The following is a 56431-nucleotide window of genomic DNA, read 5'->3' on the forward strand; positions in this document are numbered from 1 at the left end:
CTGCGCATAGTCCGCCGGATAGGGCAGGATTGCGAGGTGGTGGTAGTTGTCGGCGCCGCCCGCCGCATGGTCGATCACAATGCGCGCGTCCACCGCCAGGGCGCCGTTGGCGTCGACGATGACCGGGTTGATATCCATCTCGCGCAGCTGCGGCAGCGCGCACACCATTTCCGACACGCGCAAGAGGATCTGCTCGATCGCCTCGCGATCCGCCGGCGGCGCGCCGCGCCAGGCGTCAAGCGTCTCGGCGCAGCGTGCGCGGTCGATTAAGCGCTGCGCGAGGAACTGGTTGAGCGGCGGCAGTTCGATGGCGCGGTCGGCGATCAGCTCGATCATGGTGCCGCCGGCGCCGAACGAAATCACAGGGCCGAACGGCTGGTCGGTGGACACGCCGATGAACAGTTCACGTCCGTTGGTCTTGCCCGACATGTTCTGCACCGTCACGCCGTTGATGCGCGCCTCGGGGCGCAGGCGTGCGACGGTGGCCATCATGTCCTGCCAGGCGTCGCGCACCGCCGCACCGTTCTGCAGGTTCAGCACCACGCCGTGCACGTCCGACTTGTGCGAGATGTCGGGCGAATCGATCTTCAGCGCCACCGGATAGCCGAGCTGATTGGCCACCAGCATCGCCTCGTTGGCCGAGCGCGCCAGAATGGTCTTCGTCACCGGGATATGGAAGGCCGACAGCAGCGCCTTCGACTCCATTTCGGTGAGCACCTTGCGGCGTTCGGTCAGTACGCTCTCGATCAGGATGCGCGCCCCCTCCAGGTCCGGCTTGGCCAGTTGCGACAGCGGGGGCGGGGTTTGGTGCAGCAGTTGCTGGTTCTGGTGGAACGACGCGATGTTGAAGAAGGCGCCGACGGCCGCCTCCGGCGTGCGGAAGGTGGGAATCGCAGCGTTGTTCAGAATGACGCGTGCGGCGGCGACTTGATTGTCGCCCATCCAGCAGGTGATCAGCGGCTTGCCCACGTTCGGATGCACTTCGGCCAGCGCCTGCGCGACCGCGGAGGAATCGATTCCCGGCTTGGGAGACAGGATCACCAGGATGCCGTCCACATTCTTGCTGGCGGCGCAGGCGTTGATGGCCGCACGGTAGTGGCCGGCTTCGGCATCTTCGGCCAGGTCGATCAGCGCCGACAGGCTGGCCAGCGGTGACAATTGCGGCTTGAGCTCGGCGCAGCCTTCCGGCGACAGCGTCGCCAGTTCCAGTCCGAGCGCATCGGCCCAGTCCGCGGCAAGTACGCCCGGGCCGCCGCCGTTGGTGATGATCGCCAGGCGCTTGCCGACCGGCAGAAAGCGCGAAGCCAGGCATTTTGCCGCCGAAAAAAGCTGCACGAAGGAGCGCACCCGCACCGCGCCGGCGCGCTGCAGCGCCGCGTCGAACACGTCGTCGCTGCCGACGATGGTGCCGGAGTGGGTGAGTGCGGCTTTCGAGCCGGCCGGCTTGCGGCCGGCCTTGAGCACGATTACCGGCTTGGCGTTGGCGGCGGCGCGCAGCGCGCTCATGAAGCGGCGCGCATTGCGGATGCCTTCCAGGTAGACCACGATGCTTTGCGTGCCGCGGTCGTCGGCCAGGAAATCGAGCACCTGCGCGATGTCGACGGCGGTATTGGGGCCGAGCGACACGACGTGCGAGAAGCCGACCTTGTTCTTGACCGCCCAGTCGAGGATGGACGCGGTCAGCGCGCCCGACTGCGACACCAGCGCAAGCGAGCCTTCCTGTGCCATCGGCCCGAGCACGCTGGCGTTGAGGTGCTGGCGCGGACGCTGGAAGCCGGCGCTGTTGGGGCCGAGCAGGTAGATGCCGTGGCGGCGCGCGATCGTGTGCAGTTCGGTGCCCAGGGCCGAGTCCACGCCGTTGGAGATGATCAGCGCGGCCTTGCTCTGGATGCGGCCAGCCACTTCCAGCGCCGCGACCAGCTGCTCGCTGGGCAAAGCGATGATGGCAAGGTCCGAGCGCGATTGCGCCAGTTCGCTCAAGGTGCCGGTCATGCCGATGTCGAGATAGGTGACCGGGCCGGCGAAGCCGCCGTCGCGCAATTGCTCAACCACCAGGCGCGCTTGAGGGCTCTGGGTGTCCGGCGCTTCCGGATTGCCGGCGAACACGACAATCGAGCGGGGGGAGAAAAGAGGAGTCAGATAGTGCTTGTCCATGTTGGCTAATCGTCAATCGTTATATTGTTTTCGGGCGTATGTCATGCAAGTAGCAGGCCATATGTTTGCCTCCGCCAACCGGATAGCGTTCTTATCACGGGTCTGTTGCCCGCTTATAAATTCTGCCGGCGTCAGTCGGCGCCGATCAATACCTTGACGTGCGCGGCGACGCTGCGCGCCAGCGGAGACATGACATAGCCGCCTTCCAGGCAGGATACGACGCGTCCTTGCGCATGGCGCTGCGCCACCTGCATGATCTGCCGCGTCACCCATTCGTAATCGGCTTCGACAAGGCCCAGGTTGCCCATGTCGTCTTCGCGGTGGCCGTCGAACCCGGCCGAGATGAAGATCATCTGCGGGCGGAACATGTCAAGCGCGGGCAGCCAGTGCTCCGTGACTCCGGCGCGAAATGCCTCGCCGCCGGAATGCGGCGCCAGACCGACATTGATCATGTTGGGCCCGCGTGGAACGGAGCCGCGATACGGATACAGATTCTTTTCGAAGGTCGAGCACATCAGCACGCGCACGTCATCGTACAGGATATCTTCGCTGCCGTTGCCGTGATGGACGTCGAAATCGACCAGTGCCACGCGCTCCAGTCCGTGCACATCGAGCGCATGGCGGATGCCGACCGCCACGTTATTGAAGAAGCAAAAACCGCCGGCCGCGTTGCGTTCCGCGTGATGTCCCGGCGGGCGCACGTTGCAGAAGGCGACCGTCGCCTTGCGCTGCACCACCAGGTCGGTGGCCAGCACCGCCGCGCCGGCCGCGCGCAGGGCGGCCAGATAGGTGTAGCTGTTCATCCAGGTGTCGGGATCGACCTGCGCATAGCCTTCGCCCGGTGCCATATTCGCGATCTCGCGCACGTAGGACAGTGAATGGGCGCGCGCGAGCTGCTCTTCGGACGCCAGCGGCGCGTCATATGGCCGCATGTAGTCGAGCAGCCCCTTGATCAGCAAATGGTCGCTGATGGCGCCGATGCGTTCCGGGCATTCCGGGTGGTGTTCACCCATCTCGTGTCGCACGCAGTCGCTATGCGAAATATAGGCAGGCAGCATGCGGGGCTCGCTCTCCATCAGTTCGGCAGAAGTGGGAATGGCATCGCGCACTGCGCCGGCCGGCAGCGCAAGCCGCAGCATTTGCGGCTTGCCCACCCGGCAAGCACGACCGACGCCGCAAAGACGGCTACATTCTTAATGGATGGTAGAAGCGTTTATTTTATGTTTCCCTGCGGTAAATCAATTTTTACAAGAATCGCCTTGCGGGAAAACCGGGGGCGCTGCAGGCCTGGCTACGTGCTCCTTCACCAATGTGGCGCCACACTTCGAGTAAATAAAAGGCGGGAACGTGATTTTGTTTTTTTACCATTTATCAATTCTGCGATGAAGCGTGAGAAAAATTCCCGAATTTAAGAAGCTGGCCTATGCTTTTCCCCGGCTGGCGGCGCACCATGAACCCGCTCCCCAGGCCGCTGTCCGAACGGAAAAGCGGTGGGTACGGAGAGCGATGAGGCAGTGGCGAATAGCGCCGTCGATGGGGCAGCTGGCATGCCGATGCGGTTTGCGGGATGACTGGACAGCCTGGCATCGCGGCGCTAAGCTGGAGTTGCGATTTGGAAATTATTTGTAGAATGAAATTCAAAGCGAGCTGCCTTTGGCACAGCCACTCATGCCGGCAACCGGTCTTTGAACACGCCTGAAACCCACTATGTCCAGCGAGCGCCCTTCGGCAGATGAAACAGCCATGCTCCATCCGGAGCTGGAGCAAAGCTTCTGGACCCGGCGGAAGAAATTCCCGGCGGCGATGGAGCAAGCATTCCAGGCGGAGATGGATCGCCTGCGCGACTTGCGCGTGCGCCGCACCGGGCTGGTTGCGGTGGTGCTGTATGCCGCGTTCGCCGTCACCGACCGCGTGATGGTGCCCGATGTATACCAGCAAGCCCTGGCCATCCGCTTCTTGCTCGTGATCCCTCTGCTGCTGCTGGCAACCTTTGGCATCGCCCACGTCAAGAAACCGCTGTTGCGCGAAATCCTGCTGTCATCCGTCGTGGTAATCACCGGCGCCAGCCTGCCGTGGATCTTCAGCCTGAGCCACCATCCGAATGCCGCTTACTATGAAACCGGCATCACGCTGGTCATCCTGTTCGGCAATATCGTGCTGAACCTGCGCTTTCGCGACGCGGTGGTCAGTTCCGTCATCCTGATGGGCGCGTATGCCGTGTTTTTGTGCGTGCAGCACAAGCTGCCACCGGAAGTCCGGCTGAACAACGGCTTGTTCTCTTTTGCCCTGGTCGTGATCAGCCTGATCGCCAATTTCCGGACCGACCAGGACCAGCGCCGCGCCTACCTGGCGCGTTCGCGTGAACGGGCGCGCAACGCCGAACTCAGCCATGCAGTCGAATTGCTCGGCAAACTGTCGTCGGAAGACGCGCTGACGCAGGTGGCAAACCGGCGCGAGTTCGACCGCCGCCTCGACCTGGAATGGGCGCGCGCCAAGCGCGAGGGCCAGTTCCTGGCGCTGATCCTGATCGACGTCGATTGCTTCAAGGCGTACAACGACCATTACGGACACCCCGCCGGCGACGCCTGCCTGCGCGGCATCGCCGGTAGGCTGGCGTCGGTGCTCAAGCGCTCGTCCGACTTGGTGGCTCGCTTCGGTGGCGAGGAATTCGTGGCGCTGCTGCCGGCCACCGGCGCCGGGGAAGCGGCGGCCCTGGCCGAACGCATGCGGCTTGCCGTGCGCGAACTGAATCTGCCGCACGCAGCATCGACGGCAGCGCCGATCGTCACCGCCAGCTTCGGCGTGTACGCCGTGCAGCCGGTCGACGATGAACAGGCGTCGACCCTGCTGGACAAGGCCGATGCAGCCCTGTATCGCGCCAAGCAGGGCGGGCGCGACAGGGTGGTGGCGGACATGCCGCCCGAATACCAGGCCGGTGCCACCCAGTAAGGGGACGGACGATGCCTTGCCACGTCTTCACCTATGGCTCGCTGATGTTCGCGCCCGTCTGGCAGCGCGTGGTGCGCGGGCAGTATCGGGCGCAGCCGGCCCGCCTCGCCGGTTTTGCACGCTTTGCCATTGCAGGCGAAACGTACCCTGGCATGGTGGCGCAGGCCGGTGCAGCGGTGGACGGCGTGTTGTATCGGGACGTCGACGAGCGCGACCTGGCGGGGCTCGATGCGTTCGAGGGGGAGGATTACCGGCGCATTACTGTGCGCGTTGCGCCCGACGCCGCCGCCACGTTGGAAGCGCAAACCTATCTCTACCTGCTGCCGCAAAAGTTGACACCTTCGCCATGGCAGGCGGACGCGTTCCAGATGGAGCGCTTCATCGGCAGCTATTGCCGGGATAGGCTGGGCGGGTGAAGCCGGTATAATTCTCCCCATCCTCCAACTTCACATTGGGCAGCCGCTCGGTTGCCCCTTTTCATTCCATGCTCGCTTCACAAAAACAACAGATTATCGACCTGTTCCAGGCCGCACTCGCGCCCATCGTCGCCGGCACTGATTTGATACCGAACGTCGTGCTGGAGCGCCCGCGCGATCCGTCGCACGGCGACATCGCCTGCAACATCGCCATGCAGCTGGCCAAGCCGCTGAAAAAGAATCCGCGCGAACTGGCGCAGGCGATCGTCGCCTCGATCCTCGCCAACAAGGGGGCGCTGATCGACACGGCTGACATCGCCGGCCCCGGCTTCATCAATCTGCGCGTCGCCGCTGCCGCCAAGCAGGCAGTGGTGCAGGCGATCCTGTCCGAAGGCGCGCGTTTCGGCCAAGGCACGGCCGGCGCCGGCAAGAAAGTGATGGTCGAATTCGTGTCGGCCAACCCGACCGGACCCTTGCACGTCGGCCATGGCCGCCAAGGCGCATTGGGCGACGCGCTGTCGTCGTTGCTGGAAGTGCAAGGCTACGACGTCACGCGCGAGTTCTATTACAACGATGCCGGCGCCCAGATCGGCAATCTGGCGTACTCGGTGCAGGCGCGCGCGCGCGGCTTGAAGCCGGGCGACGAGCACTGGCCGGAGTCGGCCTACAACGGCGACTACATCGCCGACATCGCCGCCGACTTCCTGGCGAAGAAAACCGTATCCGCCAGTGACGGCGCGCCGGTCACCGCCAGCGGCGACCCCAACGACCTCGAATCGATCCGCATGTTCGCGGTTGCCTACCTGCGCCACGAGCAGGACCTCGATTTGCAGGCGTTTGGCGTTAAGTTCGACAACTACTACCTCGAATCCTCGCTGTATCACGACGGCAAGGTGGAAGCGGCGGTGCAGGCATTGGTCAAAGCCGGCAAGACCTACGAGCTGGACGGCGCGCTGTGGCTGAAGACCACCGAGTACGGCGACGACAAGGACCGCGTGATGAAGAAGTCCGACGGCTCCTACACCTATTTCGTGCCGGACGTCGCCTACCACATCACCAAGTGGCAGCGCGGCTTTGCCAAGGCGATCAACGTGCAGGGCAGCGACCACCACGGCACGATTGCGCGCGTGCGCGCCGGCCTGCAGGCAGTCGGCGTGGGCATCCCGCAAGGCTTCCCCGACTACGTGTTGCACAAGATGGTGACCGTGATGAAGAACGGCGAGGAAGTGAAGATTTCCAAGCGTGCCGGCTCGTATGTCACCGTGCGCGACTTGATCGAATGGTCGGCGGGGGACGCCAAGAATGAAAGCGGCGAGCGCGACATCACGCGCGGGCGCGACGCCGTGCGCTTCTTCCTCATTTCGCGCAAGGCCGACACCGAATTCACGTTCGATGTCGATCTGGCCTTGTCGCAATCCGACGAGAACCCGGTGTATTACGTGCAGTACGCCCATGCGCGCATCTGCTCGGTGCTGGCGCAATGGGGCGGAGACGAAAACACGGTGAATCATGTCGACTTGTCACCACTGACTTCGCCGCGCGAAGCCGCGCTGTTGGCCAAGCTGGCCGAATATCCGGAAATGCTGCAGAAAGCACTCGACGAACTCGGTCCGCATCAGGTAGCGTTCTATCTGCGCGACCTGGCCGGCGAGCTGCACAGCTATTACAACGCCGAACGGGTTTTGGTCGACGATGCGTCCACCAAAATGGCGCGTCTGGCGTTATTGTGTGCGACACGCCAGGTATTGCGTAACGGTTTGGCGCTGATCGGCGTATCGGCACCGTCAAGAATGTAGGAAAGTATGCAAAATCTGCAAAATCTGAAACGGCAGCAAGGCGGGACCATCCTCGGCATCATCATCGGTTTAGTTATCGGCTTGGGCATCGCCTTGGCGGTAGCCATGACGATCAACAAGACACCGATGCCGTTCGTCGACAAGGTGGGCCGGCAAAACAAAGCGGATTCGTCGCCGGCCCAAATTTCCGACCTGAACAAGCCGCTGTACGGCAACAAGGCGGCGGCCAAGGCGGCGGCCAAGGCGGCGGCCAAGGAATTCGTCAAGGAGCCGGCGGAAGTTGTCCAGGTAACTGCTACCGCCCAGCCGGCTGATGCCAAGGCCGACGGCAAGGACAACAAGGCGCCCGTGGTCGATCTGGCCACCCTGGTGGACAAGTTGAAAAAGCCGGAAGGCAAGCCTGCCGACGCCAAGGCTGACGTCAAGGCGGATGCCAAGGCCACCGATGCCACCGTCAAGGAAGCCGCCGCCAAGAGCGACGACAAGTGGAACTATTATCTGCAGGCGGGCGCGTTCCGCGATCAGTCCGAGGCGGAAGCGCTGCGCGGCAAGCTGGCGCTGATGGGCGTCGAGGCGCGCGTGTCGGAACGCCCGTCCGAGAACGGCGTGCTGTACCGGGTGCGGGTCGGTCCGTACGGGCAGATCGATGCCATGAACAAGGTACGCGGCAAGTTGACTGACAATGGTGTCGATGCGGCGGTGGTGCGCATCGCGAAGAACTAACCAATCAAAGGAACACTATGCGTTTTCTGAAACATGCACTGGCTGCACTTTCCCTCGGTCTGGTTGCCATTACCGCAAGCGCGGCGCCCGCCAATCCGCAGAACGGCGTCGATTACCGCACCCTGAACAAGCCGCAGCAGACCGAATCCGGCAAAAAAGTCGAAGTCACCGAATTCTTCTGGTATTCCTGCCCGCACTGCTTTGCCTTCGAGCCGGACCTCGAAGCTTGGGTCAAGAAGCAGGGCGACAATATCGCGTTCAAGCGCGTGCCGGTCGCCTTCCGCGATTCGATGGTGCCGGAGCAGAAGCTGTACTACGCGCTGGAAGCGATGGGCAAGGCGGAGGAAATGCAGAAGCGCATCTTCAATGCGATCCACGTGCAGCGCCTGCCGCTCAACACCGACGCGGCAATCGTCGACTACATCGCCAAGCAGGGCATCGACAAGCAGAAGTTCCTCGACGTGTACAACTCGTTCGGCATCCAGAGCAAGGTGCGCCGCGCCGCGCAGCTGCAGCAGGCCTATGAAATCGACGGCGTGCCGACGATGGCCATCGATGGCCGCTTCCTGACCTCGCCGTCGATCGTGTCGGCTTCCCTGGGCAACGTGTCCGAGCCGGCGCTGGCCGCCGGCACGCTGCAGGTGATGGATTGGCTGGTGGCGAAGGTGGCCAAGGAAAAGGCGCCGCACGCAGCCCCGGCCGCGAAAGCAGCGCCCGCCAAGAGCAAGTAACACGGCGCCAGGCATCGCAAGTCCGCCACTCGCAAGAGGGCGGACTTTTTTTTCGGCTACACTTGCCGCGCAGCCTGGCTGCACTGGAACTTCGTTTGATCGGGAAAGTATGAAACGCGTATTCATTACCGGCGCCTCCAGCGGCATCGGCGCCGCGCTGGCGCAGCGCTATGCGGCACAAGGCGCGGTGCTCGGCTTGGTCGCGCGTCGGCAGGCCTTGCTGGAACAGCTCAAGGCCAGCCTGCCGCACCCGCAGCGCCATCGCACCTATGCGCTCGATGTCACCGACCACACGGCGCTGGCGGCGGCGGCAGCCGATTTCATCGCCGCCAACGACGGCGCCGATGTGGTGATCGCCAACGCCGGCATTTCGCGCGGGACGCTCACCGAGCATGCGGAAGACCTGGCGGCGTTCGAACGCATCGTCGCCACCAACGTCACCGCCACGGTGGCGACCTTTGCGCCGTTTGTCGCGGCGATGAAAAAGCAGGCGCAGGCCGGCAGCCGCGCCTGCCGGCTGGTCGGCATCGCCAGCGTGGCCGGCATTCGCGGCCTGCCCGGCGCCGAAGCCTACAGCGCATCGAAGGCGGCGGTCATCAGTTATTGCGAATCGCTGCGGGTGGAACTGAAAGCTGCCGGCATCAAGGTGGTCACGATCGCGCCCGGCTACATCGACACGCCGATGACGCGGGAAAACGCCTATCCGATGCCGTTTCTGATGCCGGTTGAAAAATTTGCGGCGCAGGCGATTGCCGCCATCGATGCCGGCAGCAGTTACCGGGTGATTCCGTGGCAGATGGGCGTGGTGGCCAAGGCGTTGCGGCTGTTGCCCAATTGCGCGTATGACTTCGCGTTTGCGAAGGCGCCGCACAAGAAGCGCGATCTATGAAACTGGTCGACGCCCTCGGCCGCGAACATCATCCGGTCGCGCTGCAGGCCACGCCGCGCATCGTGTCGCTGGTGCCGTCGCTGACCGAGCTGCTGTGCGACCTTGGCCTGGCGCATTGCATCGTCGGCCGCACCGGCTTTTGCATCCATCCGCAGGAGGTGGTGGCGGCCATTCCGAAAGTGGGCGGCACCAAGGATGTCAACCTCGACAAGATCCGCCGGCTCGCGCCCACCCACCTGCTGGTCAACATCGATGAGAATGAAAAGCCGGTCGTCGAGGCGCTGGCGCAATTCGTTCCGCACGTGATCGTCACGCATCCGATGGCGCCGCGCGACAACCTGGCGCTGTATCGCCTGCTCGGCGCGATCTTCCGCGTCGAGCAGCAGGCGCAGCAGCTGTGCGATGCCTTCGAGCGCGAGTACGCGGCGCTGGTGGCGGCTCCCAAGGGGCGGCTGCAGACCATGTTGTATTGCATCTGGAAAGATCCGTGGATGACGGTATCGCGCGACACCTATATCGCCAGCATGATGGCGGAGATCGGCTGGCAATGCTGGCAGGCGCCGGACGCTGCCCGGTATCCCCAATTCGCCTGGTCGGATGCCTTGGTGAACGCCATCGACGGCGTGCTGCTGTCGAGCGAACCCTACCGGTTTACCGAGGCGCATGCCGATGCGCTGGAAAAGCAGATCGGCAAGCCGGTGCTGCTGCTGGATGGGGAAATGATGTCGTGGTACGGCAGCCGCGCCATCGGCGGCTTGCGCTACCTGCGCGCACTGGCAGCAGGCTGAGGCTTACTTCTGCCGGCTCATGCGCACCAGCATGCGGATGAATTCGCGTGCCAGCGCCTGATGATGCGTATCCAGGCGCTGCAGGTCGGCCAAGAGCTTGACATCGGCGGACTCGAAGCGCGCCGGGCCGGCCGCGCCTTCCGCTCCCGCTGCCTGTCCGTCTTCGCCGCCGAAACGCAGCCATTCGGCGGGCACGCCAAGCCATTGCGCAAGCGTGCGCAATTTTTCCTGGGTGGGAATGGCTTCGCCGACCAGCCATTTCCGTGCTGCATGCACAGTAATCGGGCGGCCTTCAAAACGTATATTGAATTCCCGCGCCAATTGGGTGGGGCTATCCGGGGAATAGTCGGCGTTGCGCAAGGCTTGTTGCAAACGCTCGCTAAAACCTTCTCGTTCAATAGATGGATTCATTATCCGCGCACTATTCCATGTCACGCTTTGACAGTCAGTCTCTGGATGGATGGTACTTTTTGTGACCGAATGTGTTAAGCAAAGGTAACACATATCGGCCGACCCGCATCAACATTGATCAAGTTTGTGGCGCGGCGGGTGAGTGACGAGCGGCAAGATGGAGTAAACCCGAAGTAATACTCTAGGAAAACCGCACCAGACGGAAAGGCAAACGCATGCAGCGGCGGCCGCTGCAAGGAAGAAGACAGCCCCGAAAACGGGGCTAAAGGGAATTAGATTTCGCCGAACCCGTAATCGCGCTCGACCCGGGCGATGCGGATCCTGTAGGCGCTGTACCAGTCGCTGCGCCCGCGCTCTTGCGCCAATTGATGTTCGGCGTTCGCTTTCCATGCCCGGATCGCTTCCGCCGATTCCCAGTACGACACGGTAATGCCGATGCCGTCGCGCACCGATTCCATGCCGAGAAAGCCCGGCTGCTGCGCCGCCAGTTCGGCCATGCGGCGCGCGGTGTCGGCATAGCCGTTGTCGCCGCTGGTGCGCAGCGAGGTGAAGATCACGGCGTAATAGGGCGGCCTGGGCGTGTCGGCGGGCATGGCGTTTCCTTAACGGTGAGTACGGAATCGAATGATACCGTCCGCGCCGGTTTCGCGGTACAGCACGCCGTCGAACCACAGCTTGTGCAGATGCGCCAGCGCCTCGCCCATGGCGAACGTGAGCTGGTGCGCGTCGAGCGCGCGGCGAAACATGATCGGCACGATGTCGGCTGCCGACATCGGCGACGCGCAAGCCTCCACCACTTCGGCCAGCCGCTCGCGGTGATGCGCGACGAGTTGCCCGATGCGGGTATGCAAGCCGCGAAACGGCTTGCCGTGCGACGGCAGCACCAGCGTATCGGCCGGCAGGTCGGCGTATTTTTTCAGCGAGTCGAGGTAGAGCTGCACCGGATTGGCTTCCGGTTCGACCGCGAACACCGACACGTTGGTCGAAATGCGCGGCAGCACCATGTCGCCGGAAACCAGCACGTTCAGGTCCGCGCAATACAGCGACGCATGTTCCGGCGCATGGCCGAAGCCGGTGATGACGCGCCACTCGTGGCGGCCGATGCGAAACGTCTGGCCATCCTGCATGCGGCGGTAGGACGCGGGCACGGCCGGCACCAGCGTCGGGTAGTAGCTCTTGCGGCCCTGCAGCTGCTCGATCAACGCCGGGTCCGTCACGCCGTGGCGCTCGAAGTGCGGCAGCATCGCGGTGCCGTCCACGCCCGGCAGCGAGGCCGACATCATGCGCGCAAAGCCGTATTCGCCGGTGGTCATCCACAGCGGCGCGTTCCAGCGGCTGCACAGCCAGTCGGCGAGTCCGACGTGGTCCGGGTGGCAGTGGGTGGCAATCACGCGCACGATCGGGTTTGCGGCAAGGCCGTCGGCGAAGACCGACTCCCAGGCCGCGCGCGTGGCATCGTTGGCGATGCCGCAGTCAACCACCGTCCAGCCCGGCCGCGGGCCGTCGCCGTCGTCGAATTCATCGGCGATCAGCCACAGGTTGATGTGGTCGAGCGCGAACGGCAGGCCCATGCGCAGCCAGTACACGCCCGGCGCGATCTCGGAGAGCGCGCCCGGCGCGGGCAGCAGGTCGCCGAAGGGGTAATTCAATTGGGATTCCAGCGGATTCATTCAGATCTCGAAAAATCGTTGCAAATCGTGCATGTTCACATTCCGCGACAGCAGGCTACAATACCGCATCGCTTTACGTTAACGTAAACTGCAATCGGACCCCCGATTCTAAACACAAACCCCATTTACTGCTGGCCGACCCCATGCCGACCTACACCATTACCGAACTGGCGCGCGAATTCGACATCACCCCGCGCGCAATCCGCTTCTACGAAGACCAGGGCTTGCTGAGCCCGGCGCGCGAGGGGGCGGGCGGGCGCACCCGGGTCTACAGCGCGCGCGAACGCACGCGCCTGAAGCTCACCCTGCGCGGCAAGCGGCTCGGCCTGAGCCTGTCGGAGATCAAGGAACTGGTCGACATGTACGAGTCGCCCAAGGACACCGATGCGCAGTTAAAGCGTTTCCTGGCGGTACTGGCCCAGCACCGCGAAACGCTGGAGCGCCAGCGCGAAGACCTGGAAGTCACGCTCGACGAGATTGCCGCGCACGAAGAGGAATGCCTGCGCCTGCTGGCTGCCGACAAGGCCCAAGCCGCGACCGGCAAAAAGACTGCTGCGGGCAAGCTGGAAGACGCTGCCTGACGGTGTTTTTGATGTGAATCGGCTGCTGTTTTACTTTACGTTTACGTAAACGTAAATTGGCAGTATTATTTGCCCAACTTCCAACAATACGAGGACGACATGCTTCATTTGCCCGGCTTGACCTTTGATCATGGCGAAGACATCGCAGCACTGCGCGCGACCGTGCAGCAGTTTGCGCAATCCGAAATCGCGCCGCGCGCCGCCGAAATCGACCGCAGCGACCAGTTCCCGATGGATTTGTGGCGCAAGATGGGCGAGCTCGGCTTGCTCGGCGTGACCGTCAGCGAGGAATACGGCGGCACCGACATGGGCTACCTCGCGCACATCGTTGCGATGGAGGAAATCTCGCGCGCATCGGCGTCGGTCGGTCTGTCCTACGGCGCCCACTCGAACTTGTGCGTCAACCAGATCAAGCGCAACGGCACGCCCGAGCAGAAAGCCAAGTACCTGCCCAAGCTGATTTCCGGCGAATATGTCGGCGCGCTGGCGATGTCCGAGCCGAATGCCGGTTCCGACGTGGTGAGCATGAAGCTGCGGGCCGACTTCAAGGGTGACCGCTGGGTCTTAAACGGCAGCAAGATGTGGATCACCAACGGTCCTGATGCCGACGTGCTGGTGGTGTATGCGAAGAATGATATCGAAGCCGGCCCGCGCGGCATGACTGCCTTCCTGGTCGAAAAGAATTTCAAGGGATTTTCGGTCGCCCAAAAGCTCGACAAGCTCGGCATGCGCGGCTCGCACACCGGCGAACTGGTGTTCCAGGATTGCGAAGTGCCGGCCGAAAACGTGCTCGGCGGCTTGGGCAAGGGCGTCAACGTACTGATGTCCGGGCTGGATTTCGAGCGCACCGTGCTGTCGGGCGGGCCGCTGGGCATCATGCAGGCTTGCATGGATGTGGTCGTCCCCTATATTCATGAACGCAAGCAGTTCGGCCAGCCGATCGGCGAATTCCAGCTCATGCAAGGCAAGATCGCTGACATGTATTCGACCATGATGGCGTGCAAGGCCTATGTCTACGCGGTCGGCCAGGCGTGCGACCGGGCGACGACCCCGGAGCAAGTGCGCGCGCTGCGCAAGGATGCGGCCGGCGCGATCCTGTATTCGGCGGAAAAAGCGACCTGGATGGCGGGCGAAGCGATTCAGACGCTGGGCGGCAACGGCTACATCAATGAAAACCCGACCGGCCGCCTGTGGCGCGACGCCAAGCTGTACGAGATCGGCGCGGGCACCAGCGAAATCCGCCGCATGCTGATCGGGCGCGAACTGTTTACCGAGACCCGCTAAGAGCGCTTGCTTGCCCGCCCGCACAGCCAAGGCGGGCGGGCAAGGAAAATAGCCCGCCGCCAGCGCTGAAGTATCGCAATCGTTGATGCGCCCCAAGGCGGCGGCAGGCGCCGGGTTTCAAATGTGAACACCGGCCTGCGCGCGGCAGTGATATTTCGCTATCGCGGCTTGGTGCCGCGTCGATACCCGCTTCGCACCTGGCGCATCGGCGGCAGGTAATTCGCTACACTGGAGGTTTGGAAAACTCATCGAGCACGCACCCATGCCGCACACCGCCTTTCCCAAACTCCTTTCTTCCCAGATCGCGTTCGACATTGCGCGCACGATCCTGGACGGCTTCGACAAGCATTACAGCCTGTTTCGCGCCGCCAGCCACGATGCGAAGCGCTATTTCGAAACCTGCGACTGGAAAACCGCGCAGGTCAAGGCGCGCGAGCGGATTGCGTACTACGACTTGCGGGTGCAGGAATGCGTGCAAACGCTGGAAGACGAATACGACCCGGAAGAAATCGGCGACGAAGTCTGGCGCGAGGTGAAGCTGCACTACATCGGCTTGCTGATCAACCACAAGCAGCCGGAGCTGGCCGAAACCTTCTTCAATTCGGTGTGCTGCAACATCCTGCACCGCACCTACTTCCATAACGATTTCATCTTCGTGCGGCCGGCGGTCGCGACCGAATACATCGAGCCGGAAGACGGGCAGCCGACTTACCGCGTGTATTACCCGGCCACCGACGGGCTGCGCTATACGCTCAAGCGCATCATCACCAATTTCCAGCTGGCGCCGAAGTTCGCCGACCTCGACCGCGACGTCGCCTTCGTGGAAACGCGCATGCGCGCCATGTTCGGCAGCGACTTGCTGGAGCCGAACCACCAGATCCAGGTACTGTCCTCCCTGTTCTACCGCAACAAGGGCGCCTACATCGTGGGCAAGGGCATCAACGGCAACCGCATCTATCCGTTCGTGGTGCCCATCCTGTACAACCGCAAGCGCGAGCTGATCCTCGACACCGTGCTGTTCGACCCGACCCTGATCACGGTGCTGTTCTCGTTTACGCGCGCCTACTTCATGGTCGACATGGAAGTGCCGTCGGCCTACGTGCAGTTTTTGCGCACGCTCATGCCCTACAAGCCGAGAAGCGAAATCTATACCATCCTCGGCCTGCAAAAGCAGGGCAAGGCGGCGTTCTACCGCGACTACCTGCACCATCTGCATCACTCGTCCGACTGCTTCGAAATCGCGCCCGGCATTCGCGGGCTGGTGATGGTGGTGTTCGCGCTGCCGTCGTTCCCGTACGTGTTCAAGGTGATCAAGGACCACTTCCCGCCGCCCAAGGAAACCACGCGCGCGCAGGTGAAGGAAAAATACCTGCTGGTCAAGCAGCACGACCGCGTCGGCCGCATGGCCGACACGCTCGAGTATTCGAACGTCGCCTTCCCGCGCTCGCGCTTTTCCGACGAGCTGTTGGCCGAACTCAAGGAAGTCGCGCCCTCGATCGTCGAGGAGGATGGCAACGAAGTCATCATCAAGCACTTGTATATCGAACGGCGCATGGTGCCGCTCAATATCTGGCTGACGGAAGCGGAAAGGCGCGGCGACCATGCGGCCGTCGAGCGTGGCGTGCTCGAGTACGGCAACGCGATCAAGGACCTGGTCGGCGTGAACATCTTCCCCGGCGACATGCTGTACAAGAACTTCGGCGTGACCAAGCATGGGCGCGTCGTGTTCTACGACTACGACGAGATCGAGTACATCACCGACTGCAACTTCCGCACGATCCCCGAGCCGCGTAACGAGGAAGACGAAATGGCGAGCGAGCCGTGGTACCCGATCGCCAAGAATGACGTGTTCCCGGAACAGTTCGCCACCTTCCTGCTGGGGAACCCGGAAGTCCGCAAATATTTCATGAAGCACCACGCCGATTTGCTCACGCAGCAGTATTGGCAAAACGCGAAGCAGCGCCTGCTGGAAGGCATCGTGGAAGACGTGTTCCCGTACCCGCAGGAATTACGCTTCAGTTACAAACCCGTGGCTCCCGCGGCGCAGGCTGCCTGAGCCTCTTTTTGGAGAACTTTGATGAACGATCCTATTGTTATCGTCGGCGCCGCCCGTACCCCGATGGGTGCATTCCAGGGCGATTTTTCCGCACTGTCGGCCAATGACCTGGGCGCGGTGGCGATCCGTGCCGCCGTCGAGCGCGCCGGACTGGAGCCGCAACATGTCGATGAAGTCTTGTTCGGCAATTGCCTCATGGCGGGGCAGGGCCAGGCGCCGGCGCGCCAAGCCGCGATCAAGGCCGGCATTCCCGTGTCCGCCGGGGCGGTCACCCTGTCGAAGATGTGCGGCTCGGCGATGAAGGCGGCCATGATCGGCTTCGACTCGATCCTCGCCGGCAGCAATGAAGTGGTGGTGGCCGGCGGCATGGAATCGATGACCAATGCACCCTACCTGATTCCGAAGGCGCGCGGTGGCTATCGCATTGGCCACGCGATGATGTACGACCACATGATGCTCGACGGCCTGGAAGATGCCTACGAAAAGGGCCGTTCGATGGGCACCTTCGGCGAAGAATGCGCCGCGAAATACCAGTTCAGCCGCGAAGCGCAGGACGCGTTCGCGATCGAATCGGTCAAGCGCGCGCAGGCCGCGACCAATGACGGCTCGTTCAAGTGGGAAATCGCGCCGGTCACGGTGGCCGCGCGGGGTGGCGATGTCGTGATCGACAAGGATGAAGGCCCGCTGAAGGCCAAGCTCGACAAGATCCCGTCGCTGAAGCCCGCGTTCAAGAAGGATGGCACGATCACTGCCGCTTCCTCGTCGTCGATCAACGACGGCGCAGCAGCGCTCGTGCTGATGCGCGAATCGACCGCCAAGAAGCTCGGCTGCACGCCGATCGCGCGCATACTCGGCCACGCGACGCATTCGCAGGAACCGAACTGGTTTACCACCGCGCCGGTCGGCGCGATCGACAAGCTGTACAAGAAGCTCAATCTGACCACCAAGGATGTCGACCTGTTCGAGATCAACGAAGCGTTCGCGGTGGTGCCGATGGCGGCGATGAAAGACCATGGCATCCCCCACGAGAAGATCAACATCCACGGCGGCGCCTGCGCGCTGGGACATCCGATCGGCGCGTCCGGCGCGCGCATCATCGTCACGCTGATCGGCGCGCTGAAGAAGACCGGCGGCAAGCTGGGCGTTGCTTCCCTGTGCATCGGCGGCGGCGAGGGCACGGCAATGGCGATCGAGCTGGTGTAATTGCCGCGGCATCCTCTCCTCGGCAGGGGGCGAGGATGCATTTCTTCTGGCGAACGTTAATTTTGAATCGAAGAGGTGTCTCATGCCCACCGCACTCATCATCGGCGCGTCGCGCGGTATCGGCCATGAATTCGTGCGAAAACTGAAGGCCGCCAACTGGAAGGTGTTCGCCACCGCCCGCAGCGACGACGCGCTGGCGGCATTGCAGGCCTGCGGCGCGGAAGCGCTCAAGCTCGACGTCACCAAGCCGGAATCGCTGGCGGGCCTCGGCTGGCAGCTCGACGGGGAAAAGCTCGATCTCGCCATCTACGTCGCCGGCGTGTTCGGTTCGCGCGATGGCGCCACCGTCTCCTCGACGCAGCAGGATTTCGATCACGTGATGCACACCAATGTGCTCGGCGCGATGCAGATCATCCCGCTGGTGGCGCCGATGGTGGAAGCCGCGCAAGGCAAGTTCGGATTCCTGTCCAGCGGCATGGGCAGCATCGGCGAAGTCGAATCGAGCTACGGCTGGGTGTACCGGGCATCGAAGGCGGCATTGAACATGGCGATGAAAAGCGCAACGGTCGATTACCCGCAAGCCACCTTCGTCGCGCTCGACCCGGGCTGGGTGCGCACCGACATGGGCGGGCAGAGTGCGCCGACCACCGTCGAGGAAAGCGTGAGCGGGTTATTGCAGGTGATTGCAGGGCTGGACAAGAGCGACAGCGGCGCGTACCGCAGCCGCACCAACCGCCATCTGGCTTGGTGAAAAGAATAACAGGGGGGACAGTATGGTTTTATCGGAACAGCATGAAATGATCCGCGACGCGCTGCGCGCGTTCGCGCAGGAGCGCCTTGCGCCCCATGCCGCGCGCTGGGACAAGGAACACCACTTCCCGAAGGAAGAATTGAAGGGTCTGGCGCAGCTCGGCGCATTCGGCGTCGCGGTACCGGAAGAACTGGGCGGCGCGGGGCTCGATTACGTGTCGCTGGCGCTGGTGCTGGAAGAAATCGCGGCCGGCGACGGCGGCACCTCGACCGTCATCTCGGTCAACAACTGCCCGGTCTGCAGCATCGCGATGATGTATGCAAACGATGCGCAGAAAGAGCAATGGCTGAAGCCGCTGGCGTCCGGCGCGATGCTGGGCGCATTCTGCCTGACCGAGCCGCACGTGGGCAGCGACGCGTCCGCGTTGCGCACCACCGCCACCCGCGAAGGCGACCATTACGTGCTCAACGGGGTGAAGCAGTTCATCACCAGCGGCAAGCATGCGGATGTCGCGATCGTCATGGCGGTGACCGACAAGGCTGCCGGCAAGCGCGGCATCAGCGCATTCTGGGTGCCGACCAATACGCCCGGCTACATCGTCGCGCGTCTGGAAGACAAGCTCGGCCAGCATTCGTCCGACACCGCGCAAATCCTGTTCGAGAATTGCCGCATTCCGGCGCAAAACCTGATCGGCGAGGAAGGGCAGGGCTACAAGATCGCGCTGTCCGGTCTTGAAGGCGGGCGCATCGGCATCGCGTCGCAGTCGGTCGGCATGGCGCGCGCGGCATTCGAGGCGGCGCTGGCGTATGCCAAGGAGCGCACCAGCTTCGGCAAGCCGCTGTTCGAGTACCAGGCGGTGCAGTTCAAGCTGTCGGAAATGGCGACCCAGATCGAGGCCGCGCGCCAGCTGATCATGCACGCCGCGAGCCTGAAGGATGCCGGCAAGCCCTGCCTGAAGGAGGCGGCCATGGCCAAGCTGTTCGCCAGCGAAATGGCCGAGCGCGTCTGTTCCGACGCGATCCAGATCCACGGCGGCTACGGCTATGTCAGCGACTTTCCGGTCGAGCGCATCTACCGCGACGTGCGGGTGTGCCAGATCTACGAAGGCACCAGCGACATCCAAAAAATCCTGATCGGGCGCGCGCTGGCCTGATCGTCACGAGAAAGGGAGAACATGAGCCAAGCCATCGACTTCTATTTCGATTTTTCCTCGCCCTACGGCTATTTCGCATCGACCCAGATCGAGCAGCTCGCGGCCCGTTACGATCGCACCGTGAAATGGCATCCGCTGCTGCTCGGCGTGATCTTCAAGACCACCGGCGGCGCGCCCCTGCCGTCGCTGCCGTTAAAGGGCGACTACGCCTTGCGCGACTTCGAACGCTCCGCGCGCTTTCACGGCATCCCGTACACTCGGCCGGAGCTGTTCCCGCTGCCCACGCAACTGGCAGCGCGCGCGATGCTGTGGGTGGCGCAAACCCGGGGCGACGCGAAAGCAGTCGAATTCGCGAAAGCGGTGTTCCATGCCTATTTCGTCGAGGGTGCGAAGATCATCGACCCCGACGTGATCGGGCCGCTTGCCGACGGCATCGGCATCGATGCCGCCGCGATGATCGACGGCGCCAACAGCGCGGAAATCAAGGAGCGCCTGAGGAACGATATCGAGGCGGCGGTTGCGCGCGGCGTGTTCGGCTCGCCCTTCGTGATCGCCGACGGCGAGCCGTTCTGGGGCTTCGACCGCTTCGATCAGCTCGAAGCGTTCCTGAAAAGCGGAAAGATCTGAAAGGGAAAACACATGCCATTGAAAAAAGGCTACAAGGCGCTGGTCGATGAAGCGATGGCGCAGGTCAAAACCTACTCGGTGCAACAGGCGCGCGCCAAGCTCGACGATCCGAACGTGCAGTTCGTCGACGTGCGCGACGTGCGCGAACTGGAGCGCGACGGCGTCATTCCCGGCGCGTTTTCCGCGCCGCGCGGCATGATCGAGTTCTGGGTCGACCCCGATTCGCCCTACTTCAAGCCGGTGTTCGGCGAACAGAGGGAATTCATCTTCTTTTGCGCGGCCGGCTGGCGCAGCGCGCTGACCACTAAAACCGTGCAGGACATGGGGCTGGACAACGTCGCGCATATCGAAGGCGGCTTCGGCGCGTGGAAAGCGGCCGGCGCGCCGGTGGCAGAGAAGGCAAAGAAAGTCTGATGTCTCGTTTCGATTTGATTGCATTCGATTGCGATGGCGTGCTGGTCGACAGCGAGCCGATCACCTGTGGCGTGCTGGCCGACATGCTGACCGAGCTGGGCTGGGCCATGTCTGTGGAAGAGACCATCCGCGCCTTTGTCGGCAAGCATGTGCGCGACGAGATGCCGCGCATTGAGGAACGCATCGGCAAGCCGCTGCCGGCGGATTTTTACGACGATTTCATCACGCGCCGCAACCGCGGGCTGGAGACCGGCATCACCGCCGTGCGCGGCGTGCAGGCGGCGGTCGAACAGCTTGCCGCGCGCCAGACGCCGTTTTGCGTCGCGTCCGGCGCCGACCGCGCCAAGATGCGGCTGACGCTGGGCCGCACTGGTTTGCTGCCGTTTTTCGAAGGCCGCTTATTCAGCGGCATGGAAGTCGCACGCACCAAGCCCGCGCCGGACGTCTATCTGCTCGCGGCGCAGACGCTGGGCGCCGACCCGGCGCGCTGCGCGGTGATCGAGGATACGCCGACCGGCATCGCCGCAGGAATCGCGGCCGGCATGACCGTGTTCGGGTATGCGGAAAGGATGGATGCGCAGCTGCTGCGTGACGCCGGCGCGGTCGAAGTGTTTGCCGACATGGCGCAGCTGGCGGAGCTGGTGGCATGACGGCGAAAGCGCAGGCGTGCCCGTGCGGCAGCGGGAAAAACTACGCGGCGTGCTGCGGACGCTTTATCGAGGAAGGCATGGTGCCGCAGAGCGCCGAGGAACTGATGCGCTCGCGCTACAGCGCCTACGTAGTGAAAAACGAAGACTACTTGAAGGCGACCTGGCACGCGACCACGCGGCCTTCCGAGCCGGTGCTGCAGGACGACGGCGGCAAATGGCTCGGACTGGAAGTGCGCAGGCACGTGCCGGCCGGGGACAGTGCAACAGTGGAATTCGTGGCGCGCTACAAGATGGCGGGGCGCGCGCACCGCATGCATGAAATCAGCAACTTTGTACGTGAGGATGGTCGTTGGTATTACGTTGATGGCAGTTTTCCAATAACAAAATAACTGGAGAAAGTGGAATGGTACGGTTGGTTACAAGCTACGACCAGGGCAGTCAGGAGTCGCCGTTGATTGAACAGACGATCGGTGATTTTTTCGATGCGATGGTCAGCCGTTTTCCGGACAACGAGGCGTTGGTGTCCTGCCACCAGCAGCTGCGCTATCGTTATCATGAGCTGCAGCGCGAAGCCAATCGGCTCGCCAGTGCACTGCTGGGCCTGGGGCTGGTTCCCGGCGACCGCGTCGGCATCTGGTCGCACAACAACGCGCAGTGGCTCTTGACGCAGATCGCGACCGCCAAGGTCGGCATGGTGCTGGTCAACATCAATCCGGCCTACCGCATCGCCGAACTCGAGTACGCCTTGAACAAGGTCGGCTGCAAGGCGCTGATCACGATGACGGCCTTCAAGACCAGCGATTACCTGGACATGATCCGCGCCATCGCGCCCGAAATCGCGCAAAGCAAGCCCGGCGAACTGCAGGCCGCGCGCGTGCCGGCATTGAAGACCGTGATCCAGCTCGGCGACGACAACGTGCCCGGCATGCTGCGCTTTGCGGACCTGATGGCGACCGGCAGCGCGGACGATGCGCGGATTGCGCAGATCGGCGCGACGCTGAAGAATACCGATCCGATCAATATCCAGTTCACCAGCGGCACCACCGGCTTTCCAAAGGGCGCCACGCTCACGCACCGCAATGTGCTCAACAACGGCTTTTTCATCGGCGAGGCGATGAAGCTCACGCCCGCCGACCGCCTGTGCATTCCGGTGCCGCTGTATCACTGCTTCGGCATGGTGCTTGGCAACCTCGCGTGCCTGACGCATGGCGCGACTATCGTCTACCCGAACGACGCGTTCGATCCTTTGACCGTGCTGCAGGCGGTGCAGGACGAGCGCTGCACCGGGCTGCATGGCGTGCCGACCATGTTCATCGCCGAGCTCGATCATCCACGTTTCAAGGACTTCGACCTGTCGACGCTGCGCACCGGCATCATGGCCGGCTCGCCGTGCCCGATCGAAGTGATGAAGCGGGTGGTGGCGGACATGCACATGAGCGAGGTGACGATCGCCTACGGCATGACCGAAACCAGCCCGGTCAGTTGCCAGAGCACGACCGACACGCCACTGGAAAAGCGCGTGTCGACGGTGGGCAAGACGCAGCCGCACCTGGAAGTCAAGATCGTCGATCCGGATACCGGCAAGACGGTGCCGGTCGGCGCCTCGGGCGAGCTGTGCACGCGCGGCTATTCGGTCATGCACGGTTACTGGGACGACCCGCAGAAAACGGCCGAGGCGATCGATACCGAAGGCTGGATGCATACCGGCGACCTCGCGGTGATGGACGAAGAGGGCTATGTGAATATCTCCGGCCGCATCAAGGACATGGTGATCCGCGGCGGCGAAAACATCTATCCGCGCGAGATCGAGGAATTCCTGTACCGCCACCCGGCCATCCAGGATGTGCAGGTGGTCGGTGTGCCGGACAAGAAGTACGGCGAGGAATTGTGCGCGTGGATCATCCTGCGGCCGGGCGCCAAGCTCGACGCCGACGCGTTGCGCGACTACTGCAAGGGGCAGATCGCGCATTACAAGGTTCCGCGCTATATCCGCTTCGTCGACGCGTTCCCGATGACCATCACCGGCAAGGTGCAGAAGTTCCGGATCCGCGATGTGATGAAACAAGAGCTGCAGCTGTCCGAAGAGAAGACGGCTTGAACAGAAATAGAAGACAAGGGAAGAGAAATGCCGCAAATTGAAAGCAAACTGAATCCGCGCAGCGAAGAGTTCAAGGGGAATGCCGAGGCGATGCAACGCGTGGTCGATGACCTGAAGGAAAAGGTTGAAAAGATCATGCTGGGCGGTGGCGACGAAGCGCGCAAGAAGCACACCGCGCGCGGCAAGCTGCTGCCGCGCGACCGCGTGCAGATGCTGCTTGATCCGGGCACGCCGTTCCTGGAATTCTCGCAGATGGCCGCCTACGACATGTACCACAACGCGGCGCCGGGCGCCGGCATCATCACCGGCATCGGCCGCGTGGCCGGCCAGGAATGCGTGATCGTGTGTAACGACGCCACCGTCAAGGGCGGCACCTACTATCCAGTCACCGTGAAAAAGCACCTGCGCGCGCAGGAAATCGCGGACCAGAACAACCTGCCGTGCATTTACCTGGTCGACTCCGGTGGCGCCAACCTGCCGAACCAGGATGACGTGTTCCCCGACCGCGACCACTTCGGCCGCATCTTCTACAACCAGGCCAATCTCTCCGCCAAGGGCATTCCGCAGATTGCGGTGGTGATGGGTTCCTGCACGGCGGGCGGCGCGTACGTGCCGGCGATGAGCGACGAATCGATCATCGTGAAAGACCAGGGCACGATTTTCCTCGGCGGCCCGCCGCTGGTGAAAGCGGCCACCGGCGAAGTGGTCAGCGCCGAAGACCTGGGCGGCGGCGACGTGCACACGCGGCTGTCCGGCGTGGTCGATCATCTGGCGCAGAACGACATGCACGCGCTGGCGCTGGCGCGCAACATCGTGTCGAATCTCAACCGCAAGAAGCCGCAGCAGATGGTGCTGCGCGAACCTGTTGCGCCGAAGTACGACCCGCGCGAGCTGTACGGCGTGATCCCGACTGACACGCGCAAGCCGTTCGACGTGCGCGAAGTGATCGCCCGCATCGTCGACGGCAGCGAATTCGATGAATTCAAGGCGCGCTACGGCACGACGCTCGTGTGCGGCTTTGCGCACATCTTCGGCATGCCGGTCGGGATCATCGCCAACAACGGCATCCTGTTTTCCGAGTCGGCATTGAAGGGTACGCATTTCATCGAGCTGTGCTGCCAGCGCAAGATTCCGCTGGTGTTCTTGCAGAACATCACCGGCTTCATGGTCGGCCGCAAGTACGAAAACGAAGGCATCGCGCGCAACGGCGCGAAGATGGTCACGGCCGTGTCGACCGCGGCCGTGCCGAAATTCACGGTGATCATCGGCGGCAGCTTCGGCGCCGGCAACTACGGCATGTGCGGGCGCGGCTTCTCGCCGCGCATGCTGTGGATGTGGCCGAATGCGCGCATTTCGGTGATGGGCGGCGAGCAGGCGGCGAGCGTCTTGGCCACCGTCAAGCGCGACGGCATCGAAGGCAAGGGCGGCGCCTGGTCGGCGGAAGAGGAAGAGGCGTTCAAGGCGCCAATCCGCGCGCAGTACGAACATCAGGGCCATCCGTATTACGCGACCGCGCGCTTGTGGGACGACGGCGTGATCGATCCGGCCGACACCCGCATGGTGCTGGGGCTGGGGCTCTCCGCAGTGCTGAATGCGCCGATTGCGGAGACCAAGTTCGGCGTGTTCCGGATGTAATGGAGGGCAAAATGGACTGGCAGACAATCGAGATCGACCGGCAGGGGCATGTGGCGACGGTGACGCTGAACCGCCCCGACGTGCGCAATGCGTTCAATGAAACGGCGATCGCCGAGCTCGCGCAGGCGTTTCGCGAACTGGGCGCGGACAACGCTATCCGTGCCATCGTGCTCACCGCGCGCGGCCCGGCTTTCTGCGCCGGCGCCGACCTGAAATGGATGAAAAAGATGGCCGGCTACACGCACGACGAAAACCGGGTGGACGCGGCGCAACTGGCCGACATGCTGCGCACCATCTATGCCTGCCCGAAACCGACATTGGCAAAAGTGCAAGGCGACTGCTATGCGGGCGGCATGGGACTGGTCGCTGCCTGCGATATTGCCGTTGCTGTAGAGACAGCAAATTTTTGCCTGTCCGAAGTCAAACTGGGGCTCATTCCTGCGACAATCTCGCCTTACGTCATCAGGGCCATGGGCGAAAACGCGTCCCGCCGGTATTTCCTGACAGCAGAGCGGTTCTCCGCGCAAGAAGCGCATCGGATCGGGTTCGTGCATGAGGCGGTGGCCTCCGACCGGCTCGACGCGATGTGCGAGGAGATTGTGAAGGCGCTGGTATCGAACAGCCCGCATGCGGTCAAGGAAGCCAAGCGCCTGGTGCACGACGTGGCCGGCATGCCGCTGACCGAGTCGCTGATCGCGGATACCGCGCAGCGCATCGCGGACATCCGCAGTTCGGACGAAGGAAAGGAAGGCGTGCGCTCCTTTCTGGAGAAACGCAAGCCGGCTTGGCTGAACCAGTAAAGCACAGTTTCGGAGCAGTTTTTGAAGTCAAACCAACAATCGGATCGGGCCGCGCCAGACTGGATCGCCCGCAGCCTGAAAAGCGTGTGGCACCCGTGCACCCAGATGCAGCACCACGAGACGGTGCCGCTGGTGCCGGTCAGCCATGGGCGCGGCGCATGGCTGTACGACGCCGACGGCAAGCGCTATCTGGATGCGATCAGTTCCTGGTGGGTCAACCTGTTCGGCCACGCGAATGCGCGCATCAATGCCGCGCTGAAGGACCAGCTCGACAGGCTGGAGCACGCGATGCTGGCCGGATTCACCCATGAGCCGGTGATCGCGTTGTCGGAGCAGCTGTCGGCGCGCACGAACCACGTGCTGGGCCACTGCTTTTACGCGTCCGATGGCGCTTCGGCCACCGAAATCGCGCTGAAGATGAGTTTTCACTTCTGGCGCAACAGCGGCCAAAGCGACAAGCGCGAATTCGTGTGCCTGAAAGGCAGTTATCACGGCGAGACGGTCGGCGCCCTGTCGGTGACCGATGTGCAGCTGTTTCGCGATGCCTACGGGCCGCTGCTGCAGCAATCGCATGTGGTGGCCACGCCCGACGCGCGCCATGCGCAAGAGGGCGAATCGGCAGCCGACGTGGCGCGCCGCGCAGCCAGGGATCTGGAAGCCCTGTTGCAGCAGCGCGCGGACCGCATCGCCGCCGTGATCCTCGAGCCGCTGGTGCAGTGCGCGGCCGGCATGGCCATGCACGACCCGGCGTATCTGGCCGAAGTGCGCGGCTTGTGCGACCGCTACCAAGTACACCTGATCGCCGATGAAATCGCGGTCGGCTGCGGCCGCACCGGCACGTTCTTCGCGTGCGAGCAGGCGAACATCTGGCCCGACTTCGTGTGCCTGTCGAAGGGCATCAGCGGCGGCTACCTGCCGTTGTCGCTGGTGATGACGCGCGACGCGATTTACCAGGCGTTCTACGACGCTGATGTCACGCGCGGCTTTCTGCATTCGCACTCGTACACCGGCAATCCGCTGGCGTGCCGCGCCGCGCTGGCGACGCTGGCGATCTTCGATGAAGACGACGTGCTGGTTCAGAACCGCGCGCGCGCCGCGCGCATGACCGCGGCACTGGCGCCACTGGCTGCGCATCCGAAGGTGCGCCATTTCCGCCAGCGCGGCATGATCTGGGCGTTCGATGCGGTAGTGGACGATCCGGCGCAGGCGGCCACCTTCTCGCGCCGCTTCTTTACCGAGGGGCTAAAGCGCGAGCTGCTGCTGCGCCCGATCGGCCGCACCGTGTACCTGATGCCGCCGTATATTCTGGATGACGAAGAAATCGATGGACTGGCAAGATGCACGCAAGCCGTGTTCGAGCAAGTGATCGGAGCATGAAGATGGAACTACTCTCCGCCCTCGAACGCGAACTGAAGCAACTGGACGAGCGCAGCCTGCGCCGTCGCCGCCGCATTGCGGACACGCCCTGTGCGCCGCGCGTCACCGTCGACGGGCGCGACATGCTGGCGTTTTGCAGCAACGATTACCTGGGCCTGGCCGCGCATCCGCGCCTGGCCGCCGCATTGCAGGAAGGCGCTGCGCTGTACGGCGCCGGCAGCGGTGCCTCGCACCTGATTTCCGGCCATTTCCGTGCGCATGCGCAGCTGGAGGAAAGGCTGGCCGAATTCATGTCGCCGCATCTGGAATCGGCGCGCGCGCTGTATTTCTGCACCGGCTACATGGCCAACCTGGCGATTTTGTCGGCCCTGGCCGGACAAGGAAAGACTAATGCCGACCTGTTTTCCGAAGCGCTCAACCACGCCTCGCTGATCGACGGCGCGCGGCTGTCGCGCGCCAACCTGCAGATCTACCCGCACGGTGACACCGAAGCGCTGGAGCGCCTGCTCAAAGCCAGTACGGCCGCCACCAAGGTGGTGGTGACCGACAGCGTATTCAGCATGGATGGCGACCTGGCGCCGCTGCCGCGCCTGCTTGCGTTGTGCGAGCAGTACGGCGCGTGGCTGGTGATCGACGATGCGCACGGTTTCGGCGTGCTGGGCGAACACGGGCGCGGCGCGCTCGAGCACTACGCGATGCGCTCGCCGCATCTGGTCTACATGGGCACGCTGGGCAAGGCGGCCGGCGTCGGCGGCGCTTTTGTTGCCGCGCACGAAACCGTGATCGAATGGCTGGTGCAGCGCGCGCGGCCCTATATCTACACGACCGCCGCGGCACCGGCGCTGGCGCATGCGCTGTTGGCCAGCATCGACATCATCGCCGGCGACGAGGGGACGCAGCGCCGCGCGCACCTGCAGGCGCTGATCGCGCAGCTGAAAGACGCTCTGAAGCTGCAGCGCTGGCAGCTGTGGCCGTCGCAAACGGCCATCCAGCCGGTCGTCATCGGCGCCAACGATGAAGCGCTGCGCGCCGCAGCCGCGCTCAATGCGCAAGGCTTGTGGGTGCCGGCGATCCGCCCGCCCACCGTGCCGGTCAATACCGCGCGGCTGCGCATCACGCTGTCAGCGGCGCACACCGCAGACGACGTGGCGCAGCTGGCCGACGCATTCAACGCATTGGAACAAGGGTAACGTCATGAGCAACAGCGCAAGCGCCAAACTCGCCTACTTTGTGACCGGCACCGACACCGAGATCGGCAAGACGCTGATCTCCAGCGCGCTGCTTTATGCGCTGACGCAGCAGGGATTGCGCGCGGCCGGCATGAAGCCGGTGGCGGCCGGCGCCGAGCTGCGCGACGGCGTCTGGCGCAACGAAGACGCCGACCGCCTTGCCGCTGCCGCCAATGTCTCCCTGCCGCAGGAGCTGACCACGCCCTACCTGCTGCGCGAGGCCACCGCGCCCCATATCGCCGCGCAACAGGAAGGCGTGACGATCGACGCAGCGCATATCCGCGCCTGCTACGACCAGGTGGCCGGGGCGGCCGACGCGGTCGTGGTCGAAGGCGTGGGCGGCTTTCGCGTGCCGCTGTCGGATTCCGTCGACACCGCCGATCTGGCGCAGCAGCTGGGCCTGCCGGTGATCATGGTGGTCGGCCTGCGCCTCGGTTGCCTGAACCACGCCTTGCTGACCGCCGAAGCGATCGCCGCGCGCGGCCTGAAGCTCGTCGGCTGGGTGGCCAACGTGGTCGATCTCGGCATGCGCTACGGCATGGACAATCTCAATGCATTGACCGCGCGCCTGCCAGCGCCGATGCTCGGCTGCGTGCCGCGCCTGCCGGCGGCGCTGCCGAATGCGGCGGCGTCGCACCTCGATTTCTCAAGTTTGCCGGGCTGGCCGAAGGGCCAGGCGGCACCTCCCCATTCAACCTGATTCACCCTGATTGACCTTGATTCAAAGGAAGCTGTTTATGTCGTCGCAACCGATTACGTTCCATTCCATTCCGACTCCCGCCGAAATGCGCGCCGCCGCTGCCCAGCTCTGGCCGGTCGACAAGGTGCTGGAACTGTTCAACCTGCCGTTCAACGACCTGCTGTTCCGCGCGCAGCAGGTGCACCGCGAAAACTTCGACCCGCAGGAAGTCGAGCTGGCCACGCTGTTGTCGATCAAGACCGGCGGCTGCCCGGAAGACTGCGGCTACTGCCCGCAGGCCGCGCGTTATGACACCGGCGTGCAGGCGCAAAAGCTGATGGAACTGGAAAACGTGCTGGAAGCGGCGCGCGCGGCCAAGGCCCACGGCGCGACGCGTTTCTGCATGGGCGCCGCCTGGCGCGGCCCGAAGGACCGCGACCTGGACCACGTGGAAGCGATGGTGCGCGGCGTGAAGGACCTCGGCCTAGAAGCCTGCGTCACGCTCGGCATGCTGGAAGACGGCCAGGCCGAGCGCCTGAAGGCCGCCGGCCTCGACTACTACAACCACAATCTCGACACCGCGCCCGAGTTCTACAACGACGTCATCACCACGCGCAATTACGAGAACCGTCTCGACACGCTGGATAAGGTGCGCAACGCCGGCATCAAGGTCTGCTGCGGCGGCATCGTCGGCATGGGCGAGTCGCGCCGCCAGCGCGCCGGCCTGATCGCGCAGGTCGCGAACCTCGACCCGTATCCGGAATCGGTGCCGATCAACCATCTGGTGCAGGTGGCTGGTACGCCGCTGCACGGGCTCGACCCGCTCGACCCGCTCGAATTCGTGCGCACGATTGCTGTTGCGCGCATCACCATGCCGAAGGCGCGCGTGCGGCTGTCGGCGGGACGGCGCGAGTTGGGCGAAGCGGTGCAGGCGTTGTGCTTTACCGCCGGCGCGAACTCGATTTTCTACGGCGACAAGCTGCTCACCACCGGCAACCCGGATGCGGATGCGGATATGGCGCTGCTTGAAAAGCTCGGCATGCGCGTCAAGCACACCAAGATCGACGCCAAGCTGTCCGCGAATAACTAAAGAAACGACCAAGTCGTAAAGGATGCTCCTTCCCCCTCGCAGGGGGAAGGGACCGTGCCACTATCCAAAGGAGAAAGCGTGTTCACCAAGATCCTGATTGCCAACCGCGGCGAGATCGCTTGCCGCGTTGCCGCTACCGCACACCGCCTCGGCGTCAAAAGCGTCGCGGTGTATTCGGAAGCGGATGCCAACGCCAAACATGTGGCGGTATGCGATGAAGCCGCGCTGATCGGCCCGCCGCCGGCCAAGGAAAGCTATCTGCGCGCCGACAAGATCATCGAAGTCGCGCTCGCCACCGGCGCCCAGGCGATCCACCCTGGCTACGGCTTCTTGTCGGAGAACGAGGATTTCGCCGAGGCGTGCGCTGCGGCCGGACTCGCTTTCATCGGCCCGCCGGCCTCCGCAATCCGCGCGATGGGCTCCAAGTCGGCCGCGAAAGCGCTGATGGAAAAAGCCGGCGTGCCGCTGGTGCCCGGCTATCACGGTGACAATCAGGATGCGGACTTCCTGCACGAACAGGCCGACAAGATCGGCTACCCGGTGCTGCTGAAGGCGTCGGCCGGCGGCGGCGGCAAGGGCATGCGCATCGTCGAAAAAAGCGCGCAGTTCAAGGCCGCGCTGGAATCGTGCAAGCGCGAAGCGATCAACAGCTTCGGCGACGACAAGGTGCTGGTGGAAAAATACCTGACCCGTCCGCGCCATATCGAGATCCAGGTGTTCGCCGACGGCCGTGGCGACTGCGTGTACCTGTTCGAGCGCGACTGCTCGGTGCAGCGCCGCCACCAGAAAGTGCTGGAGGAAGCACCCGCGCCGGGCATGACCGAAGAACGCCGGCGCGCGATGGGCGAAGCGGCGGTGGCCGCGGCCAAGGCGGTCGGCTATGTCGGCGCCGGCACGGTGGAGTTCATCGCCAACCAGGATGGCACGTTCTATTTCATGGAAATGAACACGCGCCTGCAGGTCGAGCACCCGGTCACCGAAATGATCACCGGGCTCGACCTGGTCGAGTGGCAGCTGCGCGTGGCGGCCGGCGAGGCGTTGCCGAAACAGCAGCACGAGCTGACGATTCGCGGCCATGCGCTGGAAGCGCGCATTTACGCGGAAAACCCGGAGAAAGGCTTCCTTCCGTCGATCGGCACGCTGCGGCACATGCAGTCGCCGCAAGCGGTAACGTTCGACGTGGGGGCCGCAGCAGGCACGCCGGCGGCGGTGCGGATCGACTCGGGCGTGCGCGAGGGCGACGCGATTTCCCCGTTCTACGATCCGATGATCGCCAAGCTGATTGTCTGGGGCAACGACCGCAGCGAAGCGCTGGCGCACATGGCGCAGGCATTGTCGGAATATCAGATTGTCGGACTGGCCACCAACGTCGCCTTCCTGAAGCGTCTGGTCGAGAGCGCGCCGTTCTCGCACGCCGATCTCGACACCGGCCTGATCGAGCGGCATCAGGAAGAATTGTTCCCGCCGGCGCAGCCGGCCTCGCTGCCGGTGCTGGCGCTGGCAGCAGCGTCGCTCCTGACCTCCGAGCAGAGCGCGGGTGCCGCCGCCAACGATCCGTGGGCCAACACCTGCGGCTGGCGCATGAATGCCACGCTGCTGCGCCAGCTCGATTTCGTCGACGAGTCGGCTGCGTATGCGCTGTCGGTCGGCTATCGCGATACCGGCTGGACGGTTCGCCTGGGCGACGCATCCGCTGCAATGACGCTGGTCGAACGCAATGGGCAGCACCTGGTGATCAAGCTGAATGGCGCCACCGTGCGCGGCACCGTGGTGCGTGACGCCGATGCCTTCCACGTCTTTTCCGGCGGCGCGCATGTCGCGCTGAACTACAACGATCCGCTCGCGCATGCGGGACAAGCCGAAGCCGAAGGCGGGCGGCTGACCGCGCCGATGCCGGGCAAGATCGTCGCGGTGCTGGTCGAGAAGGGCAAGGAAGTCGAAAAAGGCGCGCCCTTGCTGATTATGGAGGCGATGAAGATGGAGCATACGATCGCGGCGCCCGCCAACGGCACGGTGGAAGACTTGCTGTATGCGGTCGGCGACCAGGTGGCGGAAGGCGCCCAACTGCTCGCGTTCAAGGCAGCCTGAACCGGATAGCCGCGCGATGCGAATCCTGTTTCATTCGTCCGCCGATGATCCGGCTGCGTGGCTGTCGGCGCTGGCGGCCGCGCTGCCCGAAGCAAGCCTGCGCGTGTGGCAGGAGGGGGACGATGCGCCGGCCGATTATGCGCTCGTCTGGAAGCCGCCCGCCGCGATGCTGCAAGGCCGCCATGCGTTGAAAGGCATTTTCAACCTCGGCGCGGGTGTCGATGCGATCCTGCAGCTGGGAGACGCCTTGCCGGCCGGCGTGCCGCTCATCCGGCTCGACGACGCGGGCATGGCGATCCAGATGGCTGAATACGTCATGCATGCGGTGTTGCGCTACTACCGGCGCTTTGACGAACTCGAAGCGCAGGCGCGCGCCGGCAAATGGAACCGGAGTCTGCACCCGTTCCGGAAAAGCGATTTCCCGGTCGGGATCCTGGGCCTCGGCGTGCTCGGTACAAAAATCGCACAGGCGCTCGCGCCGTTCGGCTTTCCGCTGCTCGGCTGGAGCCGCAGCGGGAAAGACATCCCGGGTGTAAGCTGCCATGCGGGGGAGCCGGAACTGGACACCTTCCTGCGCAGCACGCGCGTGCTCGTTTGCGTCTTGCCGCTGACGTCCGAGACCGCCGGCATCCTGAACCGGGCGAACATGGCGAAACTGCGCAACGGCGCCTATGTGATCAACATCGCGCGCGGGGCGCACCTTGTCGAAGAGGACTTGCTCGCTTTGCTGCACGAAGGGCATATCGCGGGCGCGACGCTGGACGTGTTCCAGACCGAGCCGCTTCCGGCGGCCCATCCGTTCTGGCAAGAGCCTCGCGTCACAATCACCCCGCATGTCGCGGCGTTGACCCTGCTGCAGGAAAGCGTTGAACAGATAGCCGTGAAAATCCGCGCGATGCAGCGTGGCGAAACCGTCGCCGGCATCGTGGACCGAAATAAAGGATATTGAGATGACACTCCCAGCCAAAGTCAAAATCGTCGAAGTCGGCCCGCGCGACGGCCTGCAGAATGAGAAAGAAACCATCCCCGCCGACATCAAGATCGAGCTGGTCGACCGCCTGACCGCGGCAGGTTTTGCCAACATCGAGGCGGCATCCTTCGTGTCGCCGAAATGGGTGCCGCAGATGGCGACCTCCGCCGAGGTGATGGCGCGCATCCATCGCAAGCCGGGCGTGGTGTACTCGGTGCTCACGCCGAACATGAAAGGCTTCGAGGCGGCGCTCGCGGCGAAGGCCGACGAAGTGGTGATCTTCGGCGCGGCTTCCGAAGCGTTCTCGCAAAAGAACATCAACTGCTCGATCGCCGAATCGATCGAGCGCTTCCGCGACGTGGCGCAAGCGGCCAAGCAGCACAGCATCCGCCTGCGCGGCAGCATCAGCTGCGCGTTCGGCTGCCCCTACCAGGGCGAGGTGAGCGCCGACAGCGTGGCCGACGTGGTCAGGCGCCTGCGCGAGCTCGGCTGCGATGAAATCGACATTGCCGACACCATCGGCGTCGGCACGCCGAAAAAAGTGCAGGCGGTGATGGAGCGCGCGGCGACGGAATTCCCGATCGAGCGCCTGTCCGGCCATTTTCACGACACCTACGGCCAGGCGCTGGCCAATATCTACGCCAGCATGGAAGTCGGCATCGCGATCTTCCATTCGTCGGTGGCCGGCCTCGGCGGCTGCCCGTACGCGAAGGGCGCCACCGGCAACGTGTCGACCGAAGACGTGCTGTACATGATGAACGGCCTGGGCATTGATACCGGCATCGACCTCGGTGCCGTGGTCGACGCCGGCCAGTTCATCTCGCAGCACCTCGGCCGCAAGGCGGTCAGCCGCGCCGGCAATGCGATTGCCGCCAAGCGCAACGGCTGACCGGATGGGCGGGCAGCCGCTGCCCGCAGGAGTGGACCTGCCGTGACAAAGTCGAAGCTGCCGCAATTGCTGGCCGAGATACGCTCTTGCCAGACCTGCGTCGCGCACCTGCCGCACGCACCGCGCCCGGTGGTCCAGGCGGGCGCGAATGCGAGGCTGTTAATTGTCGGGCAGGCGCCCGGCCGGCTGGTGCATGAAACCGGCATCCCCTGGAACGATCCGTCCGGCGACCGCCTGCGCGCATGGCTTGGCCTGGCGCCCGACGTGTTCTATGACGAACAGCGCGTGGCGATCGTGCCGACCGCGTTTTGCTATCCGGGCAAGGGCAAAAGCGGCGACTTGCCGCCGCGCGCGGAATGCGCGCCCCTGTGGCATGCGCCGGTCATGGCGCAACTGCGCGACGTGCGCCTGACCCTGCTGATCGGGCGCTATGCGCAGCAATTCTATTTAAGAGAGAATTGCAAGGCGACGCTGACCGAAACGGTCGCCGCCTATGAACAATATCTGCCGCAGTATTTCCCGCTGCCGCACCCGAGCCCGCGCAACCGCCTGTGGTTCAAGGCGAACGGCTGGTTCGAACGCGATGTGGTGCCGGCCCTGAAGAAGCTGGTCGCCGCGGCATTAACAGAGAAAGTGTGATGAAGCTTCCAGAAACAGCACAGCGCGTGGCCGACCTGCTGAAGGAACTGGGCCACGACAAGCCGGTCGTGATGCTGCCGGAAACCGGCAAGACCTCTGCCGAGGCGGCTGCCGGCCTCGGCTGCTCGGTGGCCGAAATTGCGAAATCGATCGTATTCCGCCGGCTGGCCGACGATGCGCCGGTGATGGTGGTCGCCAGCGGTGCCAACCGTGTCGATGAAGGCAAGGTGGCGGCCCTCGTCGGCGCGCTCGGACGCGCCGATGCCCGGTTCGTCAAGGAACGCATCGGTTATGCCATCGGCGGCGTGTGCCCGATCGGCCATGTGCAGCAGACGGTGATGCTGGTCGATGAAGATCTGCTCAGGTTCGACAGCGTGTGGGCGGCGGCCGGCCACCCGCACGCGGTATTCAACCTGACGCCGCGGCAGCTGCTGGCGCTGACCGGCGCGCCGGTGGCCGATGTCGCATTGCGCAGCGCTAACTGACCTTATCCTTGCCACACCGATGAAACCGCCCCTTGTCCCCGGCATCACCTTCGAATGGACCTATGTCGTCCCCGAGCGCTCGACCGTGCCCAACCTGTACCACGACACCGCGTTTTGCCGCGACATGCCGGACGTGCTGGCGACCGGCTACATGGTCGGCATGATGGAGCTGGCCTGCGTGAACGGCATCATGCCCTATGTCGACTGGCCGCGCGAGCAGAGCCTGGGCGTGCATGTGAGCTTTTCGCATCTGGCGCCGACGCCGCCCGGCATGACACTGACCATCAGGGGCGAAGTGACCGAAGTCGACGGCCGCCGCGTGACGTTCCGCGTCGAGGCGTGGGATGGCGTCGACAAGATCACCGAAGGCGTGCACGAGCGCATGATCATCGTGCCGGAAAAATTCAACGCCAAGGTGGCGCAGAAAAAGGCCAAGCGCGCGGCATGAGCATCGACTTTGATCCGGCGGCCGACAGCGGCAGCGTGCCTTCGCCCTGCATCAACGTGTGCCGCATGAATGCGCAAACGGGCCTGTGCGAAGGATGCTTTCGCACCCTCGACGAGATTGCGCGGTGGGGCACGGCAAGCAACGCGTACAAGCGCTCCGTGTGGGGCGAGATCAAGAGGCGGCAGGAGAGCCTGTTTGACGCCGGAATGTGAGCCTGACGTGCGGCGGCAATTGCGCAATAATGGCGGACAGGCGTCACTCCTGGCGCCACGCGTACATCGCAAAGACATGAAATTTGAATTCTACAAGCCGGAAAAAACCGTCACCGGCCCGGCCTACAGCCCGTGGTTCAAGCTGGTCGCCACCGTGCTGACCGCACTGCTGGCATTCTATGGGCTCCACATCGCGCTGAGTTTCCCGCTGATGCAGTACAGCTTCGGCGTGAAAGCCTTGCTGCTTTGCGCGGCGCTGATGCTGGGCGTGAGCTATTACTGGTTCCTGCGCTCGACCATCACCGTCGACGCCACCGGCATCACGCAGACCTGGATGTACAACCGCCACGTTGAATGGCGCGACGTTCGCAGCGCGAAGATGATCGGCATTCCCTACGCGGGTTGGCTATTCCCGCCGCGGCTGATCGTGCGCACCGGGAATGCATTCATGACCTTCAACGGCGGCTCGCAGGCGGTACTGGTCGAGTTCGCCAAGATTTCGCTGGCTTACCAGATGAAAAAATGAAGCTTCCTGCATCGATGCATGTGTTCCAGCGCGGCTGGCTGTCGTCCAACAATATCCTGTTTGCCGGCGGCGGCGAGACGGCGCTGATCGACAGCGGCTATGTCACGCATGTGCCGCAGACGGTGGCGCTGGTGTCGCATGCATTGCAGGGCCGGCCGCTCGACCGCTTGATCAACACCCACCTGCATTCCGACCACTGCGGCGGCAATGCGGCGCTGCAGGGCGCGTTCGGCTGCCGCACCTGGATCCCCGCCGCCGAAGCGGACAAGGTGCGCGCCTGGAACGAGGATGCGCTGACTTTTGCGGCGACCGGGCAGTCCTGCGCGCGCTTCGGCTTCGACGATACCCTCGCGCCGGGCGATGTGCTGGCGCTTGGCGGCATGAGCTGGCAGGTGCTGGGCGCGCCGGGGCACGACCCGCATTCGCTGATTTTTTATTGCCCTGAAGAGCGCATCCTGATTTCCGCCGACGCCTTGTGGGAGAACGGCTTCGGCGTGGTGTTTCCGGAACTCGAAGGCGAGTCCGGGTTTGCCGAGGTGCGCGCGACGCTGGAACTGATCGCGTCGCTCGACGTGCGGCTGGTGATTCCGGGACATGGGGCGCCGTTTTCCGACGTGGACAAGGCGCTGCAAACGGCGTTTTCGCGTATCGATTATTTCATGGCGGACCCGGTGCGCAATGCGCAGAATGCGCTCAAGGTGCTGCTGAAGTTCTTGCTGCTGGAGCGCCAGAGCATGACGCTTGCCGAAGTCGAGGCGCTGCTGGCGCGGATGCCCTTGTCGGTGGAGGCGAACCGACGGTATCTGAACATGTCGGCGCCGCAGCTCGCGCAGTGGGCGGTTGCCCAGCTGGTAAAGGCGGGGGCCGCCGAGGCGAGCGGGGGAATGTTAAGGAATCGCGAGTGAATCTCGCGTAGCGTTGTTCAATCGCCTTCCCCGGTAATTCGACGCCCTTCGTCGACGGCATTCCCTCCCTCTCAGGGGGAAGGATGTGCGTCCCCGTTTTTCGTTTTGTTCTTACTTCAACTCGTACTTCGCCTGCGCGAACGATTGCAGCGCCGGCAGATCGTCGAATTGCGGCGAGCGTCCCTGCTGCTTGGCTATGAACGATTCCAGCAGGTTGCTGCTTTGCCAGAGGCCGGACTGCAGCCAGCCCATCTGCTGCAGCGCGTCGTGTGTCGAATGGTCGCGCGCGTAATGGATCGCCTGCTTGCTGCCCCAGATCGCCACCGGCGGCTTTTCGGCGATTTCGCGCGCCATCTTCATCGCCGCTTCCAGCATCGCTTCCTGCGTCTCGAACACCTCGTTGACCAAGCCGACAGCGAGCGCCCGCTGCGCCGGCAGGCGCCGCCCGGTATAGGCCATCTCATGCACGATGCCCTCCGGGATCAGCTTCGGCAGGCGCTGCAGCGTGCCCATGTCGGCGGTCATGCCGATGTTGATTTCCTGGATGCAGAAGAAAGCGTCGGCGACAGCCAGACGGATGTCGCACGCGCAGACCATGTCCAGGCCGCCGCCGATGCAGCCGCCCTGGATCGCGGCGATGACCGGCATGCGCAGCTGCTCGATCAGGTTGAATGTCTGCTGCATGTCGCTGATGAGGGACGCGATGCTGGCGCGCCCGCCGGCCGATTTCTCATCGAGCGAGATGCCGGATTCCGGCCCGCCGGCGAACACGTCGAGCGCCATGCCGGCGGTGAAGTGCTTGCCGGTCGACGAAATCACCAGCGCGCGTGCCGAGGGAACGCGTTGCAGCGCCTGCAGCACTTCGGTCAGCTCGCGCCACAGCACCGGCTGCATCGTGTTGAACGCGGCGGGGCGGTTGAGGACCAGATGGGCGACTTTGGCGGTGATGCTGAAGTTGATGCATTGATATGTCATGGCTAGCCTCCTTGTTCTAGTGTTGTTGGAGTGATTCGTTGCGCGGCATCTGCAGCGAGCGCAGCACTGCGTCGACCGCCGCCTCGAACAGTTCGTCCGCGCGTTCGGTCTTCAGGTAATAGCCTTTGAGCTCCAGGCTGACCGCGCCGTGCATCGCGGCCCACAACAGGCGCGCGGCGGCGGTCGGGTTCGACGGCGGCAGCGCGCCGCGCTTCATGCAGGCGTCGAACGCGTCGATCAGGACCTCGAACGATTCCCATGCCTTCTTGCGCGACTCGACGGGCGGCACGAAGCCGGCAATCGCATCGCCGAACATCACCATGTAATAGCTCGGATTGTGCTTGGCGTATTGATGGTAGACGCGCGCATGCAGCCGCAGCGACGCCAGCCCATCCTTGTCGTTCTTGCCGTTCGCCTGTTCCGATGCGACCCGGAATTCCTCCTTCAGGCGCGCAAAGCCCTCCAGGTACAGTTCGTTGGACAGGCCATCCTTGCCGCCGAAAAAGGAATACAGCAGCGTGGTCGAGCAGTTGACCGCATCCGCCACGCGCCGCACCGTCAGCGCCGACGGGCCTTCCTCGGTCAAGAGGCGGGTGGCGGCGTCCAGCATGCCCTGGCGCAGCGACTGGCGCAGGTCTTCCTGCGCCTGCCGAAAGTCGATCGGTGACTTCTTGGGTTTCATCGAAAAAGGTTCAAAAAAGCGATTGACAAAAACATTGTTTTTTCTGGTAACATCATAACCAGAATATAAAAAAACGCAACCGGAAAAGCCGGTGGCAGAGTAAAAAAATCGCAACGGGCGCTATCGGAAAAAGCCTGATTTGCGTTCCGCTAACCAAAGGAGTCAACATGACAAGCAATCGTTTGCCCGCCGCGCTGCAGAACCTGTCCCTGCCGGTGATCGGCTCGCCGCTGTTCATCGCCAGCGGCCCGGCGCTGGTCAAGGCGCAATGCAAGGCCGGCATCGTCGGCTCGTTCCCGGCCTTGAATGCCCGCCCGGCCGAGCTGCTCGATACCTGGCTGACCGATATCCAGTCCGAGCTGGCTGCCTACAAGGAGGCCAATCCGGGCGCCCAGGTCGGCCCGATCGCGGTCAACCAGATCGTGCACCAGTCCAATGATCGTCTCGCGCATGATGTCGAAGTGTGCGTCAAGCACCAGGTGCCGATCATCATTTCCAGCCTGCGCGCGCCGCCCAAGGAAATGCTCGACGCCATCCACAGCTACGGCGGCATCGTGCTGCATGACGTGATCTCGATACGTCATGCGCAGAAGGCGCTGGAAGCGGGGGTCGACGGCCTGATCCTGGTGGCCGCCGGCGCCGGCGGGCATGCCGGCACGCTGTCGCCGTTCGCGCTGGTGGGCGAAGTGCGCAAGTTCTTCAATGGCCCGATCGCGCTGTCCGGTTCGATCGCCAGCGGCGACGCCATTCTCGCGGCGCAGGCGATGGGCGCCGATTTCGCCTACATCGGCTCGCGCTGGCTGGCGACCAAGGAATCGAATGTCGACGACGCCTACCGCCAGGCCATCGTCGAGTCGTCCGCGGCCGACATCGTGTACACCAATCTGTTTACTGGCGTGCACGGCAACTATCTGAAGAAATCGATCATGGCCGCCGGCCTCGATCCGGACAACCTGCCGGAAGCCGACAAGTCGAAGATGAATTTCGGCTCCGGTGGCGGAAGCAAGGCCAAGGCATGGCGCGACATCTGGGGCGCGGGGCAGGGCGTGGGCCTGATGGACGATGTGCCGAGCGTGGCGGAAGTGGTGGAGCGCCTGAAGGCGGAGTACGCGGCGGCGAGAAAGCGCCTGGCGCTGTAATCAGGGATTTGCCGTGGCGTGCGCTCTCCGCGCGCCACGGTGCTCTTGCGGCAGTGTTTCCGGCGCGCCCCGGGGGAGGGCTGCCGGCGTCACGTTCACTCCTTGTCCGCGGTCTTGATGGCCCAGATCCCGGGCAGGTTGCGCCAGTAGCCGTAGGCATCCATTCCGTAGCCGACCACGAACTTGTTGGGCAGGGTCAGGCCGACGTAATCGGCGGTGATCGGCTTTTTCTTGCCGATGTCCTTGTCGGCAAATACCGCCACCACCACGTCGGCGGCGCCCATTTCGAGCAGCCGCTCCTTGACGTGCGCCAGCGTCTCGCCCTCGTCGAGGATATCGTCGAGCACGACCACCGTGCGGCCCTGCACGTTCGAGCGCGGGATCACTTTCCATTCGATCTTGCCGCCCTGGTCCATGCTGCCGTAGCGCGTCACATGCATGTAATCGAATTCGAGCGGAAAGTGCAGGCGCGTCAGCAGCTGGCCGCAAAACACGACCGCGCCGCCCATCACGCCCAGCACCAGCGGGAAGGCTTCGCCATCGTCGACGTTGAAGCGCTGGTTGAGCTGTTGCGCCACCTTGTCGACGGCCTGCTGCACGGCCGCCTCATCGAAAATCAGTTCGGCGTCGGCCAGCAGCGCGCGCGCTTTGTTGCGGTGGAATTCGGAATCGAAAAATGACATGGTGCTAAGCCTCGATGCAAGAGTATTCAATGTGTAACATGTTGTTACCCGGCATCGTACCCCAGGTTGAATCGTCGCCACAAATGCCGGGCGAGGCCATTGCGCAACAGTGGCGCCGCGCGGCCGCCGATTCCGTAGTCAAAATGCAAACTAAGCCACCGCCAGTCCGGTGCGGCTGCGGTACCAGTCCTCGAATTCATCGCCGGCCACCGGCTGGCAGACATAAAAGCCCTGGATCGCCGTGCAGTGGCGCGCATGCAGCGACTCCAGCTCGACTTGCGATTCGATACCTTCGGCGATCACCTGCAGGCCCAGTTCCTGGCCCAGGTTGATGATGGCGGCGGCGATCGCCATGTTGCCGCGATCGATGTTGAGCTCGTGGATGAAGTCCTTGTCGATCTTGATCGCATCCACCGGCAGGCGCTTCAGGTGCGACAGGCTCGAATAGCCCTTGCCGAAATCGTCGAGCACCACGTGCACGCCTAGCTGGCGCAGCGCGTGCAGCGCATCGACCACCGCTTCGGCGTTCTTGACCAGCACGTTCTCGGGGATTTCCAGCTGCAGGCAGTCCGGATCGATCCCGGTATCGGCCATCGCCTTGGCCACCGTGGCGCGAAAGCCGGCCTGCCGGAACTGCGCCGGCGACACGTTGACCGACATGGTGAGCGCGTCGAGCCCGTTGGCCTGCCAGGCGCGCTGCTGGCGGCAGGCCTCGTGCAGTGCCCATTCCCCCAGCTGGTGGATGATGCCGGTATATTCCGCAACCGGGATGAACTGATCGGGTGCCACCCCGGCGCCCGGCCAGCGCAACAGGGCCTCGGCCCCGATCACGGCCCCCGAGTCGAGGTCGACGATCGGCTGATAATGGAGCCGGAATTCGTTTTGTCGCAGGCCGCCGCGCAGCCGGCTCTCCATGACCAGCGCCGATGCCGCGCGCTCGTTCAATTCCTGCGTGAAGAACTGAAAGTTGTCGCGCCCGCATTCCTTGGCGTGGTACATGGCGGCGTCGGCATTGCGCGTGAGCGTGAAGATATCGTTGCCGTCGGCCGGGAACATGGCAATGCCGATGCTCGACGACACCTGCAGCCGCAGCTCCTTGTAGGCGCACGGCTGGCCAAGCGAGGCGATGCATTGCGTCGCCACCCGTCCCGCGCCGCGCGGCCCATCCACGTCGGCCAGCACAACCAGGAACTCGTCGCCGCCCAGGCGACCCACCATGTCCTCGGCCCGCACGCAGCTGCGCAGGCGACGCGCTACTTCGCGCAGCACGGCGTCGCCCGCGTCGTGGCCGTAGGTGTCGTTGATCGGCTTGAAGCGGTCCAGGTCGATGAACAGCACCGCGCTTTTCAGCCCGTCGCGCAGCGCCGAGGCCAGCGTGCGTTCACCGAAGGCATACGACAGCGCCCGGTTGGGCAGGCCGGTGAGGGTGTCGTGCTGGGCCAGGTGCAGCATTTCCTGTTCGGTTTGCTTGCGCGCGGTGATGTCGAGGCAGGTGCCGGCCACGTGGCGCGGTGCGCCCTGGGCATTGCGCTCCAGGATGCGCGCCCGCACCAGCATCCATTTCCAGTGCCCGTCGCCGGCGCGCATGCGCAGCTCCGTCTCGCCCGTGTCGCGCGTGCTGTGATCGACGTCGTGCAGCTGTTCGGTCAGGCGCTCGCGGTCGTCCGGATGGATCAATGCCAGCCAAAAGTCGAGATCGCGCCGCACCTTGTCTTGCGTCAGGCCGAGCGATGCGGGCAGCTTGTCGAGGTATTGCAGCGTGCGCCGGTCGCAATCGAGGTGCCACAGGTGCACGTCGGCGCCTTCCAGCGCCACGTCCAGATCCTGCTTGCTCTTGAGGACGGCTGCTTCCGCCTCCTTGCGCGCCGAGATGTCTTCGATGACGGCGATGGCGTATGCCGCTTCGCCATTCCTGTCGCGCACGCAGGAAATGCTGGCATCGACCCAGATCGTGTTGCCGTTGCGGCAGCGGTAGCGCTTCTCGACCAGGATGCTGTCGACTTCGCCGCGCAGCAGCTTGCGGTAGGGCTCGCGGCCGATCTCGATGTCGTCCGGATGGGTAATGTCTTCGACGTTGCGGCTCGTCAGCTCTTCCGCCGAGTAGCCGATAATTTCGGTCATCTTGCGGTTGACGTACAACAGGCGCATGTCGGGCGCCATCAGCGCGATGCCGACCGCCGCATTGTCGTACACGGCGCGAAAACGCTGGTCGTACTGTGCCAGCTTATCTTCCGTGCGCTTGCGTTCGGTGATGTCGCGCACCACGCCGGTGAACTTGCGCCGGCCCGCCACCAGCATTTCACTGACCATCAGCTCAATCGGAAACTGGGAGCCGTTCTTGCGTTGCGCCAGCAGTTCGCGGTTAATGCCGAGCACATGGCGTTCGCCGCTGCGCAGGTAGCGCGTCAGGTAGGCGTCGTGCTGTTCGCGGTGCGGCGACGGCATCAGGATGTTGACGTTGCGCCCGATCAGCTCGCCCACGCGGTAGCCGAAGGTCTGTTCCGTCACCGGGTTGACCCGTTCGATGATGCCTCTTTCATCGATCACGATCACGGCATCCTGCATGGTCGACAGCATGGAACTGAGCAGCGCGCGTTCCTCGGCGGCGTGCTTGCTTTGTGAAATATCCTGCATCACGCTCACGAAGCCGACCAGCTGGCCGGCTTCGTGCAGCGCGGTCATGGTGGTGTAGACATAGCGTACCGTGCCGTCCTGCCGCATGCCCCAGTGCTCGCGCGCGACATGGTCGCTCTTGCGCGCCGCCTCCAGCATTTGCGCCGGCACGCCGGCCTGGACTTCTTCCTGCGCGAACAGCCGCTCGAACGAGGAATCGATGATCGCTTCTGTCGGATAGCCCAGGATTTGCTGCGCGCCGGTATTCCAGCTGACGATCCGGCCGTCGGGCGTCAGCCTGAAAATCGCATAGTCGCGCACCGTCTGTACCAGCAGGCGCAGGTTGTCCTCGATGTGCGCCAGCTCCAAGCGGCGACGCATGCGCGTGGTGTCGTAGCGGTCGAGCGCCATCGCCTGCACCCACATGAAGACCGACAGCAGCAGCGCGCTGCCCGCCGCCGCCACCGCCAGGCCGAAGGCCGTGCCGAAGAGGGTGTGCTGCTGCCACTGGTAGGTCAGCCACGAGGCCAGAACGGGAATGGCGATGGCCGGCGAGAACAGGCGGCGCGCCATGACGCCGCCGGCGTTGGGACTTGCCAGCACCCGCATGAGGCCGGCCTCCGGACGCGCGCACAGGATGGCCAGCGACAGCAGCAGCAGCAGGGCGGACACGCCGATGGTCATCGGCATGTTGTGGTCGACCTGAATCAGCGTGGTTACGCCGAACACATGGCCGACCATGGCCAGCACCGACGCGCCCAGGCTGACTACGGCGAAGATCTGGGCGGTCAGCAGGCTCGCAGGGCGGCCGGGCAGCAGCAGGATCGCCAGCGACAGCAGCGCGAGCGCCACCGCCGTATTGGGCGGCATGATGACTATCGCCACCGTCGCCTGCGGCGTGCCGATGGACAGGTAGTAGGCAAGGGTCAGCAGCGCGATGCTCAGCACGGCCGCGGCCAGGCCGTTGGCAAAGGAGATGGCGCGGTCGTTGTGATGCCTCAGGTAAATTGCGCCGCCGCACAGCATGAAGCACACGCTGGCCACGATATGGGGAAATTGCGGTTGGAGCGCGGTGCCGAAAAAATAGAGGCGGGCAAGAGCGATACTTGCCCCAAGCAATGACGTAACGCCGGCAAAGACCTTCGACAGCCGTTTGAGCTGACCAACGAGAATGTACATAAAGATAGATGCGGCTCCGCCACGACCGTTACCGGCAGCGCAGGCGCTCACGGTCCAAGTGGATTGGAATACGCGCAATAGCGCGAGGTTCCGTTCATGCGTCGGGATAGTGCCGCTGCAACACCGATATGCCGGGAATTTTTGCCGCACGGCGCGTTCGAACAGTTTTGAGGATGAAGGGGAGCGCGATGAAAACTACATTGAAGCAACATCAGATCAGGACCAAACGGCCGACCGGGGAAAGCAGTCCGACCCCGCGCATGCCGCACGAACGTGATGAATCGGACGATAGTCAGGAAAGCACAGGGAATACCACCGGGCACGATGTTGCAGGGCGAACCGATATGAAGCAGGCCTATGACGACTTGCAAAACGGCCAGGTCGATACCGATCTGCGGGAAACCGGCGGGGTTGACGAAGTGGTGAACGACCGCCCCGGACAGTCTCCGGATAAGGTGGTAAAGAAATGATCAGGCCACATTGAACATGCCTGCCTCCTGCTCTACGCGGTTGCGACCGTTTCCCTTGGCACGATAGAGCGCAGCATCGGCTCGGCTGATCGCGGCGCCGGCGCTGGCGTCGCCCGGCTCGAGTGCGGCTATGCCAATGCTGATAGTCGCCACAATGGGCCTGCCTTCGTGCACCACTGGCGTGTCTGCAACCCTTTGCCGCAGCCGCTCGGCGAACGCGCGCGCACCGGCGGCGTCGGCGCCGGGCAAAATGAGTGCGAATTCCTCGCCACCCAGGCGCCCCGCCATATCGTTCTTGCGCAGACTGTCACGCATCAGACGCGTTACATGCCGCAGCACCGCGTCGCCCGCGGCATGGCCGTATCCGTCGTTGATGCGCTTGAAATGATCCAGGTCCAGCATCAGCACTATCGCAGATTGCATCACTTGCCGCTGTAACTGGGCCAGCGATTCCTCCATGCGGGCGAGGAAATGGCGCCGGTTCGGCAAGCCGGTCAGGCTGTCGGTCGTCGCCATTTCTCGCAGCTCGGTTTCCATCCGCTTACGCGCGGTAATGTCGCGCACCATGCCCAGCGCATGCATGCAGCCATGCAGTTGCACGATGGAGATTGACAGTTCGATCGGGAATTCTTCGCCATTCTTGCGCAATGCGGTAACTTCTACCGTGCGCCCTATCATCGGCCCGCTGCCGGACGCGCAGAATTGCGCAAAGCCGCGCCGGATCTCGTCGCGATAGCGCGGCGCAGCCAGCAGGTCGTGCATGTTCCTGCCCAGTGTCTCGTCCTCCGCATAACCGAACATCGCGCTGGCAGCGGGGTTCCAGTAGACGATGGCTTCCCTCTGGTCGATGATGAGAATCGCGTCCTTGGCCGAGGTACTGATCGAACGGAAGCGCTCCTCGCTTTCTGCCAGCTCCTCCGTTTTTTTCTGCAGGTCCCGGGTGCGCTGCCGCACCTGCTCTTCCAGCATTTCCCGGTGCTCCCGTAATTCTTCGGTGGTGGCTTGCAGTTTGCCGACCACGTTGCGCAGATGGCGCGCAAACGGCTGAAAGATGAAGGCTGCTTCCATCACCAGCAACAGCAGCGTCACCAGCCAGACGACAGTTTCGGCACTCTCGAGGCGGCGGATAGCGCGTTCGCCTTCCGCCTGGTACTGTCGCACCATCTTGTCGAGCGCGGCCACCAGCGGGCCTGGCGCCCTCGTCATGATGTAGCGCAGCTGCGGGTTGTCCAGGGTCAGGTCCTCGTCGCGTGTCTGCAGCAGCGCCTGCACGGCCGCCAGATAGGCGCGCACCTGACTATCGAGCGCGTCCGGGCCGTCGAAATACATCGCGTGCACGGTGCGCGACATCTCGCCCGGCAGGCCCAGGTCGCGGTCGCCGCGGATCAGGCCCAGATGCGAGCGCTGCATCAAAGCGGCCGCTTCCCTGAGCCGGCTGCGCACCTCTTGACGCTGTTGTCGCGGCGTGTGCAGCAGCAGCGACGAAAACAGTGCGGTGCGCTGGCTCAGCATGCGCTGCCGGCCGCTGATATTGACCACGGCGGCGGTGCTCTTCTGTTCGGAAATGACTAGGTGCAGGCTCAGCCATGCGGCGGTGGTCAGCATCGCGACCAGCGTCAGCGCGACAATGTAGCGCCAGGTCAGCGCACGAGCTATGAGTAACTCCGAAGGCATAGTTTCCGTAAAGCAAATGTCGGGCCAAACGGAGAACGGCAGGACGTGCTTTGTTAACAGATCTTGTCGAGCTGTAACGATAGGCGTGTCTTCCCGAAAACAGGAAGAAATTCCGGATTCTGGAAAAAGAATACGCTGCTGTGGGGGCGGGTAGCATTTCTCCGGGGGCTATCCCGGAGAAGGATGGCTACTGTTTACTCGTAGCGACGCGTATCCTCAATCACCTTGCCATCGTTCGGCAGGCTGCCCGGCGCCACCAGCTTGACGTCGCCGCGCAGCTTGGTGATGTCGCGGATGGTATCGGTGATCGCTTCAGCCGACACGGCCGCAGCCGACGCCACTTCGCAGTGCAGCGTCATGATGTCGTTGGCCATTTCCCCCGACACGACCAGGCGCGCCTTGAGGATCGCCGGATGCCGCTTGGCCACTTCCGCCACCTGCGATGGATGGACGAACATGGCGCGCACCTTGGTGGTCTGATCGGCCCGCCCCATCCAGCCGCGGATGCGCATGTTGGTGCGACCGCACGGCGAGATGCCGGGCAGTACCGCGGACAGGTCGCCGGTGGCAAAACGCAGTAGCGGATAGTCCGGATTGAACGACGTGATCACGACTTCGCCGACTTCGCCTTCGGCGACCGGGTCGCCGGTGCCGGGGCGTACGATTTCCAGGATCAAGTCTTCATCGAGCACCATGCCCGGATTCACTTCGCCGCCGGTCTGCGTCTCGTATGCAATGTTGCCGATATCGGCTGAACCATACATTTGCAGCACATGCCGCACGCCATGGTCCTGCAGCCATTTGCGCAAGGAGGGCGGCAGCGCCTCAGCGCCGACCACGGCGCGCTGCACGCTGCTGATATCGGCATGCATTTCGCGCGCCTTTTCGATGATGATTTTGAGAAAGGACGGCGTGCCGATATAGGCATCGGGTTTCAAGGCAGCCATTGCCTGCACCTGCATCTCGGTCTGGCCGATGCCGGCCGGGATGACGGCGCAGCCGAGGCGCGCGGCGCCGCCCTCGACCATGAAGGCGGCCGGCGTGAAGTGATACGAAAAGCAGTTTTGCACCACATTGCCGGCACGCAGGCCCACGGCGGCCATCGGCCGCGCAAAGCGCCACCAGTCGATGCCCTGGCCTTCCGGGTCGAAGATCGGGCCGGGCGACATGAACAGACGGCGCAGCGCGCCCACCGGTGTCGCATTGAGCCCGCCGAACGGCATGCTTTCCTGCTGTAATTCCTTCAGGTCCGACTTGCGCGTGACCGGCAAGTGCGCCAGCGCGGCGCGCGAGGTGATGGCGCGCGGATCGACGCCGGCCAGGATGCGCGCCCAGCCGGGAGCGGATTGGGCGCGCGTCACCAGCTGCGGCAGGCGCATCATCAGGTCGGCTTCGCGCAGTTGCGGGTCGCGGGTTTCCAGCGAATCGAGATGGTCGGTCATGGCAGGTCCGTCAAAGTAGGGGAGGCCGTGCGCACCGCGTGGTGCGCTCGTCGTGCAAGCAGTCGGGGCAGCCGCTATCAAGCCAGCCAGCGTTTGCGGCGGCGATAGAACTTCATGTCGCGGAAGCTCTTTCGCTCGGCGCCGGACACGCCCAGGTAGAATTCCTTCACGTCTTCATTGGTCGCCAGATCCTGCGCCGCGCCTTCCATCACGACCCGGCCGTTTTCCAGGATGTAGCCGAAGTCCGCATAGCGCAGCGCCACCATCGTGTTCTGTTCGGCCACCAGGAAAGACACGTTTTCCTTGCTGTTCAAGTCCTTGACGATCTCGAAAATCTCTTCGACGATCTGCGGCGCCAGGCCCATAGATGGTTCGTCGAGCAGGATCATCGATGGTTTGGCCATCAGTGAGCGGCCGATCGCGCACATCTGCTGCTCGCCGCCGGAGGTGTAGCCGGCCTGCGAATTGCGGCGCTCCTTCAGGCGTGGGAAATAGTGGTAGACCTTTTCCAGCGCTTCCTTCAGGTCGGCGCGCGACAAACTGCGCGTATAGGCGCCGGTCAAGAGGTTTTCCTCGACCGTCAGGTGGCCGAAGCAGTGGCGGCCTTCCATCACCTGCGACAGGCCGCGCTTGACCAGTTCGTTGGGCGTGAGCTGATCGACGCGCTCGCCCTTGAATTCGACGCTGCCCTTGGTGACGTCGCCGCGCTCGCCGCGCAAGAGCGTCGAAATCGATTTCATCGTGGTTGACTTGCCGGCGCCATTGGCGCCCAACAAGGCGACGATCTTGCCCTGCGGGACTTGCAGCGACACGCCTTTCAGCACCAGGATCACGTGGTCATAGATGACCTCGATGTTGTTGACGGAAAGATAGGGGCGTCCGGCCTGAAGCGGAGCGGTGTTAGTTGCGGATGAAAAACTCATGTCAGTAATCCGGAGCGCAGGTTGCCTTCCCTCCCCGGCAAGGGGAGGGCGCTTTCGTGGAACGGGAAGCGATCAGCTGGCGCAAGCCGGCTTGATGTTCTTCTCCGTCGCATACTTCGCCGACGATTCCTCGAGCAGGCGGCGCGTGAGCGCCTTGTCGCCGGTGACCCAGTTCGGCGTGATCGGCACCCATTTGCTGCCGGTCCATTGCTGCACCTTCACCGCGCCCGAGCCTTCGTGGTCGTCGCACGAGGTCTTCACCGGCGGGAACATGCCGAGTGCGCCGAGCGCCTTCTGGCGCGCGTCATCCACGTTCAGGTTCTCGAAGCCCCAGCGCACCTGCTCGCCGGTCATGACCTTGCCCTTGCCGAATTTTTCCTGCGCCTTGCGGATCGCTTCGGTCCACAGGATCGCCGCCGTCACGCCGCGCATGTGGTAGACGGAACCGATGCGGCCCTTGTCGTCGAGGTTGCCGCGGCCGGCGTCATAGACTTTCTTGCGGATATCGTCGAGCACCGGATAGTTGCCCGGCGTGTTGAAGGTCATTGTGGTGTAGCCCTTGGCGGCATCGCCCGCCGGAATCGTGTCTTCTTCCGAGCCGGCCCACCATACGCCGAGAATCTTCTCGCGCGGGAAGCCGTTGCGCTGCGCGGTCTTCAATGCCACCGCATTCATCACGCCCCAGCCCCACAGAATCACGTAATCCGGCTTGGCCTGGCGGATCTGCAGCCATTGCGACTGTTGCTCGTTACCCGGATGCGCGACCGGGATCTTGATCAGCTCGAAACCGTATTTCGCCGCTTCCGCGTCCAGCACCGGCATCGGCTCCTTGCCGAACGCCGAGTCGTGGTACAGGTGCACGATCTTCTTGCCCTTGAGCTTTTCCACGCCGCCGTTCTGGCTGCCCAGATATGCGACCATCGCCGCCGCCTGGTTCCAGTAGCTGGTAATGAGCGGGAACACGTACGGGAACACCTTGCCGTTGGCCGCGTCCGAGCGGCCATAGCCCAGTGTCGTCATCGGGATCTTGTCGGTCGCGACGCGGTCCAGGATGCCGTAGGCGATACCGGTTGACAGCGGATCGACCAGCGCCGCGCCGCCGTTCTTCGCTTTCATGCGCTCGTAGCATTCGACGCCGCGCGACGCGTTGTATTCCGTCTCGCATTCTTCCCATTTGATCTTCACGCCGTTGATGCCGCCGTTGGCATTGACCAGGTTGAAGTAATCGATGGCGCCGCCATAGAAGCCGGAGCCGCCCGCCGCATAGGGACCGACGCGGTAGGACGGCAGCGGAATGTATTGTTCTTGTGCTGCCGCGATGCTGACGCTGCCGGCCAGGGCCGCGCCCAGCAGGACTGATTTGATCAACTTCATGTGCTCCTCCTTGTTATAAACAGCAATGAGACAGTGAAAACGTTCTGATTAATGCGGGAAAGGCCACAGGCGCAGCTTCTCCTTGGCGATCTGCCACAGGCGCGCCAGGCCATGCGGCTCGACGATCAAAAAGAAGATGATCAGCGCGCCGAACACCATCAGCTCCAGGTTGGACGCCACCGACGTCGGCAGCGCCAGGGAGTGCGCCACGATGTTGAGCACAATCGGCAGCAGCACGATGAAGGCCGAGCCGAAGAAGGCGCCGATGATCGAGCCGACGCCGCCGATGATGATCATGAATAGGATGCGGAACGACAGGTCCAGGCTGTACGCTTCCGGCTCCACTGTGCCGAGGTAGGCGAACGCATACAGCGCGCCGGCCACGCCGCAGTAGAACGAGCTGACCGCGAACGCCAGCAGCTTGGTGCGCATCGGCCGGAAGCCAATCACTTCGGCTGCCACATCCATGTCGCGCACCGCCATCCACGAGCGGCCGACGTTGGTGCGGATCATGTTCTTCAGCAGTACCGCCATCACGCACACGATGCACAGCGTGAGCAGGTATTTGCTGACGGGCGTATCGAATTCATAGCCGAGGATCACGATTTTTTGCGCGGTGATCACGCCCGACGAGCTGTTATTGGTGAACCAGGAAATCTTGGTCAGGCACCAGACCACAAAGAATTGCGTGGCCAGCGTCGCCGCCGCCAGGTAAAAGCCGCGGATGCGCAGCGACGGCAGGCCGAAAACGATACCGACCATGGCCGCGCACAGGCCGCCGAGCACGAAGGCCAAGAGCACCGGGATGCCGGGCACGCGCAGGATGAAGTTGTACGAGGCGAAGGCGCCGACCGCCATGAAGGCGGCGGTGCCGAGCGACAGCTGCCCCGCATAGCCGGTCAGGATGTTCAATCCCAGTGCGGCCAGCGCAAAGATCAGGAACGGAATCAGCACCGCCGAAAATACGTAGGGCGAGGCGACGAACGGCACCACCAGGAAGGCGACGGCGAGCAAGAGCGCCACGCCGATGCGGTCCTGTCGGATGGGGAAGATCTGGCTGTCAGCCTGATAGGTGATTTTGAACTGGCCTGCTTCGCGGTAGAACATGGTTTATTCCCGGTTCGTTGAAACGTGATGTCTGGACTGCGTCGTCGATACCAACTAGATCCGTCGAATGATCTTTTCGCCGAACAGCCCTTCCGGCCGCACCAGCAAGAACAGCAGCGCTAGCACATACGGGAACCAGCCCTCGATGCCGCCGCCGACCATCGGGCCGATGTACACTTCGGCCAGCTTTTCGGAGGCGCCGATGATCAGCCCGCCAAGGATGGCACCCGGCACCGAGGTGAAGCCGCCGAGAATCAGCACCGGCAGCGCTTTCAGTGCGACGAAGGTCAGCGCGAACTGCACGCCGTTGCGCGCGCCCCATAGCATGCCGGCGACCAGCGCAACGAAACCGGCGACGGCCCACACGATGCCCCAGATCTGCTGCAGCGGGATGCCGACTGCCAGCGCCGCCTGGTGGTCGTCGGCCACGGCGCGCAAGGCGCGGCCGATCTTGGTCTTGGAAAAGAACAGCGCCAGTGCGGTGACCAGCACCGCGCAGATGCCGGCGGATGCCACATCAAACTGCGATACCGCGATGTTGAACTGGTCGAGCAGGAACTGGATCGGCACGTCCTCTATGCCGATTTCCAGGCGGCGCACTTCGGAGCCCCAGATCAGCTGGGCCAGTCCCTCGATGAAGAAGGTCAGGCCGATGGTCGCCATGAACAGCGTGATTTCCGGCTGGTTCACCAGCGGGCGCAGCACGATTTTTTCGGTGGCCAGGCCAAGCAGCACCATCGCCGCCATCGTCAGCGGCACAGCGACCCACAGCGACACGCCGAACTTGGCGACGATGCCCACGCAGGTCGATGCGGCGAAGAACACCATCGCGCCCTGTGCAAAATTGAATACGCCGGAGGCTTTATAGATGAGCACGAAGCCGAGTGCGACCAGTGCGTACATCACGCCGGCCAGGAGGCCGCCGATTAACACTTCGAAGAAGAAGCTGATATCCATAGTTGTCCTTGTTGCGCGCCGGAAGACTGTTAATGCGCTACGCCGAGGTAGGCGTTGATCACATCCTGATTGCTCCGCACTTCGTCCGGCGTGCCGTCCCCGATCTTCTTGCCGTAATCGAGCACCACCACGCGGTCCGAGATATCCATCACCACGCCCATGTCGTGTTCGATGAGCACGATGGTGGTGCCGAACTGGTCGTTGACGTCGAGGATGAAGCGGCACATGTCCTGCTTTTCTTCCACGTTCATGCCGGCCATCGGCTCGTCCAAGAGCAGGATTTCCGGCTCGGCCGCGAGCGCGCGCCCGAGTTCGACGCGCTTTTGCAGGCCGTACGGCAGGCGGGAAACCGGCGTCTTGCGGATGGCCTGGATTTCGAGGAAGTCGATGATCTCTTCGACCTTCTTGCGGTGCGCGATCTCTTCCTTCTGCGCCGCTCCCCAGTACAGCGCCTGCAGCAGGAAGTTGGTCTGCATCTTCAGGTTACGGCCGGTCATGATGTTGTCGAGTACCGACATGCCCTTGAACAGCGCAATGTTCTGGAACGTGCGCGCAATGCCGCTTTTCGCCGCCGCATAGGTGTCCATGCCGCGCCGTTGCTGCCCGCGATAGATGATCTCGCCTTCCTGCGGCCGGTACACGCCGTTGATCACGTTGAGCATCGAGCTCTTGCCCGCGCCGTTGGGGCCGATGATGGCGCGGATCTCGTGCTCGCGCACGTTGAATGAAATATCGGTGAGCGCCTTGACGCCGCCGAACGACAGGCAGATGTTGCGCAGGTCCAGGATCACGTCGCCGATGTTGCGATTGCCATGCATGTCAGGCCGCCTTCTTCAGGGAGGAATAGGTCTTCACGTCGACGATGCGCAGGTCGGCCGCGACCTTGCCCTGGCGCCCGTCCTCGAACTTCACCTGCGTCTCGATGTACTGGGAGATGCGGCCGGAATACAGCGCGTCGATCAGCACCTTGTACTTGTCGGCGACGAAGCGCCGGCGCACCTTCCGGGTACGGGTCAGCTCGTCGTCGTCCGGGTCGAGTTCCTTGTGCAGCACCAGGAAGCGGTGAATCTGGGTGCCGGCCATCAGCGCTTCGCCGGCGAGATCGGTATTGACCTTTTCCACGCATTCGGCGATCAGCTCGTAAGTCTCGTGCTTGCCGGCCAGGTCCGTGTAGCCGGAGTAGGCAATGCCGCGCCGCTCGGCCCAGTTGCCGACGGCTTCCATGTCGATGTTGATGAATGCGCACACGCGGTCGCGATCGTGGCCGAAGGCGACGGCTTCCTTGATGAAGGGGAAGAACTTCAGCTTGTTCTCGATGTAGTTCGGCGCGAATATGTCGCCGCTGGTCATCTTGCCCACGTCGGCGGCGCGGTCGATGATCTTCAGGTGCCCTTCCTCGTCGAAGATGCCGGCATCTCCCGTATGGAAGTAGCCGTGCTCGTCGATCACCTCCGCTGTCGCGTCCGGCCGCTTGTAGTATTCCTTGAGCATCGCGGCGGACTTCACCAGCACTTCGCCGTTGGGCGCGAGTTTCACTTCGACGCCGGGAGCGGGCAGGCCGACGCTGTCGAACTTGATATGGCCGTCCGGCTGCAGGCACACGTAGGCGCAGGTTTCGGTGGCGCCGTACAGCTGCTTTAAGTTGACGCCGATCGAGCGGTAGAAGCGGAACAGGTCGGGACCGATCGCCGCGCCCGCGGTATAGGCCACGCGCACGCGCGACAGTCCCAGCACATTCTTCAGCGGTCCGTACACCAGCAGGTTGCCGAGCGCGTAGCTGAGCCGGTCTATGACGCCGACCGGCTTGCCATCGAGGATGTCGGAGCCGACGCGGCGCGCGACTTCCATGAAGTGCGCGAACATCTTGCGCTTGATCGCGCCCGCGTCTTCCATGCGGATCATCACCGTGGTCAGCATGTTTTCGAACACGCGCGGCGGCGCGAAATAATAAGTCGGCCCGATCTCGCGCAGATCGGTCAGCACCGTGTCGCCCGACTCCGGGCAGTTCACGGTAAAGCCGGCCACCAGCGCCTGCGCATACGAGAACAAGTGGTCGCCGACCCATGCCATCGGCAGGTAGGACAGGATGTCTTCGTCGGCAGTGAGTTTGTCGAAGCCGACGCCGCCGGTGGCCGCCGCCATGAACGAGCGATGGGTCTGGCACACGCCCTTGGGCTTGCCGGTGGTGCCGGAGGTATAGAGCATCACGGCGACGTCGTCGGCGCGCCCGGCGTTCACCTCGTGCATGAAAAAGCCCGCATGTTCGGCGTCGTACTGGCGTCCGAGCTGCTGCACCTGTTCGTACGACGCCAGCTCCGGCTGCTTGTAGTGGCGCATGCCGCGCGGGTCGTCGTAAATGATATGCGAGATGCGTTTTAAGTTTTGCTTGATCTCGAATAGCTTGTCGACCTGCTCCTGGTCTTCCACCACGGCGAAATCGATTTCCGCGTCGTCCAGCACATAGGTCATGTCGGCCGCCGGCGCGTCCTGGTACAGCGGTACGGCCACGCCGCCCAAGGCTTGTGCGGCAGCCATCGCCCAGTACAGGCGCGGTCGGTTGTCGCCGATGATCGCCAGGTTCATGCCGCGCTTGAAGCCCATCGCCGCCAGCCCGCAGGCCAGTGCGCGCACTTCGTCGGCGACCTGCGCCCAGTTCCAGGTTTGCCAGATGCCGAGGTCCTTCTCGCGGAAGGCCGGGCGGCCGGCTCGCGTTTGCGCATGCTGCAGCAGCATGCGCGGGAACGTCAGTTCGCCCGCGCTATTGATGTGTTCTGCCATCGTCCCACTCTCTCTTAACAGGTCTAACCGTCGTCAAGGGGCGGAGCAGACTAAGCCGGCGTCGCAGAGGTATCCGCGGCACTCAGATCGGCTTACAATGTCTCCGTTGTTTTCTTTTGTTTGTCAGGATACTAGGCAGTTTTACTCCCGTTCGCTGTCATCTGGCTGACAATCTTCCTGAATCGCTGACTATCGTTGATGCGTTGCACAATGGCCCAAGAAAAAATCTCCCTGAACGCGGTGTTGCGCCAGACGATCTGGGCCAAGCAGCTGACGACGGAGCAGATGGCGCGGGTGGAAGCGGATACGGTCGAGCAGTGCGTTCCGAAGGGCGGCTACATCTGCCGCAAGGGCGAGCAGGTCGATGCCTGGATCGGCGTCATCGACGGGCTGGTCAAGATGAACAACCTGTCCCCCGAGGGGAAGTCGGTCACCTTCACCGGCGTGACGGCCGGCGGCTGGTTCGGCGAAGGCACGCTCTTGAAGCAGGAGACGCGCAAGTACGACGTGGTGGCGCTGCGCGATTCGCGCATTGCGCGCATGCCGGCCAAGACTTTCATGTGGCTGCTCGATACCAGCCTGCCGTTCAATAAATTCCTTTTGATGCAGCTCAACGAGCGCCTCGGCCAATTCATCGGCATGGTCGAGTTCGACCGCCTGCTCGACGTCGATGCGCGCGTGGCGCGCTGTCTGGCGGCGCTGTTCAACACGCACCTATACCCGGGCACGAACACGCTGCTGCAGATCTCGCAGGAAGAAATCGGTTTTTTGTCCGGCGCGTCGCGCCAGCGCGCCAACCAGGCGCTGCAGGTGCTGGAGCGCGCCGGGCTGTTGAAAGTGGATTACGGCGGCATTCAGATTCTCGACCTGGACGGCTTGCGCCGCTTCAGCAACTGATGCGGCTGCGACCGATGACTAACCAAACGTGGTGAACCGATAGTGTTTCTGGAAAAGCTCTTGTCCGACCTGCCGTCCCGCTCACTGCTTGCCGCATTCTGGTCCGGCGAAGTGGTGGCGACCAATCTCCTGGTGTTCTTCAGCCTGTTCGGCGCGCTGCTGCTGGGCCTGATCGTCGGCTATGAGCGTGCCTACCATGGCCGCGCCGCCGGCATGCGCACC

Annotated in this window: 54 protein-coding genes (2 of these 54 only partly in view); 37 read left to right on the forward strand and 17 right to left on the reverse strand. The window is 63.6% G+C overall.

Translation table 11 applies throughout. The annotated features are described in order from the left end of the window. Together TSA66_RS03735 and TSA66_RS03740 are read right to left on the reverse strand one after the other, a co-directional pair. On the reverse strand, window positions 1-2154 hold the 5' portion of the coding sequence (locus tag TSA66_RS03735) for a bifunctional acetate--CoA ligase family protein/GNAT family N-acetyltransferase (protein WP_040039036.1). Its footprint begins 525 nt before the window's first position; 2154 of the gene's 2679 nt are visible here — the first part of the coding sequence; its start codon is at window positions 2152-2154; its stop codon lies off the left edge, out of view. A 131-nt stretch (window positions 2155-2285) separates the two neighbouring features. Further along, entirely contained in the window at window positions 2286-3212 is a 927-nt protein-coding gene (locus tag TSA66_RS03740) for a histone deacetylase family protein (protein WP_040042164.1), read from the reverse strand. Between the two features lie 685 nt (window positions 3213-3897). Here TSA66_RS03740 and TSA66_RS25345 point away from each other — a divergent pair. The 7 genes from TSA66_RS25345 (at window position 3898) to TSA66_RS03775 (ending at window position 10446) form a co-directional block, all read left to right on the forward strand. Then, window positions 3898-5103 carry a GGDEF domain-containing protein gene (locus TSA66_RS25345; RefSeq protein WP_157691594.1) on the forward strand — a complete coding sequence of 402 codons (1206 nt, stop codon included), beginning with the start codon at window positions 3898-3900 and terminating at the stop codon, window positions 5101-5103. Between the two features lie 11 nt (window positions 5104-5114). After that, a complete protein-coding gene (locus tag TSA66_RS03750) occupies window positions 5115-5519 on the forward strand; it encodes a gamma-glutamylcyclotransferase family protein (protein ID WP_040039037.1) in 405 nt (134 codons plus the stop codon). Window positions 5520-5587: 68 nt separating this feature from the next. Next, on the forward strand, window positions 5588-7315 hold the full coding sequence (gene argS, locus TSA66_RS03755; protein WP_040039038.1) for an arginine--tRNA ligase: 1728 nt from the start codon (window positions 5588-5590) through the stop codon (window positions 7313-7315). Window positions 7316-7321: 6 nt separating this feature from the next. Next, window positions 7322-8038 (forward strand): SPOR domain-containing protein, encoded by a 717-nt coding sequence (locus TSA66_RS03760; RefSeq protein WP_040039039.1) that lies wholly within the window; start codon window positions 7322-7324, stop codon window positions 8036-8038. Window positions 8039-8055: 17 nt separating this feature from the next. Continuing rightward, window positions 8056-8769, forward strand: a complete 714-nt coding sequence (locus TSA66_RS03765) for a thiol:disulfide interchange protein DsbA/DsbL (protein WP_040039040.1) — start codon at window positions 8056-8058, stop codon at window positions 8767-8769. Between the two features lie 109 nt (window positions 8770-8878). Then, complete coding sequence (locus TSA66_RS03770) at window positions 8879-9658, forward strand: SDR family oxidoreductase (protein ID WP_040039041.1); 780 nt, start codon at window positions 8879-8881, stop codon at window positions 9656-9658. Then, window positions 9655-10446 (forward strand): helical backbone metal receptor, encoded by a 792-nt coding sequence (locus TSA66_RS03775; RefSeq protein WP_040039042.1) that lies wholly within the window; start codon window positions 9655-9657, stop codon window positions 10444-10446. The genes TSA66_RS03770 and TSA66_RS03775 overlap by 4 nt, the downstream gene beginning before the upstream one ends. Window positions 10447-10449: 3 nt before the next feature. Here the strand turns inward: TSA66_RS03775 and TSA66_RS03780 are convergent, their stop codons facing one another. The 3 genes from TSA66_RS03780 to TSA66_RS03790 all read right to left on the reverse strand — a co-directional run bounded on the left by TSA66_RS03780 (window position 10450) and on the right by TSA66_RS03790 (window position 12527). Then, the gene (locus tag TSA66_RS03780; protein ID WP_040039043.1) at window positions 10450-10857 is read right to left on the reverse strand and encodes a hypothetical protein; all 408 of its coding nucleotides are present in this window, start codon (window positions 10855-10857) and stop codon (window positions 10450-10452) included. A gap of 272 nt (window positions 10858-11129) precedes the next feature. Next, the gene (locus TSA66_RS03785; RefSeq protein WP_040039044.1) at window positions 11130-11450 is read right to left on the reverse strand and encodes an antibiotic biosynthesis monooxygenase family protein; all 321 of its coding nucleotides are present in this window, start codon (window positions 11448-11450) and stop codon (window positions 11130-11132) included. A 9-nt stretch (window positions 11451-11459) separates the two neighbouring features. Next, window positions 11460-12527, reverse strand: a complete 1068-nt coding sequence (locus tag TSA66_RS03790; RefSeq protein WP_040039045.1) for an MBL fold metallo-hydrolase — start codon at window positions 12525-12527, stop codon at window positions 11460-11462. A 143-nt stretch (window positions 12528-12670) separates the two neighbouring features. On the opposite strand from TSA66_RS03790, the gene TSA66_RS03795 reads away from it, so the two are divergent. The 26 genes from TSA66_RS03795 (at window position 12671) to TSA66_RS03920 (ending at window position 37316) form a co-directional block, all read left to right on the forward strand. Next, complete coding sequence (locus tag TSA66_RS03795; RefSeq protein WP_040039046.1) at window positions 12671-13108, forward strand: MerR family transcriptional regulator; 438 nt, start codon at window positions 12671-12673, stop codon at window positions 13106-13108. A gap of 99 nt (window positions 13109-13207) precedes the next feature. After that, the gene (locus TSA66_RS03800; RefSeq protein WP_040042166.1) at window positions 13208-14392 is read left to right on the forward strand and encodes an isovaleryl-CoA dehydrogenase; all 1185 of its coding nucleotides are present in this window, start codon (window positions 13208-13210) and stop codon (window positions 14390-14392) included. A gap of 262 nt (window positions 14393-14654) precedes the next feature. Continuing rightward, window positions 14655-16448, forward strand: coding sequence for a bifunctional isocitrate dehydrogenase kinase/phosphatase (aceK, locus tag TSA66_RS03805; protein WP_040039047.1), 1794 nt, complete (start codon window positions 14655-14657; stop codon window positions 16446-16448). A 21-nt stretch (window positions 16449-16469) separates the two neighbouring features. Next, the gene (locus TSA66_RS03810) at window positions 16470-17651 is read left to right on the forward strand and encodes an acetyl-CoA C-acetyltransferase (RefSeq protein WP_040039048.1); all 1182 of its coding nucleotides are present in this window, start codon (window positions 16470-16472) and stop codon (window positions 17649-17651) included. Between the two features lie 82 nt (window positions 17652-17733). After that, on the forward strand, window positions 17734-18402 hold the full coding sequence (locus TSA66_RS03815; RefSeq protein ID WP_040039049.1) for an SDR family oxidoreductase: 669 nt from the start codon (window positions 17734-17736) through the stop codon (window positions 18400-18402). Window positions 18403-18424: 22 nt separating this feature from the next. Then, on the forward strand, window positions 18425-19555 hold the full coding sequence (locus tag TSA66_RS03820; protein ID WP_040039050.1) for an acyl-CoA dehydrogenase family protein: 1131 nt from the start codon (window positions 18425-18427) through the stop codon (window positions 19553-19555). A 21-nt stretch (window positions 19556-19576) separates the two neighbouring features. Next, entirely contained in the window at window positions 19577-20182 is a 606-nt protein-coding gene (locus TSA66_RS03825; protein WP_040039051.1) for a 2-hydroxychromene-2-carboxylate isomerase, read from the forward strand. A gap of 12 nt (window positions 20183-20194) precedes the next feature. After that, window positions 20195-20596, forward strand: a complete 402-nt coding sequence (locus TSA66_RS03830; protein ID WP_040039052.1) for a rhodanese-like domain-containing protein — start codon at window positions 20195-20197, stop codon at window positions 20594-20596. Further along, on the forward strand, window positions 20596-21246 hold the full coding sequence (locus tag TSA66_RS03835) for an HAD family hydrolase (RefSeq protein WP_040039053.1): 651 nt from the start codon (window positions 20596-20598) through the stop codon (window positions 21244-21246). The genes TSA66_RS03830 and TSA66_RS03835 overlap by 1 nt, the downstream gene beginning before the upstream one ends. Continuing rightward, a complete protein-coding gene (locus TSA66_RS03840; RefSeq protein WP_040039054.1) occupies window positions 21243-21635 on the forward strand; it encodes a YchJ family protein in 393 nt (130 codons plus the stop codon). The genes TSA66_RS03835 and TSA66_RS03840 overlap by 4 nt, the downstream gene beginning before the upstream one ends. 14 nt (window positions 21636-21649) lie before the next feature. Continuing rightward, window positions 21650-23344: an AMP-binding protein gene (locus TSA66_RS03845; RefSeq protein WP_040039055.1), complete on the forward strand. Its 1695-nt coding sequence runs from the start codon at window positions 21650-21652 to the stop codon at window positions 23342-23344. A gap of 27 nt (window positions 23345-23371) precedes the next feature. Then, window positions 23372-24979 (forward strand): carboxyl transferase domain-containing protein, encoded by a 1608-nt coding sequence (locus TSA66_RS03850; RefSeq protein WP_040039056.1) that lies wholly within the window; start codon window positions 23372-23374, stop codon window positions 24977-24979. An 11-nt stretch (window positions 24980-24990) separates the two neighbouring features. Continuing rightward, entirely contained in the window at window positions 24991-25779 is a 789-nt protein-coding gene (locus TSA66_RS03855; protein WP_040042167.1) for an enoyl-CoA hydratase/isomerase family protein, read from the forward strand. A gap of 21 nt (window positions 25780-25800) precedes the next feature. Beyond that, window positions 25801-27156 carry an adenosylmethionine--8-amino-7-oxononanoate transaminase gene (bioA, locus tag TSA66_RS03860; protein ID WP_052452090.1) on the forward strand — a complete coding sequence of 452 codons (1356 nt, stop codon included), beginning with the start codon at window positions 25801-25803 and terminating at the stop codon, window positions 27154-27156. A 2-nt stretch (window positions 27157-27158) separates the two neighbouring features. Beyond that, window positions 27159-28346, forward strand: a complete 1188-nt coding sequence (gene bioF / locus TSA66_RS03865) for an 8-amino-7-oxononanoate synthase (RefSeq protein ID WP_040039058.1) — start codon at window positions 27159-27161, stop codon at window positions 28344-28346. 4 nt (window positions 28347-28350) lie between these two features. After that, window positions 28351-29085, forward strand: a complete 735-nt coding sequence (gene bioD / locus TSA66_RS03870) for a dethiobiotin synthase (RefSeq protein ID WP_040039059.1) — start codon at window positions 28351-28353, stop codon at window positions 29083-29085. Window positions 29086-29122: 37 nt separating this feature from the next. Continuing rightward, window positions 29123-30154: a biotin synthase BioB gene (bioB, locus tag TSA66_RS03875; RefSeq protein WP_040039060.1), complete on the forward strand. Its 1032-nt coding sequence runs from the start codon at window positions 29123-29125 to the stop codon at window positions 30152-30154. A gap of 78 nt (window positions 30155-30232) precedes the next feature. Next, window positions 30233-32242: an acetyl/propionyl/methylcrotonyl-CoA carboxylase subunit alpha gene (locus tag TSA66_RS03880; RefSeq protein WP_040039061.1), complete on the forward strand. Its 2010-nt coding sequence runs from the start codon at window positions 30233-30235 to the stop codon at window positions 32240-32242. A gap of 16 nt (window positions 32243-32258) precedes the next feature. Beyond that, window positions 32259-33191, forward strand: coding sequence for a 2-hydroxyacid dehydrogenase (locus TSA66_RS03885; RefSeq protein WP_040039062.1), 933 nt, complete (start codon window positions 32259-32261; stop codon window positions 33189-33191). Between the two features lies 1 nt (window position 33192). After that, on the forward strand, window positions 33193-34101 hold the full coding sequence (locus TSA66_RS03890; RefSeq protein WP_040039063.1) for a hydroxymethylglutaryl-CoA lyase: 909 nt from the start codon (window positions 33193-33195) through the stop codon (window positions 34099-34101). Window positions 34102-34143: 42 nt separating this feature from the next. Further along, window positions 34144-34740: a uracil-DNA glycosylase family protein gene (locus TSA66_RS03895; protein WP_040039064.1), complete on the forward strand. Its 597-nt coding sequence runs from the start codon at window positions 34144-34146 to the stop codon at window positions 34738-34740. Next, window positions 34740-35225: a YbaK/EbsC family protein gene (locus tag TSA66_RS03900; RefSeq protein WP_040039065.1), complete on the forward strand. Its 486-nt coding sequence runs from the start codon at window positions 34740-34742 to the stop codon at window positions 35223-35225. Before TSA66_RS03895 ends, TSA66_RS03900 begins: the two co-directional genes overlap by 1 nt. Before the next feature lie 19 nt (window positions 35226-35244). Further along, window positions 35245-35673: a thioesterase family protein gene (locus tag TSA66_RS03905; protein ID WP_040039066.1), complete on the forward strand. Its 429-nt coding sequence runs from the start codon at window positions 35245-35247 to the stop codon at window positions 35671-35673. Continuing rightward, window positions 35670-35885 carry a DUF1289 domain-containing protein gene (locus TSA66_RS03910; RefSeq protein WP_040039067.1) on the forward strand — a complete coding sequence of 72 codons (216 nt, stop codon included), beginning with the start codon at window positions 35670-35672 and terminating at the stop codon, window positions 35883-35885. Before TSA66_RS03905 ends, TSA66_RS03910 begins: the two co-directional genes overlap by 4 nt. 76 nt (window positions 35886-35961) lie before the next feature. After that, window positions 35962-36411 carry a hypothetical protein gene (locus tag TSA66_RS03915; protein ID WP_040039068.1) on the forward strand — a complete coding sequence of 150 codons (450 nt, stop codon included), beginning with the start codon at window positions 35962-35964 and terminating at the stop codon, window positions 36409-36411. Next, on the forward strand, window positions 36408-37316 hold the full coding sequence (locus tag TSA66_RS03920) for an MBL fold metallo-hydrolase (protein WP_040039069.1): 909 nt from the start codon (window positions 36408-36410) through the stop codon (window positions 37314-37316). Before TSA66_RS03915 ends, TSA66_RS03920 begins: the two co-directional genes overlap by 4 nt. Before the next feature lie 111 nt (window positions 37317-37427). On the opposite strand, the gene TSA66_RS03925 is transcribed toward TSA66_RS03920, so the two are convergent. Together TSA66_RS03925 and TSA66_RS03930 are read right to left on the reverse strand one after the other, a co-directional pair. Next, a complete protein-coding gene (locus TSA66_RS03925; protein ID WP_040039070.1) occupies window positions 37428-38291 on the reverse strand; it encodes an enoyl-CoA hydratase-related protein in 864 nt (287 codons plus the stop codon). A gap of 16 nt (window positions 38292-38307) precedes the next feature. Further along, window positions 38308-38973, reverse strand: coding sequence for a TetR/AcrR family transcriptional regulator (locus TSA66_RS03930; protein ID WP_052452091.1), 666 nt, complete (start codon window positions 38971-38973; stop codon window positions 38308-38310). A gap of 167 nt (window positions 38974-39140) precedes the next feature. Between TSA66_RS03930 and TSA66_RS03935 the strand changes: the two genes are divergently transcribed. Beyond that, entirely contained in the window at window positions 39141-40112 is a 972-nt protein-coding gene (locus TSA66_RS03935; protein ID WP_040039071.1) for an NAD(P)H-dependent flavin oxidoreductase, read from the forward strand. Between the two features lie 95 nt (window positions 40113-40207). Here TSA66_RS03935 and TSA66_RS03940 read toward each other — a convergent pair whose 3' ends face one another. Further along, window positions 40208-40795, reverse strand: coding sequence for a hypoxanthine-guanine phosphoribosyltransferase (locus tag TSA66_RS03940; RefSeq protein ID WP_040039072.1), 588 nt, complete (start codon window positions 40793-40795; stop codon window positions 40208-40210). A gap of 150 nt (window positions 40796-40945) precedes the next feature. Then, window positions 40946-44587: a bifunctional diguanylate cyclase/phosphodiesterase gene (locus TSA66_RS25350; RefSeq protein WP_052452092.1), complete on the reverse strand. Its 3642-nt coding sequence runs from the start codon at window positions 44585-44587 to the stop codon at window positions 40946-40948. Between the two features lie 188 nt (window positions 44588-44775). On the opposite strand from TSA66_RS25350, the gene TSA66_RS03950 reads away from it, so the two are divergent. Further along, window positions 44776-45057, forward strand: coding sequence for a hypothetical protein (locus tag TSA66_RS03950; RefSeq protein ID WP_040039073.1), 282 nt, complete (start codon window positions 44776-44778; stop codon window positions 45055-45057). On the opposite strand, the gene TSA66_RS25355 is transcribed toward TSA66_RS03950, so the two are convergent. The 8 genes from TSA66_RS25355 to TSA66_RS03990 all read right to left on the reverse strand — a co-directional run bounded on the left by TSA66_RS25355 (window position 45058) and on the right by TSA66_RS03990 (window position 55312). Next, window positions 45058-46731, reverse strand: a complete 1674-nt coding sequence (locus TSA66_RS25355; RefSeq protein ID WP_052452093.1) for a diguanylate cyclase — start codon at window positions 46729-46731, stop codon at window positions 45058-45060. Between the two features lie 194 nt (window positions 46732-46925). Then, window positions 46926-48173 (reverse strand): phenylacetate--CoA ligase family protein, encoded by a 1248-nt coding sequence (locus tag TSA66_RS03960; protein ID WP_040039074.1) that lies wholly within the window; start codon window positions 48171-48173, stop codon window positions 46926-46928. Window positions 48174-48250: 77 nt separating this feature from the next. Then, window positions 48251-49096 (reverse strand): ABC transporter ATP-binding protein, encoded by an 846-nt coding sequence (locus TSA66_RS03965; RefSeq protein ID WP_052452094.1) that lies wholly within the window; start codon window positions 49094-49096, stop codon window positions 48251-48253. Window positions 49097-49168: 72 nt separating this feature from the next. Beyond that, window positions 49169-50470 carry an ABC transporter substrate-binding protein gene (locus tag TSA66_RS03970; RefSeq protein WP_040039075.1) on the reverse strand — a complete coding sequence of 434 codons (1302 nt, stop codon included), beginning with the start codon at window positions 50468-50470 and terminating at the stop codon, window positions 49169-49171. A gap of 48 nt (window positions 50471-50518) precedes the next feature. Continuing rightward, the gene (locus TSA66_RS03975; RefSeq protein ID WP_040039076.1) at window positions 50519-51577 is read right to left on the reverse strand and encodes a branched-chain amino acid ABC transporter permease; all 1059 of its coding nucleotides are present in this window, start codon (window positions 51575-51577) and stop codon (window positions 50519-50521) included. A 54-nt stretch (window positions 51578-51631) separates the two neighbouring features. Further along, window positions 51632-52528, reverse strand: a complete 897-nt coding sequence (locus tag TSA66_RS03980; RefSeq protein WP_198358913.1) for a branched-chain amino acid ABC transporter permease — start codon at window positions 52526-52528, stop codon at window positions 51632-51634. 35 nt (window positions 52529-52563) lie between these two features. Next, window positions 52564-53352, reverse strand: coding sequence for an ABC transporter ATP-binding protein (locus TSA66_RS03985; protein ID WP_040039078.1), 789 nt, complete (start codon window positions 53350-53352; stop codon window positions 52564-52566). Window position 53353: 1 nt separating this feature from the next. Then, window positions 53354-55312 (reverse strand): AMP-binding protein, encoded by a 1959-nt coding sequence (locus TSA66_RS03990; protein WP_198358706.1) that lies wholly within the window; start codon window positions 55310-55312, stop codon window positions 53354-53356. Between the two features lie 210 nt (window positions 55313-55522). Here TSA66_RS03990 and TSA66_RS03995 point away from each other — a divergent pair, with 210 nt between their 5' ends. Continuing rightward, window positions 55523-56209 carry a Crp/Fnr family transcriptional regulator gene (locus TSA66_RS03995; protein ID WP_232429403.1) on the forward strand — a complete coding sequence of 229 codons (687 nt, stop codon included), beginning with the start codon at window positions 55523-55525 and terminating at the stop codon, window positions 56207-56209. Window positions 56210-56278: 69 nt separating this feature from the next. Beyond that, window positions 56279-56431, forward strand: the 5' end (the start) of a protein-coding gene (locus TSA66_RS04000; RefSeq protein ID WP_040042173.1) for an MgtC/SapB family protein. It continues 591 nt past the right edge of the window; the window shows 153 of its 744 coding nt (coding positions 1-153); its start codon is at window positions 56279-56281; its stop codon lies off the right edge, out of view.

The sequence above is a fragment of the Noviherbaspirillum autotrophicum genome, assembly GCF_000818395.1.
Classification (GTDB): domain Bacteria; phylum Pseudomonadota; class Gammaproteobacteria; order Burkholderiales; family Burkholderiaceae_D; genus Noviherbaspirillum; species Noviherbaspirillum autotrophicum.

What these genes read in the sequence shown, in the direction of transcription:
- TSA66_RS03885 (WP_040039062.1), top strand. Translation starts at nt 32,259, where the DNA reads ATGCGAATCCTGTTTCATTCGTCCGCCGATGATCCGGCTGCGTGGCTG.
- TSA66_RS03740 (WP_040042164.1), bottom strand. Translation starts at nt 3,212, where the DNA reads ATGCTGCCTGCCTATATTTCGCATAGCGACTGCGTGCGACACGAGATG.
- TSA66_RS03965 (WP_052452094.1), bottom strand. Translation starts at nt 49,096, where the DNA reads ATGAGTTTTTCATCCGCAACTAACACCGCTCCGCTTCAGGCCGGACGC.
- TSA66_RS03850 (WP_040039056.1), top strand. Translation starts at nt 23,372, where the DNA reads ATGCCGCAAATTGAAAGCAAACTGAATCCGCGCAGCGAAGAGTTCAAG.
- TSA66_RS03935 (WP_040039071.1), top strand. Translation starts at nt 39,141, where the DNA reads ATGACAAGCAATCGTTTGCCCGCCGCGCTGCAGAACCTGTCCCTGCCG.
- TSA66_RS03830 (WP_040039052.1), top strand. Translation starts at nt 20,195, where the DNA reads ATGCCATTGAAAAAAGGCTACAAGGCGCTGGTCGATGAAGCGATGGCG.
- aceK (WP_040039047.1), top strand. Translation starts at nt 14,655, where the DNA reads ATGCCGCACACCGCCTTTCCCAAACTCCTTTCTTCCCAGATCGCGTTC.
- TSA66_RS03760 (WP_040039039.1), top strand. Translation starts at nt 7,322, where the DNA reads ATGCAAAATCTGCAAAATCTGAAACGGCAGCAAGGCGGGACCATCCTC.
- TSA66_RS25345 (WP_157691594.1), top strand. Translation starts at nt 3,898, where the DNA reads ATGCTCCATCCGGAGCTGGAGCAAAGCTTCTGGACCCGGCGGAAGAAA.
- bioB (WP_040039060.1), top strand. Translation starts at nt 29,123, where the DNA reads ATGTCGTCGCAACCGATTACGTTCCATTCCATTCCGACTCCCGCCGAA.
- TSA66_RS03815 (WP_040039049.1), top strand. Translation starts at nt 17,734, where the DNA reads ATGCCCACCGCACTCATCATCGGCGCGTCGCGCGGTATCGGCCATGAA.
- TSA66_RS03975 (WP_040039076.1), bottom strand. Translation starts at nt 51,577, where the DNA reads ATGTTCTACCGCGAAGCAGGCCAGTTCAAAATCACCTATCAGGCTGAC.
- TSA66_RS03780 (WP_040039043.1), bottom strand. Translation starts at nt 10,857, where the DNA reads ATGAATCCATCTATTGAACGAGAAGGTTTTAGCGAGCGTTTGCAACAA.
- TSA66_RS03855 (WP_040042167.1), top strand. Translation starts at nt 24,991, where the DNA reads ATGGACTGGCAGACAATCGAGATCGACCGGCAGGGGCATGTGGCGACG.
- TSA66_RS03810 (WP_040039048.1), top strand. Translation starts at nt 16,470, where the DNA reads ATGAACGATCCTATTGTTATCGTCGGCGCCGCCCGTACCCCGATGGGT.
- TSA66_RS03910 (WP_040039067.1), top strand. Translation starts at nt 35,670, where the DNA reads ATGAGCATCGACTTTGATCCGGCGGCCGACAGCGGCAGCGTGCCTTCG.
- TSA66_RS03790 (WP_040039045.1), bottom strand. Translation starts at nt 12,527, where the DNA reads ATGAATCCGCTGGAATCCCAATTGAATTACCCCTTCGGCGACCTGCTG.
- TSA66_RS03930 (WP_052452091.1), bottom strand. Translation starts at nt 38,973, where the DNA reads ATGAAACCCAAGAAGTCACCGATCGACTTTCGGCAGGCGCAGGAAGAC.
- TSA66_RS03995 (WP_232429403.1), top strand. Translation starts at nt 55,523, where the DNA reads ATGGCCCAAGAAAAAATCTCCCTGAACGCGGTGTTGCGCCAGACGATC.
- TSA66_RS03750 (WP_040039037.1), top strand. Translation starts at nt 5,115, where the DNA reads ATGCCTTGCCACGTCTTCACCTATGGCTCGCTGATGTTCGCGCCCGTC.
- TSA66_RS03905 (WP_040039066.1), top strand. Translation starts at nt 35,245, where the DNA reads ATGAAACCGCCCCTTGTCCCCGGCATCACCTTCGAATGGACCTATGTC.
- TSA66_RS25355 (WP_052452093.1), bottom strand. Translation starts at nt 46,731, where the DNA reads ATGCCTTCGGAGTTACTCATAGCTCGTGCGCTGACCTGGCGCTACATT.
- TSA66_RS03990 (WP_198358706.1), bottom strand. Translation starts at nt 55,312, where the DNA reads ATGGCAGAACACATCAATAGCGCGGGCGAACTGACGTTCCCGCGCATG.
- TSA66_RS03825 (WP_040039051.1), top strand. Translation starts at nt 19,577, where the DNA reads ATGAGCCAAGCCATCGACTTCTATTTCGATTTTTCCTCGCCCTACGGC.
- TSA66_RS03770 (WP_040039041.1), top strand. Translation starts at nt 8,879, where the DNA reads ATGAAACGCGTATTCATTACCGGCGCCTCCAGCGGCATCGGCGCCGCG.
- TSA66_RS03795 (WP_040039046.1), top strand. Translation starts at nt 12,671, where the DNA reads ATGCCGACCTACACCATTACCGAACTGGCGCGCGAATTCGACATCACC.
- TSA66_RS03960 (WP_040039074.1), bottom strand. Translation starts at nt 48,173, where the DNA reads ATGACCGACCATCTCGATTCGCTGGAAACCCGCGACCCGCAACTGCGC.
- TSA66_RS03835 (WP_040039053.1), top strand. Translation starts at nt 20,596, where the DNA reads ATGTCTCGTTTCGATTTGATTGCATTCGATTGCGATGGCGTGCTGGTC.
- TSA66_RS03950 (WP_040039073.1), top strand. Translation starts at nt 44,776, where the DNA reads ATGAAAACTACATTGAAGCAACATCAGATCAGGACCAAACGGCCGACC.
- TSA66_RS03800 (WP_040042166.1), top strand. Translation starts at nt 13,208, where the DNA reads ATGCTTCATTTGCCCGGCTTGACCTTTGATCATGGCGAAGACATCGCA.
- TSA66_RS03940 (WP_040039072.1), bottom strand. Translation starts at nt 40,795, where the DNA reads ATGTCATTTTTCGATTCCGAATTCCACCGCAACAAAGCGCGCGCGCTG.
- TSA66_RS03840 (WP_040039054.1), top strand. Translation starts at nt 21,243, where the DNA reads ATGACGGCGAAAGCGCAGGCGTGCCCGTGCGGCAGCGGGAAAAACTAC.
- TSA66_RS03900 (WP_040039065.1), top strand. Translation starts at nt 34,740, where the DNA reads ATGAAGCTTCCAGAAACAGCACAGCGCGTGGCCGACCTGCTGAAGGAA.
- TSA66_RS03785 (WP_040039044.1), bottom strand. Translation starts at nt 11,450, where the DNA reads ATGCCCGCCGACACGCCCAGGCCGCCCTATTACGCCGTGATCTTCACC.
- TSA66_RS03845 (WP_040039055.1), top strand. Translation starts at nt 21,650, where the DNA reads ATGGTACGGTTGGTTACAAGCTACGACCAGGGCAGTCAGGAGTCGCCG.
- bioD (WP_040039059.1), top strand. Translation starts at nt 28,351, where the DNA reads ATGAGCAACAGCGCAAGCGCCAAACTCGCCTACTTTGTGACCGGCACC.
- TSA66_RS03915 (WP_040039068.1), top strand. Translation starts at nt 35,962, where the DNA reads ATGAAATTTGAATTCTACAAGCCGGAAAAAACCGTCACCGGCCCGGCC.
- bioF (WP_040039058.1), top strand. Translation starts at nt 27,159, where the DNA reads ATGGAACTACTCTCCGCCCTCGAACGCGAACTGAAGCAACTGGACGAG.
- TSA66_RS03820 (WP_040039050.1), top strand. Translation starts at nt 18,425, where the DNA reads ATGGTTTTATCGGAACAGCATGAAATGATCCGCGACGCGCTGCGCGCG.
- argS (WP_040039038.1), top strand. Translation starts at nt 5,588, where the DNA reads ATGCTCGCTTCACAAAAACAACAGATTATCGACCTGTTCCAGGCCGCA.
- TSA66_RS03970 (WP_040039075.1), bottom strand. Translation starts at nt 50,470, where the DNA reads ATGAAGTTGATCAAATCAGTCCTGCTGGGCGCGGCCCTGGCCGGCAGC.
- TSA66_RS03920 (WP_040039069.1), top strand. Translation starts at nt 36,408, where the DNA reads ATGAAGCTTCCTGCATCGATGCATGTGTTCCAGCGCGGCTGGCTGTCG.
- TSA66_RS25350 (WP_052452092.1), bottom strand. Translation starts at nt 44,587, where the DNA reads ATGTACATTCTCGTTGGTCAGCTCAAACGGCTGTCGAAGGTCTTTGCC.
- TSA66_RS03890 (WP_040039063.1), top strand. Translation starts at nt 33,193, where the DNA reads ATGACACTCCCAGCCAAAGTCAAAATCGTCGAAGTCGGCCCGCGCGAC.
- TSA66_RS03765 (WP_040039040.1), top strand. Translation starts at nt 8,056, where the DNA reads ATGCGTTTTCTGAAACATGCACTGGCTGCACTTTCCCTCGGTCTGGTT.
- TSA66_RS03925 (WP_040039070.1), bottom strand. Translation starts at nt 38,291, where the DNA reads ATGACATATCAATGCATCAACTTCAGCATCACCGCCAAAGTCGCCCAT.
- TSA66_RS03985 (WP_040039078.1), bottom strand. Translation starts at nt 53,352, where the DNA reads ATGCATGGCAATCGCAACATCGGCGACGTGATCCTGGACCTGCGCAAC.
- TSA66_RS03775 (WP_040039042.1), top strand. Translation starts at nt 9,655, where the DNA reads ATGAAACTGGTCGACGCCCTCGGCCGCGAACATCATCCGGTCGCGCTG.